The organism is Tsukamurella paurometabola (assembly GCF_900631615.1).
Lineage (GTDB): Bacteria > Actinomycetota > Actinomycetes > Mycobacteriales > Mycobacteriaceae > Tsukamurella > Tsukamurella paurometabola_A.
The window spans coordinates 2,797,102-2,851,074 of the sequence record NZ_LR131273.1 but is presented as its reverse complement, the minus strand read 5'-3'; the positions used below and the strand labels follow the sequence as shown (position 1 = coordinate 2,851,074).

59 protein-coding genes, 1 tRNA gene and 1 other RNA gene (2 of these 61 cut by a window edge) are annotated in these 53,973 nt (G+C 70.6%); 24 read left to right on the top strand and 37 right to left on the bottom strand.

Annotated features, from left to right (window positions below; translation table 11 throughout):
• A protein-coding gene (gene nrdH / locus ELY19_RS14255) for a glutaredoxin-like protein NrdH (RefSeq protein WP_126196798.1) crosses the window boundary here: on the bottom strand, positions 1-190 show its 5' portion. 59 nt of this gene lie to the left of the window's left edge; the window shows 190 of its 249 coding nt (coding positions 1-190); its start codon is at positions 188-190; the stop codon falls past the left edge of the window.
• A gap of 389 nt (positions 191-579) precedes the next feature.
• Entirely contained in the window at positions 580-1,113 is a 534-nt protein-coding gene (locus ELY19_RS14250) for an NAD(P)H-dependent oxidoreductase (RefSeq protein WP_126196797.1), read from the bottom strand.
• Between the two features lie 130 nt (positions 1,114-1,243).
• Between ELY19_RS14250 and ELY19_RS14245 the strand changes: the two genes are divergently transcribed.
• Positions 1,244-1,840, top strand: a complete 597-nt coding sequence (locus ELY19_RS14245) for a TetR/AcrR family transcriptional regulator (protein WP_126196796.1) — start codon at positions 1,244-1,246, stop codon at positions 1,838-1,840.
• Here the strand turns inward: ELY19_RS14245 and ELY19_RS14240 are convergent.
• The 4 genes from ELY19_RS14240 to trhO form a co-directional block, all read right to left on the bottom strand.
• A complete protein-coding gene (locus tag ELY19_RS14240; protein WP_126196795.1) occupies positions 1,823-2,716 on the bottom strand; it encodes an SDR family oxidoreductase in 894 nt (297 codons plus the stop codon). The genes ELY19_RS14245 and ELY19_RS14240 overlap by 18 nt on opposite strands.
• Positions 2,717-2,799: 83 nt before the next feature.
• On the bottom strand, positions 2,800-4,218 hold the full coding sequence (locus ELY19_RS14235) for an N-acetylmuramoyl-L-alanine amidase family protein (RefSeq protein ID WP_126196794.1): 1,419 nt from the start codon (positions 4,216-4,218) through the stop codon (positions 2,800-2,802).
• A 159-nt stretch (positions 4,219-4,377) separates the two neighbouring features.
• A complete protein-coding gene (locus tag ELY19_RS14230; RefSeq protein ID WP_126196793.1) occupies positions 4,378-5,466 on the bottom strand; it encodes a CobW family GTP-binding protein in 1,089 nt (362 codons plus the stop codon).
• Positions 5,463-6,311, bottom strand: coding sequence for an oxygen-dependent tRNA uridine(34) hydroxylase TrhO (trhO, locus tag ELY19_RS14225; RefSeq protein ID WP_126196792.1), 849 nt, complete (start codon positions 6,309-6,311; stop codon positions 5,463-5,465). Before trhO ends, ELY19_RS14230 begins: the two co-directional genes overlap by 4 nt.
• 86 nt (positions 6,312-6,397) lie before the next feature.
• On the opposite strand from trhO, the gene ELY19_RS14220 reads away from it, so the two are divergent.
• The 5 genes from ELY19_RS14220 (at position 6,398) to ELY19_RS14200 (ending at position 12,397) form a co-directional block, all read left to right on the top strand.
• The gene (locus tag ELY19_RS14220) at positions 6,398-7,426 is read left to right on the top strand and encodes an ABC transporter substrate-binding protein (RefSeq protein WP_126196791.1); all 1,029 of its coding nucleotides are present in this window, start codon (positions 6,398-6,400) and stop codon (positions 7,424-7,426) included.
• 9 nt (positions 7,427-7,435) lie between these two features.
• Entirely contained in the window at positions 7,436-8,326 is an 891-nt protein-coding gene (locus ELY19_RS14215) for an ABC transporter permease (RefSeq protein ID WP_126196790.1), read from the top strand.
• Positions 8,302-9,081, top strand: a complete 780-nt coding sequence (locus ELY19_RS14210; RefSeq protein ID WP_126196789.1) for an ABC transporter ATP-binding protein — start codon at positions 8,302-8,304, stop codon at positions 9,079-9,081. The genes ELY19_RS14215 and ELY19_RS14210 overlap by 25 nt, the downstream gene beginning before the upstream one ends.
• Positions 9,078-11,384 (top strand): arylsulfatase, encoded by a 2,307-nt coding sequence (locus ELY19_RS14205; protein WP_126196788.1) that lies wholly within the window; start codon positions 9,078-9,080, stop codon positions 11,382-11,384. Before ELY19_RS14210 ends, ELY19_RS14205 begins: the two co-directional genes overlap by 4 nt.
• Positions 11,385-11,479: 95 nt before the next feature.
• Complete coding sequence (locus tag ELY19_RS14200) at positions 11,480-12,397, top strand: TauD/TfdA dioxygenase family protein (RefSeq protein WP_126196787.1); 918 nt, start codon at positions 11,480-11,482, stop codon at positions 12,395-12,397.
• On the opposite strand, the gene ELY19_RS14195 is transcribed toward ELY19_RS14200, so the two are convergent.
• The 5 genes from ELY19_RS14195 to ELY19_RS14175 form a co-directional block, all read right to left on the bottom strand.
• Positions 12,361-13,647 carry an esterase/lipase family protein gene (locus ELY19_RS14195; protein WP_126196786.1) on the bottom strand — a complete coding sequence of 429 codons (1,287 nt, stop codon included), beginning with the start codon at positions 13,645-13,647 and terminating at the stop codon, positions 12,361-12,363. The genes ELY19_RS14200 and ELY19_RS14195 overlap by 37 nt on opposite strands.
• Positions 13,648-13,698: 51 nt before the next feature.
• A complete protein-coding gene (locus ELY19_RS14190) occupies positions 13,699-15,003 on the bottom strand; it encodes a UDP-glucose dehydrogenase family protein (protein ID WP_126196785.1) in 1,305 nt (434 codons plus the stop codon).
• 139 nt (positions 15,004-15,142) lie between these two features.
• Positions 15,143-16,174 (bottom strand): hypothetical protein, encoded by a 1,032-nt coding sequence (locus tag ELY19_RS14185; protein ID WP_197715899.1) that lies wholly within the window; start codon positions 16,172-16,174, stop codon positions 15,143-15,145.
• Between the two features lie 61 nt (positions 16,175-16,235).
• Positions 16,236-17,120, bottom strand: a complete 885-nt coding sequence (locus ELY19_RS14180; RefSeq protein ID WP_126196784.1) for an NAD(P)-dependent oxidoreductase — start codon at positions 17,118-17,120, stop codon at positions 16,236-16,238.
• Positions 17,117-18,040, bottom strand: coding sequence for an NAD(P)-dependent oxidoreductase (locus tag ELY19_RS14175; RefSeq protein WP_126196783.1), 924 nt, complete (start codon positions 18,038-18,040; stop codon positions 17,117-17,119). Before ELY19_RS14175 ends, ELY19_RS14180 begins: the two co-directional genes overlap by 4 nt.
• An 83-nt stretch (positions 18,041-18,123) precedes the next feature.
• Between ELY19_RS14175 and ELY19_RS14170 the strand changes: the two genes are divergently transcribed.
• From ELY19_RS14170 to ELY19_RS14155, 4 genes are read left to right on the top strand one after another with little or no spacing between them, the layout of a single operon-like run.
• Complete coding sequence (locus ELY19_RS14170; RefSeq protein ID WP_126196782.1) at positions 18,124-18,543, top strand: winged helix-turn-helix transcriptional regulator; 420 nt, start codon at positions 18,124-18,126, stop codon at positions 18,541-18,543.
• Positions 18,540-18,863, top strand: a complete 324-nt coding sequence (locus tag ELY19_RS14165) for an ArsR/SmtB family transcription factor (RefSeq protein ID WP_126196781.1) — start codon at positions 18,540-18,542, stop codon at positions 18,861-18,863. Before ELY19_RS14170 ends, ELY19_RS14165 begins: the two co-directional genes overlap by 4 nt.
• A complete protein-coding gene (locus ELY19_RS14160) occupies positions 18,864-19,256 on the top strand; it encodes an SRPBCC family protein (RefSeq protein ID WP_126196780.1) in 393 nt (130 codons plus the stop codon).
• Between the two features lie 27 nt (positions 19,257-19,283).
• The gene (locus tag ELY19_RS14155) at positions 19,284-19,970 is read left to right on the top strand and encodes a GNAT family N-acetyltransferase (protein ID WP_126196779.1); all 687 of its coding nucleotides are present in this window, start codon (positions 19,284-19,286) and stop codon (positions 19,968-19,970) included.
• Here the strand turns inward: ELY19_RS14155 and ELY19_RS14150 are convergent.
• On the bottom strand, positions 19,967-21,106 hold the full coding sequence (locus tag ELY19_RS14150; RefSeq protein WP_126196778.1) for a CopD family protein: 1,140 nt from the start codon (positions 21,104-21,106) through the stop codon (positions 19,967-19,969). The genes ELY19_RS14155 and ELY19_RS14150 overlap by 4 nt on opposite strands.
• 251 nt (positions 21,107-21,357) lie before the next feature.
• Between ELY19_RS14150 and ELY19_RS14145 the strand changes: the two genes are divergently transcribed.
• On the top strand, positions 21,358-22,641 hold the full coding sequence (locus ELY19_RS14145; RefSeq protein ID WP_227966836.1) for an MFS transporter: 1,284 nt from the start codon (positions 21,358-21,360) through the stop codon (positions 22,639-22,641).
• A 19-nt stretch (positions 22,642-22,660) separates the two neighbouring features.
• On the opposite strand, the gene ELY19_RS14140 is transcribed toward ELY19_RS14145, so the two are convergent.
• Complete coding sequence (locus tag ELY19_RS14140) at positions 22,661-22,843, bottom strand: hypothetical protein (RefSeq protein WP_126196776.1); 183 nt, start codon at positions 22,841-22,843, stop codon at positions 22,661-22,663.
• A gap of 51 nt (positions 22,844-22,894) precedes the next feature.
• Here ELY19_RS14140 and ELY19_RS14135 point away from each other — a divergent pair, with 51 nt between their 5' ends.
• Complete coding sequence (locus ELY19_RS14135; RefSeq protein ID WP_126196775.1) at positions 22,895-23,359, top strand: NUDIX hydrolase; 465 nt, start codon at positions 22,895-22,897, stop codon at positions 23,357-23,359.
• Here ELY19_RS14135 and ELY19_RS14130 read toward each other — a convergent pair.
• The gene (locus ELY19_RS14130; protein WP_164711604.1) at positions 23,274-24,686 is read right to left on the bottom strand and encodes an MFS transporter; all 1,413 of its coding nucleotides are present in this window, start codon (positions 24,684-24,686) and stop codon (positions 23,274-23,276) included. The two genes, ELY19_RS14135 and ELY19_RS14130, sit on opposite strands and share 86 nt — an antisense overlap.
• A 61-nt stretch (positions 24,687-24,747) precedes the next feature.
• Here ELY19_RS14130 and ELY19_RS14125 point away from each other — a divergent pair, with 61 nt between their 5' ends.
• Entirely contained in the window at positions 24,748-25,260 is a 513-nt protein-coding gene (locus ELY19_RS14125; protein WP_126196773.1) for a winged helix-turn-helix transcriptional regulator, read from the top strand.
• 12 nt (positions 25,261-25,272) lie between these two features.
• Here ELY19_RS14125 and ELY19_RS14120 read toward each other — a convergent pair whose 3' ends face one another.
• Positions 25,273-25,518, bottom strand: a complete 246-nt coding sequence (locus ELY19_RS14120; RefSeq protein WP_126196772.1) for a DUF2630 family protein — start codon at positions 25,516-25,518, stop codon at positions 25,273-25,275.
• Positions 25,519-25,568: 50 nt separating this feature from the next.
• Here ELY19_RS14120 and ELY19_RS14115 point away from each other — a divergent pair, with 50 nt between their 5' ends.
• On the top strand, positions 25,569-26,627 hold the full coding sequence (locus tag ELY19_RS14115) for a tellurite resistance/C4-dicarboxylate transporter family protein (protein WP_126196771.1): 1,059 nt from the start codon (positions 25,569-25,571) through the stop codon (positions 26,625-26,627).
• Here the strand turns inward: ELY19_RS14115 and ELY19_RS14110 are convergent.
• The 3 genes from ELY19_RS14110 to ELY19_RS14100 form a co-directional block, all read right to left on the bottom strand.
• Positions 26,599-27,159 (bottom strand): polyhydroxyalkanoate synthesis regulator DNA-binding domain-containing protein, encoded by a 561-nt coding sequence (locus ELY19_RS14110; RefSeq protein ID WP_126196770.1) that lies wholly within the window; start codon positions 27,157-27,159, stop codon positions 26,599-26,601. The genes ELY19_RS14115 and ELY19_RS14110 overlap by 29 nt on opposite strands.
• Before the next feature lie 127 nt (positions 27,160-27,286).
• On the bottom strand, positions 27,287-27,532 hold the full coding sequence (locus ELY19_RS14105) for a hypothetical protein (protein ID WP_126196769.1): 246 nt from the start codon (positions 27,530-27,532) through the stop codon (positions 27,287-27,289).
• 95 nt (positions 27,533-27,627) lie between these two features.
• The gene (locus tag ELY19_RS14100) at positions 27,628-29,025 is read right to left on the bottom strand and encodes a DUF445 domain-containing protein (RefSeq protein ID WP_164711603.1); all 1,398 of its coding nucleotides are present in this window, start codon (positions 29,023-29,025) and stop codon (positions 27,628-27,630) included.
• 258 nt (positions 29,026-29,283) lie between these two features.
• Here ELY19_RS14100 and ELY19_RS14095 point away from each other — a divergent pair, with 258 nt between their 5' ends.
• Positions 29,284-29,577, top strand: coding sequence for a DUF1330 domain-containing protein (locus ELY19_RS14095; RefSeq protein WP_126196767.1), 294 nt, complete (start codon positions 29,284-29,286; stop codon positions 29,575-29,577).
• A gap of 121 nt (positions 29,578-29,698) precedes the next feature.
• Here ELY19_RS14095 and ELY19_RS14090 read toward each other — a convergent pair.
• The 7 genes from ELY19_RS14090 to ELY19_RS14060 all read right to left on the bottom strand — a co-directional run bounded on the left by ELY19_RS14090 (position 29,699) and on the right by ELY19_RS14060 (position 37,403).
• Positions 29,699-29,771, bottom strand: a tRNA-Ala gene (locus ELY19_RS14090).
• Between the two features lie 90 nt (positions 29,772-29,861).
• The gene (locus ELY19_RS14085; protein WP_126196766.1) at positions 29,862-30,602 is read right to left on the bottom strand and encodes a thioredoxin domain-containing protein; all 741 of its coding nucleotides are present in this window, start codon (positions 30,600-30,602) and stop codon (positions 29,862-29,864) included.
• Between the two features lie 58 nt (positions 30,603-30,660).
• The gene (gene pgm / locus ELY19_RS14080) at positions 30,661-32,301 is read right to left on the bottom strand and encodes a phosphoglucomutase (alpha-D-glucose-1,6-bisphosphate-dependent) (protein WP_126196765.1); all 1,641 of its coding nucleotides are present in this window, start codon (positions 32,299-32,301) and stop codon (positions 30,661-30,663) included.
• Positions 32,302-32,484: 183 nt separating this feature from the next.
• Positions 32,485-33,879, bottom strand: coding sequence for a GntP family permease (locus ELY19_RS14075; protein WP_126196764.1), 1,395 nt, complete (start codon positions 33,877-33,879; stop codon positions 32,485-32,487).
• A gap of 27 nt (positions 33,880-33,906) precedes the next feature.
• Positions 33,907-34,539 (bottom strand): bifunctional 4-hydroxy-2-oxoglutarate aldolase/2-dehydro-3-deoxy-phosphogluconate aldolase, encoded by a 633-nt coding sequence (locus tag ELY19_RS14070; RefSeq protein ID WP_227966829.1) that lies wholly within the window; start codon positions 34,537-34,539, stop codon positions 33,907-33,909.
• Complete coding sequence (locus tag ELY19_RS14065; protein WP_126196763.1) at positions 34,536-36,137, bottom strand: N-acyl-D-amino-acid deacylase family protein; 1,602 nt, start codon at positions 36,135-36,137, stop codon at positions 34,536-34,538. The genes ELY19_RS14070 and ELY19_RS14065 overlap by 4 nt, the downstream gene beginning before the upstream one ends.
• 9 nt (positions 36,138-36,146) lie before the next feature.
• Positions 36,147-37,403, bottom strand: a complete 1,257-nt coding sequence (locus ELY19_RS14060) for a type III PLP-dependent enzyme domain-containing protein (RefSeq protein ID WP_227966827.1) — start codon at positions 37,401-37,403, stop codon at positions 36,147-36,149.
• Between the two features lie 113 nt (positions 37,404-37,516).
• Between ELY19_RS14060 and ELY19_RS14055 the strand changes: the two genes are divergently transcribed.
• From ELY19_RS14055 to ELY19_RS14040, 4 genes are all read left to right on the top strand, one after another.
• The gene (locus ELY19_RS14055; RefSeq protein ID WP_227966826.1) at positions 37,517-38,548 is read left to right on the top strand and encodes a sugar kinase; all 1,032 of its coding nucleotides are present in this window, start codon (positions 37,517-37,519) and stop codon (positions 38,546-38,548) included.
• Positions 38,545-39,291, top strand: coding sequence for an IclR family transcriptional regulator (locus ELY19_RS14050; protein ID WP_126196762.1), 747 nt, complete (start codon positions 38,545-38,547; stop codon positions 39,289-39,291). The genes ELY19_RS14055 and ELY19_RS14050 overlap by 4 nt, the downstream gene beginning before the upstream one ends.
• A 58-nt stretch (positions 39,292-39,349) precedes the next feature.
• Positions 39,350-39,754 carry a RidA family protein gene (locus ELY19_RS14045; RefSeq protein WP_126196761.1) on the top strand — a complete coding sequence of 135 codons (405 nt, stop codon included), beginning with the start codon at positions 39,350-39,352 and terminating at the stop codon, positions 39,752-39,754.
• Between the two features lie 83 nt (positions 39,755-39,837).
• On the top strand, positions 39,838-40,785 hold the full coding sequence (locus ELY19_RS14040; RefSeq protein ID WP_126196760.1) for a cation diffusion facilitator family transporter: 948 nt from the start codon (positions 39,838-39,840) through the stop codon (positions 40,783-40,785).
• On the opposite strand, the gene ELY19_RS14035 is transcribed toward ELY19_RS14040, so the two are convergent.
• On the bottom strand, positions 40,755-41,702 hold the full coding sequence (locus ELY19_RS14035) for an esterase/lipase family protein (RefSeq protein WP_126196759.1): 948 nt from the start codon (positions 41,700-41,702) through the stop codon (positions 40,755-40,757). The genes ELY19_RS14040 and ELY19_RS14035 overlap by 31 nt on opposite strands.
• A gap of 238 nt (positions 41,703-41,940) precedes the next feature.
• Between ELY19_RS14035 and ELY19_RS14030 the strand changes: the two genes are divergently transcribed.
• Positions 41,941-42,153 (top strand): excalibur calcium-binding domain-containing protein, encoded by a 213-nt coding sequence (locus ELY19_RS14030; RefSeq protein WP_126196758.1) that lies wholly within the window; start codon positions 41,941-41,943, stop codon positions 42,151-42,153.
• Positions 42,154-42,368: 215 nt separating this feature from the next.
• The gene (locus ELY19_RS14025) at positions 42,369-43,766 is read left to right on the top strand and encodes a serine hydrolase domain-containing protein (protein ID WP_126196757.1); all 1,398 of its coding nucleotides are present in this window, start codon (positions 42,369-42,371) and stop codon (positions 43,764-43,766) included.
• 677 nt (positions 43,767-44,443) lie between these two features.
• Here the strand turns inward: ELY19_RS14025 and ELY19_RS14020 are convergent.
• The 10 genes from ELY19_RS14020 to prfB all read right to left on the bottom strand — a co-directional run bounded on the left by ELY19_RS14020 (position 44,444) and on the right by prfB (position 51,608).
• Complete coding sequence (locus ELY19_RS14020; protein WP_126196756.1) at positions 44,444-45,037, bottom strand: hypothetical protein; 594 nt, start codon at positions 45,035-45,037, stop codon at positions 44,444-44,446.
• The gene (locus ELY19_RS14015; protein ID WP_126196755.1) at positions 45,037-45,477 is read right to left on the bottom strand and encodes a hypothetical protein; all 441 of its coding nucleotides are present in this window, start codon (positions 45,475-45,477) and stop codon (positions 45,037-45,039) included. Before ELY19_RS14015 ends, ELY19_RS14020 begins: the two co-directional genes overlap by 1 nt.
• Positions 45,478-45,530: 53 nt before the next feature.
• Positions 45,531-45,827 (bottom strand): hypothetical protein, encoded by a 297-nt coding sequence (locus ELY19_RS14010; RefSeq protein WP_126196754.1) that lies wholly within the window; start codon positions 45,825-45,827, stop codon positions 45,531-45,533.
• A gap of 233 nt (positions 45,828-46,060) precedes the next feature.
• Positions 46,061-46,431, bottom strand: a transfer-messenger RNA (tmRNA) gene (gene ssrA, locus ELY19_RS14005).
• Positions 46,432-46,747: 316 nt separating this feature from the next.
• Positions 46,748-47,227 carry an SsrA-binding protein SmpB gene (smpB, locus tag ELY19_RS14000; RefSeq protein WP_126196753.1) on the bottom strand — a complete coding sequence of 160 codons (480 nt, stop codon included), beginning with the start codon at positions 47,225-47,227 and terminating at the stop codon, positions 46,748-46,750.
• Between the two features lie 106 nt (positions 47,228-47,333).
• A complete protein-coding gene (ftsX, locus tag ELY19_RS13995) occupies positions 47,334-48,239 on the bottom strand; it encodes a permease-like cell division protein FtsX (protein ID WP_126196752.1) in 906 nt (301 codons plus the stop codon).
• Between the two features lie 51 nt (positions 48,240-48,290).
• Positions 48,291-48,980, bottom strand: coding sequence for a cell division ATP-binding protein FtsE (ftsE, locus tag ELY19_RS13990; RefSeq protein WP_126196751.1), 690 nt, complete (start codon positions 48,978-48,980; stop codon positions 48,291-48,293).
• Between the two features lie 27 nt (positions 48,981-49,007).
• Entirely contained in the window at positions 49,008-49,595 is a 588-nt protein-coding gene (locus ELY19_RS13985) for an Rv3103c transmembrane domain-containing protein (protein ID WP_126196750.1), read from the bottom strand.
• Positions 49,592-50,503: a mechanosensitive ion channel family protein gene (locus tag ELY19_RS13980; protein WP_126196749.1), complete on the bottom strand. Its 912-nt coding sequence runs from the start codon at positions 50,501-50,503 to the stop codon at positions 49,592-49,594. The genes ELY19_RS13985 and ELY19_RS13980 overlap by 4 nt, the downstream gene beginning before the upstream one ends.
• Positions 50,493-51,608, bottom strand: coding sequence for a peptide chain release factor 2 (gene prfB, locus ELY19_RS13975; protein WP_126196748.1), 1,116 nt, complete (start codon positions 51,606-51,608; stop codon positions 50,493-50,495). Before prfB ends, ELY19_RS13980 begins: the two co-directional genes overlap by 11 nt.
• Positions 51,609-51,669: 61 nt before the next feature.
• On the opposite strand from prfB, the gene ELY19_RS13970 reads away from it, so the two are divergent.
• Positions 51,670-52,437 carry a sulfite exporter TauE/SafE family protein gene (locus tag ELY19_RS13970; protein WP_126196747.1) on the top strand — a complete coding sequence of 256 codons (768 nt, stop codon included), beginning with the start codon at positions 51,670-51,672 and terminating at the stop codon, positions 52,435-52,437.
• A gap of 14 nt (positions 52,438-52,451) precedes the next feature.
• On the opposite strand, the gene ELY19_RS13965 is transcribed toward ELY19_RS13970, so the two are convergent.
• Positions 52,452-52,814, bottom strand: a complete 363-nt coding sequence (locus ELY19_RS13965; RefSeq protein WP_126196746.1) for a hypothetical protein — start codon at positions 52,812-52,814, stop codon at positions 52,452-52,454.
• 62 nt (positions 52,815-52,876) lie between these two features.
• On the opposite strand from ELY19_RS13965, the gene hisN reads away from it, so the two are divergent.
• Together hisN and ELY19_RS13955 are read left to right on the top strand one after the other, a co-directional pair.
• Positions 52,877-53,677 carry a histidinol-phosphatase gene (gene hisN, locus ELY19_RS13960; RefSeq protein ID WP_126196745.1) on the top strand — a complete coding sequence of 267 codons (801 nt, stop codon included), beginning with the start codon at positions 52,877-52,879 and terminating at the stop codon, positions 53,675-53,677.
• Positions 53,678-53,810: 133 nt separating this feature from the next.
• Positions 53,811-53,973: the beginning of an acyl-CoA dehydrogenase family protein gene (locus ELY19_RS13955; protein WP_126196744.1), read on the top strand. It continues 1,214 nt past the right edge of the window; 163 of the gene's 1,377 nt are visible here — the first part of the coding sequence; it begins with the start codon at positions 53,811-53,813; its stop codon lies beyond the right edge, outside the window.

The window sequence follows — 53,973 nt, the reverse complement described above, 5'->3', positions numbered from 1 at the left end:
AGTGCGCATCGCCGGCGACGACGACGGGGGCCTGCAGGTAGCCGAGGGCCATCACGTAGTCCCGGGCGTCCGCGTCCTCGGTGATGTCCACCACGCGGTACTCGAGGCCGGCCTTGTCGAGCGCCTTGTACGTGGCGTTGCACTGCACGCAGGCGGGCTTGGTGTAGACGGTGATCTCGACCTGGCTCATTGGACGGCTCCCCTTCGCTGGACGGTCCCGGAGACTGCTCGGAACCCGATTATCGACCTACGGACTGACAAGTTTTCTCGCCACGTTTACCTGCGTGAACTCGGTCGGCCCGCGGACCCCTCGAGCGACGCCCTCATGCCTCCCGGACGGCCATCCGGCCCGTCCGCTCGCGCAGTGGACTGAACACTACACCTAGTGGTGGCCCCGGGGAAGCGACACAACCACTTGCGAACAACATTCGTGGAATTACCAGCTCGCAAGACGACCTTCCGGGCGTTTTTCATCGTGAATCCCCAGGACACGCCGAGGATCGACGACACGCCGAACCGACACGCCCGGGACCGTTGGATACCCCTCCGCCGCGCCCCGGGGGGACAACCGCGACCCGCCTACCGGACGGGCGCGACGAGACGCTCGAGGAGGTCGCCGGCGCGCTGCGCGACGGCGTCGTGCTCGCGCACCGACTTGCCGTCGAGGCCCGCGATGGGGAACTCCTCGACGAGCCCCTCGGGCACCTCGCCGCCGGCGATGGTCACGGCGCGCTCGGCGTCGGCCAGGGTGGTGTCCAGACGGTGCCCGACGCCCGCCAGGGCGACCCGCTTGCCCGACAGCGCGCTCGCGCCGTAGGGGCGCGAGCCCCAGTCGATGACGTTCTTGAGCACGGCACTGAGGGTGCCGTTGTTGGGCGGGGCGAGCAGCAGCAGCGCGTCCGCCGCCGCGATCCGGTCGCGCAGCGCGGCGGCGGTGGCCGGAGCGGCGTCGCCGTCGATGTCCTCGTTGTAGAAGGGCACGTCCGCGATGCCCTCGGCGATCTCCACCCGCACCCCCTCGGGCGCGTTGGCGACGGCGACCTCCGCCAGTTCCCGGTTGAGCGAGCTGCTCCGCAGCGACCCGACGACGGCGAGCACGGTGATGTCCGACATGGTCCTCAGTTCTCCTGACGTTCTCCGCACGACCCACCCGGGCCGCATCCGCACAAGCTAACGGACTTCAGTCCGGATTTCTTCCCCGGGATCATGGTGAGTCGAAAACCCGCACGGTAGGCTCCATCCGATGACCGGACCACTCCTGCCCCTGGCGCAGCCGCAGAACGAGCCGCGGCGCGATGCGGCCCGCAACCGCGAACTGCTCATCGACGCGGCGCAGCGCCTGTTCGCCGAGCACGGCGTCGATGCGGTGAGCATGGACGCGGTGGCGCAGGCGGCCGGCGTGGGCAAGGGCACCGTCTTCCGGCGCTTCGGCTCGCGCGCCGGACTGCTGCAGGCCCTCCTCGACCACGACGAGACCGAGCTGCAGCAGCGGTTCATGTTCGGACCACCCCCGCTGGGCCCGGGCGGCGACCCGGTGCACCGCCTCACCGAGTACGGCAAGGCCCGGATGCACCTGATCGCCCGCCACGGCGACCTGCTGCGCGGCGCCGAGCAGGCCGCGCGCGACCCGTACGACGAGCCGCCGTGGCGCGTCTCCGCGATGACCGTGCGGTCGATGCTCGTCGATGCGGGCCGCACGGCGAACACCGAGGTGTGGGCCGCGGCGCTGATGGCGACGCTCAGCCCGGCGTGGGTACTCCACCAGCTGGCCTCGGGCGTCTCGCAGGACGAGCTCGAGGCCGTATGGGCGGAGCATGTGCGGCTACTGGCCGCGCTCTGAGATCTTCGCCAGGTACGCGAATCGGTCGTTGGCGACGCGCATCGCGATCTCGTAGGGCAGCGCGAACTTCCGCTTCCAGAAGTAGCCGAACCGCGTGTCGAACGACGTGTACACGATGAACCGGTTGTGCAGCACCCCGTCGATGATGGCCTGCGCCGCCTTCTCCGCGGTGACCTTCGGGAAGGCGTCGATGCCCTTGTTCACCTTCGGGTTCGACCGGTCCACACCGTTGATCTCCACGGTCTTCACCAGGCCCGTCTCCACGGCGCCGGGCACCACCACGGACACCCCGATCCCGTGCCGCCGCAGGTCGTAGCGGAGTACCTCGGAGACGCCGACGAGGCCGAACTTCGCCGCCGAGTAGGCGGCGTGCCAGGGCAGCGCGATCAGGCCCGCGGTGGAGGAGACGTTGACCAACTGGCCGCCCCGTCCCGCCGCGATCATCGGCGGGACGAAGGTCTCGATCACGTGGATCGGCCCCATGAGGTTCACGTCCACGGTCTTGCGCCACTGCTCGTGCGTCAGGTTCTCGACGGTGCCCCAGACGGCGATGCCCGCGACGTTCATCACCACGTCGAGTGATCCGGCGGCGGCGTGCACCTCGTCGGCGAAGGCGCGTACGGCGTCGTAGTCGGACACGTCGAAGGCCCTGGACGCGATGACCTTCGCGCCCAGGGCCGTGACGTGGCGCACCACGGCGTCGAGCTGTTCGGCGTTGATGTCGGTCAACACCAGCTCGGCGTCGTGCGCCGCGAGGAGATTCGCGGTAGCGCGGCCGATCCCGCTGGCCGCGCCGGTGACGAGGACCTTCTTCCCCTTCAGGTCCTTGATCGGCGGGGCCATGTGGACGAGCCGGGCGATATCGCGGAGTGCCATATCAGCCAGCTTGCCAGATCGGGCCGCGCTACCGCTTCCCGCCGGGGCGTGACGTCCCCGGCGGAAGTCGGTGCAGCGTGGTGCTACTTGGGCAGGATCGCGCCGGCGCTCAGGATCGCCTTGAGGATCTCCTGGGCGGCGGCGGGTCCCTGCGCGGCCTGCAGCGAGTTGAAGGCCTGCGGGCTCGAGATCAGGGTGTTGACGAGCTGCTGCCCCTGCGAGCTGGTGAGGAACTCGGCGGCCTTGGGCCCCATCTCGAAGAGCGTGTTCACACCGATCGGCTGGGCCTGCCCCGGGATCGAGATCGTCGGGAGCTGCGGCAGCGCGACCTGGCCCAGGCCCGGCACGTTCACCGAGGTGCCCTGCGGCGCGGTCGCCGCCGGGGCGGTGGCCTGCGGTGCCGTGGTGCCCGCCTGCGGCGCGCCACCCTGCAGCATCGGCACACCGGAGACGATCGGGGAGGTCCCCGTGCCGGTGCTCGGGGTGACGGGCGCGGCCGCGGCGGGGGCGCCCGGCACGGCCGGGACGATGGGCGTCTGCGCCGGCCCGGTCGGGGCCGTGGCAGCCGGAGCGGCCGGAGCCGCCGCCGCGGGAGCCGCCGGCGTCGCCGCCGGGGCGGTCGCCGCGGGAGCGGCGGGGGTCGCCGGAGCCGCGGGCGTCACCGGCACGGCGGGGTCGACCTGCGGCGCGACGGGCTGCGCCACGACCGGCTGCTCGACGACGCCGCCGGGCTTGACCTTGCCCGTCAGTTGCTGGATCACGCCGTTGGTCAGAACGGACGCGTACTGGGCCTGGCCCTCGCGGGAGGTCAGCAGCGCAGCGTCGTCCGCGTTCGCGAGGTTGCCGAGGTTCGCGTAGACGAGCGGGATGTTCACCAGGGAGGCGAGAGCGTTCGTCGTCTTCGCGATACCGTCCTGGCCGCCCAGGTACTGGGCGGGAACGAAGCCGCCGGCCCGGGTGGCGTCCCGGATCACCGTGGTCGCGGGGTCGCTGACCGCGCGCTGCGCGGTCACCTTGGCGTCGGTCGCGCCCGGGGCGGGCGTCTCGAGCAGGAAGCCGCGCTGGGTGGCCTCCTGGACGGCGCTGTTGATGCTCACGGCGAGGTCTGCACCGGACTTGTTGGCCGCGGTCGCGCGCTGGTCGACGCATCCGCCGAAGCCGGCGTCGTCCGCACGGGACAGGATGACCTTGGCGCCCTGGGTCTTGAGCGCCGCCTCGACCATCTTGGCCACGGCGAAGTTGATGGAGTGGTCGGGGGTGCCGTTGGAGGCGATCGCCACCGGGTTGACGCAGGGCACCTGGCCACCGCGGCCATCGGCCACCTTGCGGGCCTGCTCGACGGCCGACGCGACGGAGGAGCCGGCGTCGAGGAACACGGTCTTGCCGGACAGCGGCTGAGCCGGTGCGGCGGGGGCGGGGTCGGCGGACGCGAGGCCGGGCGCGCCGAACAGCGCGACGGCCGCGGTCGCAAGCGAACCTGCGAGGACACGGGTCTTCTTCATGGGCAGCTGGGCGCCGGGGAAGTGGCGCCGCTCTCCTTCCAAGTCTCTTGTGCAACTTTCGTCACATCAGTCACACGAGAAACAGTCAACCATCAATTGAGACTTTAGGAAAATCCCGTCGATGATCGTTACCGGATCGTTATCGGATTCGGACGTCGATCAGTCCTCGAGGATCGCCGAATCACTCTGTGCCGCAGCGGAGTACCGGAGCAACGAGAGGACCGCCCGCGGGTCGGCGGGCGCGTCCGGCGCCGCCAGGCACCCCTCGACCTCGGCCCGGACGGCCTCCTCGTCGAGTCCGATCCCCAGGAAGACCAGCACCGTCGCCGCCCCGTCTCGCCGGCCCCGCTCGGGGGCCGTACGCACGTGCCTGCCGACAGCGTGCACCTCGAGCCGGGTGCCGTCCGCGACGGTGACGAAGCCCTTCGTCCGGAACACGCCGCGCGGCGGGTCCGCGAGCAGGGCGGCGGTCGCCCGGGCGTCGAGGAGCCCCGTCTCGACGGTGACCGCGGCGTAGTCCTCGTGCAGGTGCCGGTGCGGCTCGCCGCCGTCGTCGTGTTCGTGCTGATGCTGGTGGTCGTGCTCGCGGAGCGCCTCGTCGAGGGTGAGCTGGCGCGGGGACTCCCGGCGCTCCGCCGCGCGGCGTGCGAGTACCTCCGCGTCGATGAGCAGCTCCACCGGCACGACGGCGTCGACGGTCCCCACCACCGGCGCCGACGGGGCGTGCTCGCGCACCAGCGTTCGCGCGGCCCCCGGGTCGTCGGTGAGGTCGATCTTGTTGAGGACCACGAGGTCGGCGAGCGCGAGGTGGTGCCGCAGCGAGGGATGGCGCTCCATAGTGCCGGCGAGGTGCGCCGCGTCCGCGACGTACACGAGCCCGCCGTAGTCGATCCGCGGATCCTGGGCGAGCACCACCCGCCGCACCATCGCCGCCGGCTCGGCGAGACCGGACGCCTCGACCACCAGGAGGTCGAGGTCGCGCGCGGCGAGCGTGCCCAGGACGTCCTCGAGTTCGTCGTCGTCGACGGTGCAGCACACGCACCCGTTGCTCAGCGAAACGGTCCGCACCGATCCGCCGCCCGCCGCGCTCGAGACCAGCATCGCGTCGATGTTCACCGCGCCGAAGTCGTTGACCACCACCCCGATCCGCGCGTCTCCCGCGCCCGCCAGCAGGTGGTTGAGCAGCGTCGACTTGCCCGCCCCGAGGTAGCCCGCCACCACCACGACGGGGACGGGACGAGGGCTCATGTGGCCGCCGCGGGCGCACAGTCGGAGCACACCACCGCCAGCTCCCGGTCCTGCGGCGGCGCCAGGTTCGCGACGTTCGAGGTCGGCGTGCCACACGCGGTGCACCGCCCGATCCGCTTCGCCGCATCGGAGAAGTCGATGCGCATCCGCCGGTCGAAGACGTACATCGATCCCTCCCAGAGACCGCGGTCGCCGAACCGCTCGCCGTAGCGCGCGATCCCACCGTCGAGCTGGTAGACCTCGCCGAAGCCGCGATTGCGCATCAGCGCGCTGAGCACCTCACAACGCACCCCTCCGGTGCAGTAGGTGATCACCGGGCGGTCCTTCAGGTGGTCGTACTCCCCCGCGTCGAGCAGGGCCACGAAGTCGCGGGTCGTCCGCGCCGGCGGTACCACGGCGCCCGCGAACCGGCCGATCTCCGCCTCGATGGCGTTGCGGCCGTCGAAGAAGACGGCGTCGGGCTTCGCGGCGACCAGGGCGTGCACCTCGTCGGGCGTCAGGTGCACCCCGCCGCCCCGGATGCCGTCCTCGTCCACCTCCAGCTCGTCGGGAACACCGAACGTGACGATCTCGTCGCGCACCTTCACCGAGAGTTTCGGGAAGTCCTCGGCGGAGCCGTCGGACCACTTCACGTCCGCGCGCTTGAAGGGCGGGTACTCGCGCACGGCGCGCACGTACCGCTTGACCGCCCGGATCTCGCCGCCGACGGTGACGTTGATCCCGTGCCGGGACACGATGATCCGGCCGCGCAGATCGTTCGCCTCACACAGCGCCCGCTGCCACAGCCGGATCGCCTCCGGATCGGCCAGCGGGGCGAACACGTAGAACAGCACGACCTTGCCCATGACGGCTCCATTCTATCGGTGCCGCCTTGCGCTCAGCCTGCGTCCAACGGTTCCGGTGGCACCTCCGCTCCCCTTCAATGGCCCCCATGCCTTTTCGCCTCCCCCGCCGCGCCGCGGCATTCGCCGCCGCCCTCGTCGCGGCGCTCGGCGTCACCGCGTGCGCGCCGTCGTCGGGGCCCGCGTACGACCCGTCCGCGCCGATCGCCGACGAGGTCCCGGCCGGCACCGTCATCACCGTCGCCGACCAGCAGTCCATCCTCAAGACGATGCTCACCGCGTCCGGGGAGGCCGCCAAGCTCGGGTTCGGCGTGAAGTTCGCGGACTTCGCGGGCGGCCCCGCGATCCTCGAGTCCTTCCGGGCCGACGCGACGCAGGTCGCGATCGTCGCCGACGTGCCGCCGATCCACGCGCAGATCGCACGCTTCCCGAGCCCGATCATCAAGGCGTGGCAGCTCGATCGCGGCGGCGTCTCGACCGTCGCGCGACCGGGCGTGCCGCTGCGCACCCCCGCCGACCTGCGCGGACGCAAGATCGGCTACGCCGAGGGCACCGCGCACCAGGCCATGGTGCTGCGCCTGCTCCGTGCCGCGGGCCTGTCCAAGCACGACGTCCAGCTGGTCCCGCTGCAACTCACCGAGGTGGGTGAGGCCCTCGGCGCCGGCCAGATCGACATCGCCCCGCTCATGGAGCCGATCAGCACCAAGTACCGGCTCGCGCATCCCGACGCCCAGGTGCTGCCCGACCGGATCTCCCAGGCCGCCCAGTCCGGTCTCATGTTCCTGTACTCACCGCAGGCCGCTCTGGCGGATCCCGCGCGCGCCGCCGCCCTCAAGCGTCTCTCCGCCGCGATCGACCGCGCCCGCGCCTGGGTCGACGCCGACAAGAACCGCTGGGTCGACACCTATTACGCGGGTGCGCTGAAGATCCCCGCGGCCGTCGGCCGCATCGCCTACGACGGCCAGGGCAGCTGGCGCTCCGTGCCGCTCGACCCGGCGCTCGTCGCGCGCCAGCAGGACACCATCGACACCCTCGCCGCCTTCGGCGAGATCCCCGGCGGCCGCATCTCCGCCGACGGTTCCGTCGACTTCCGGTTCGACACCCACCCCGCAACGTAAGGGCCTCCCGTGACCTCTCCCCCCACCGGCCGCCTCGGTAGCGGCCTCGCCCACGACTCCGCCCCCGAGCAGCGCCCCGGTGCCCTCGACCCCGACCACGAGTTGCTGCCCCGCACGTCGACGCGACGCGCCCTGGTCGATTCCCGCCCGATCGGCGCGTGGATCCTCGCCGGCCCCGCGCTCGTCGTCGCGCTGTGGGCCGCGGGATCCGCGACCGGGATCATCCCGGACACCGTCCTGTCCGCGCCGTGGACCGTCGCGCACACCGCGTGGAACCTCGCCGTCGACGGCTCCCTGTGGTCGAACATCTGGGCCTCCGCACAGCGCGCGATCGTCGGTGGCGTCCTCGGCGTGAGCCTCGCCGTCGTGCTGGCACTCCTGTCCGGTCTCACCCGGCCGGGCGAGGCGCTCATCGACGGCACCGTGACCGTGTACCGCGCGATCCCCGCGCTCGCGCTGCTGCCACTGTTCATCGTCTGGTTCGGCATCGGCGAGGAGATGAAGATCGTCCTCATCACCCTCGCTGTGGCGACGCCGGTCTACCTCAACACCCACGCGGGCCTGCGCGGGATCGACCGGAAGTACGTGGAGCTCGCGGAGACCGTCGGCCTGAGCCGCGCGAAGTTCGTGCGGTACATCGCGATCCCCGGGGCCCTGCCCGGCTTCTTCACGGGCCTGCGGCTCGGGGCGACCGTGGCGTGGCTCGCCCTGGTCGTCGTCGAGCAGGTCGGCGCGTCCGACGGCATCGGCTACCTCATGTACAAGGCCCGTCTGTACGGCCTCACCGACGTCATCGTCGTGGGCCTGGCCGTCTACGCACTCCTCGGCTTCACCACCGACCTCCTCGTCCGCTTCTCCGCACGAAAGGCCCTGTCATGGCAGAGCACCCTGGCCCACTGAGCACCACCGCCACCCCGGAGGCCCGCGACCACAGGCCGGTGATCGAGGCGCGGAACCTGGTGCGCGGCTTCGACGGCCGGGCAGTGCTGCGCGGCATCGACCTCACCATCCGCCGCGGCGAGTTCGTGGCGCTGCTCGGGCGGTCCGGCTCCGGCAAGTCGACCTTGCTGCGCGCCATCGCCGGCCTCGACGACGGCGTCCCCGGATCCGGTGTGCTCGAGGTCGATCCGCGGCGCGCCGTGGTCTTCCAGGACTCCCGCCTGCTCCCCTGGTCGCGCGTTCTCGACAACGTCATCCTCGGCCTGGGCGGCGCCGACGCCAAGGACGTGGGCCGCGAGCTCCTGCGCGAGGTGGAACTGGAAGAGCGCGAGAAGGCCTGGCCGCGCGAGCTCTCCGGCGGGCAACAGCAGCGCGTCGCCCTGGCGCGCAGCCTCGTCCGCGAGCCCGCCGTGCTCCTCGCCGACGAGCCCTTCGGCGCACTCGACGCCCTGACCAAGCTCAAGATGCACGACCTGCTCCGCCGCCTCGTCGCACGCCACCGCCCCGGGGTCCTGCTCATCACGCACGACGTCGACGAGGCCATCGCGCTCGCCGACCGGATCCTCGTGCTCGACCACGGCATCCTGTCCGTGGACGTCACCCTCGCCGACGGTGCCGGGCGCCGGCCCGGCGAGCCCGGGTTCGCGGAGCTGCGCGGGTCGCTGCTCGACGCGCTGGGCGTGGAGCAGGAACCGGCGGTGGCCGCCACCGCATGACCATCCCCGATCACGCCCGCGGGTACGACGGCTTCGCCGGACGGATCGGCCGCTCCGAGGCGGAGTCCGAACCGGCCTGGCCGACCGAGGTGCGGGCCCGGCCCGGCGCGCCGAACATCATCGTCGTCCTCGTCGATGACATGGGCTTCTCCGACATCGGGCCGTACGGCTCGGAGATCCCGACCCCGCACCTCGACGCGCTGGCCGCCCGCGGCATCGTCTCCACCAATCACCACACCACGCCCGTGTGCTCGCCGGCCCGCGCCGCCCTGCTCACCGGGCTCAACCCACACCGCGCGGGCTACGGATCGGTCGCCAACTCCGACCCGGGATTCCCGAACCTGCGCCTGAGCCTCGCCGACGACGTGCTCACCCTGCCCGAGATCCTCCGCGGCTCCGGCTACGCCACGTACGCCGTCGGCAAGTGGCATCTCGCGAAGGACTCGCGGCTCGGCCCCGACGCCGATCGCTCGTCCTGGCCGCTCCAGCGCGGCTTCGATCACTACTACGGCTCCCTGGAGGGACTCAACTCCTTCTTCCACCCGAACCAGCTGGTGCGCGACAACACCGTCGACCCGGTGACCGAGTACCCGGAGGGCTTCTACGTCACCGATGCGCTCACCGACACCGCGGTCTCATGGATCAAGGACCTGCGCGCGCACGACGCGAACAAGCCCTTCTTCCTGTACTTCGCGCACATCGCGATGCACGGCCCGCTGCAGGTCAAGGACGAAGATCTGCCCCGCGGGGACCTCGACTACGCCCGCGGCTGGGACGCCGTGCGCGAGCGGCGGTTCGCGCGGCAGCAGGAACTCGGTCTGTTCGGCCCCGACGTCCGCCCGGCGCGCCGCAACAGCGAGCCCGGCTACGACGTGCCGCCGTGGGACGAGCTGGATCCCGAGCGGCAGCGACGGTTCGCGCGGTACATGCAGGTGTACGCGGCGATGGTGCGCACCGTCGACGACAGCCTGGGCCGGCTGTTACGGACCGTCGAGCAACTGGGCGAGCTGGACAACACGATCGTCGTCTTCACCTCGGACAACGGCGGCACCGCCGAGGGCGGTCCCGAGGGCACCCGCAGCTACTTCGCCGAGTTCGTGAAGTTCGCCGACGGCGTGGGCCCCGACGGCTGGGAGGGCGACGTCGACCACCCGGAGGAGCTGATCGGCACCGCACGCCTCGGTGTGCACTACCCGCGCGGCTGGGGGCAGGTGTCCAACACGCCCTTCCGGTTCTACAAGGGCCAGACCTTCGCGGGCGGCGTGCGCGTGCCGTTCGTCCTGTCCTGGCCCGCGGGCCTTCCGGATGCACGGGGCGTGCGCGAGCAGTTCTCGTTCGTCACCGACGTGGCGCCCACCCTGCTGGACCTGGCCGGTGTACCGACGCCGACGCGGCGGCACGGCCGCCCCGCCCAGGAACGCGACGGTGTCTCGCAGCGCGCCGCGTGGTCGAACCCGACCGCGCCGTCGGCCCGCACGCGCCAGTACTCGGAGTTCCGCGGGCACCGCGGCTACTACCGCGACGGCTGGAAGCTGCTCAGTCTGCACGGCCGCGGCGACGATCCGCTCGTCCCGCGTTGGCAGCTCTTCGACAACCGGACCGACCCGGCGGAGACCACCGACCTCGCCGAGCACCACCCCGGCCTCGTCGCCGAACTGGCCGCCGAGTGGGAACACGAGGCCTGGCGCAATACGGTCTTCCCCATCGTGATCGACGGAACCACGCGCAATCCCGCGGAGAGGCGTCTCGCCGAGCCCGTGCGGCTGCTCCCCGGCACGCCCGTGCTCGAACGCTACCGGTCGGCGAAACTCGTACAGTACCGGGACTTCCGCGTCGACATCGACGTCGAGTTCGCTGACGGCGCCGAGGGCGTGCTCGTCGCGCACGGCGACGCTCTGGGCGGCTACCTCGTCTACGTCGAGGACGGAGCGGCCGTCGTCGGCTACAACGCCTACGGCCGGTACGCGGAGGCCCGCTCGGGTCCCGTCGAGCCGGGCCGGCGCACCGTCTCCCTGACGGCGACGGTGCGCCCCGACCTGCGCTGGGATCTCGCGATCGCCGTCGACGGCGCCGAGGCCGCCACGCTCCCGGACCGCGTCCAGCTCATCGGCATGGCGCCGTGGACCGGGATCTCCGTCGGCCTGGACGCGCGCGGGCCGGTCGCGTGGGAGCTGCGCGAGCGCCGCGGGACCTTTCCGTACTCCGGTGCGCTGCATGCGGTCACGTACACGCCGGGGCCCGTCGGCGTCCCGTCGGGCGCCATCGACCGCCTGCAGCAGGAGGCCGAGGAGGAGGCGGATTGAGCGGATTGCGCCCGCGCTGAACGCAACCCTGGCCCCGTCGGCCCGGATCGGGTGAGCTGGATGCACCACGCACGCAACGCACTCCGGAGGCAGCCATGACCGCAACGCTCGACCACAGCACCGTCGCACCCGAGATCACCGTGACCAGGTTGGGCGAACACATCGGCGCGGTCGTGCACGGGGTCCGGCTGGGCGGCGACATCGACGACGCGACCGCGGACAGGATCCTCGACCTGCTCGCCGAGCACGAGGTGATCTTCTTCCGCGATCAGCACCACCTCGACGACGCCGGTCAGCACGCCTTCGCCGCGCGCCTGGGCGTGCCGACGACCCCGCACCCGACGGTCCGGTCGGACTCGGATCTGCTGCCCATCGAGGGCGCGGCGAACAGCTGGCACACCGACGTCTCCTTCGTCGACCGCGTGCCCAAGGCGTCGATCCTGCGGCCCGTCGAACTGCCGCCGCACGGCGGGAACACGACGTGGGCGTCCACGACGCGCGCCTACGACCGGCTGCCGGAGCCGCTGAAGGCGCTCGCGGAGAGCCTGCGCGCCATCCACACCAACGACTACGACTACGCCGGCCACAACGCCACGTACCAGCGCGCCGAGTACCACAAGGAGTTCATCCGGATCGTCTTCGAGGCGGAGCACCCGGTGGTGCGCGTACACCCGGAGACGGGCCGGCGCTCGCTGCTGCTGGGGCACTTCGTGAAGTCCTTTGCAGGCCTGAGCAGCCACGACTCGGCGCCGATCCTCGCGCTGCTGCAGCGGCGGATCGAGAACCCGGACAACACCGTCCGCTGGGCGTGGCAACCGGGCGACGTGGCCATCTGGGACAACCGCTCCACGCAGCACTTCGGCATCAACGACTACGGCGATCACAAGCGCCTGCTCCGTCGCGTGACGCTCGCCGGCGACCTGCCCGTCGGCGTCGACGGTCGCGAGGGCGTGGCGCGCAAGGGCGACGCCTCGGACTACGCGCCCGTGACTCCCGCCCGCTCACGCGGCTGATCGAGCCAGGCCCGTACCTGGTCGTAGACGGCGTCGGACTGCAGCAGCGTGAAATGATGCGCCTTGCCCAGGTGCAGTCCGGCGTCGTCGGTGAACCCGATCCGCCGGGCCCTGCCGCGACCGGCAGCACTCGTGGGGAGTACGAGCCCGTCGCCGAGGAGGCGGCCGAGCGGGTGCCGGGCGTCGCGGGTGAAGGTCGCCGCGACGAAGTAGTGGTCGGCCCCCGACGGCAACGGCACCTCCGCCGCGGCGGCGCGTCCGAGCGCGTCGGCGTCGCGGCCGCGCCAGTCCTCGTCCACGATCGATCCGCCGCGCAGGTCCCGGATCCCGGCGCTCCGGCGCCGCAACAGCCGGCCGAACGGGGCCGTCTCGGGCACCGCGACGAGCGCCGCGCTGCCGTAATGCGCGGCCTGCTCCAACGGGGCGCCCAGGTGCGGCGTCCCCAGGCTGACGGTGGCCGACACCGCGGCGGGCCAGGCCAGCCCCCGCTCCTGCGCCTGATGCGCCGCGCTGCGGGCCACGAGGCCGCCCATGGAGTGGCCGATGAGCACGAGATCGGTGACGGCGACCGGCCAGGCGGCGACGAGCCGCTCCAGCAGGTCCGCGAGATCGCGTCCGTTGGCGCTGATGTGGCGGCCGCTGTTGTAGCGCACGTAGACCGGTGTGACTCCGAGGTCGACGGCCAGCCGCACGCCGTAGTCGTCGGCCGCCAGGCCGCCGACACCCCAGGCGTGCTCCGTCTCGGTGAGCCCGTGCAGGAGTACCACCAGGCGGCCCGTCGCGCCGTCGAAGACGTCGGCCGGATCCAGCCGGCCGGGCGGCACCGGATCGTCACCCAGGTGCACGATCGCTCCGTCGACGCGGACCGTCACCGGGTCGACGGCCAGCGGTGAGCCCTGGTCCTCCAGCTCGTCGCCGATGAGCCCGAGCACGGCGCCGATGAGCGTCGCCCCGCGCACCGTCTCCGACGGCGGCCGCTCCCCCGGCCAGTCGGCGCCGGCGGCGGCCACCCGCCCGATGGTGCGCGCGACGGTGCTGATCGTCGCGTAGACCCCGTCGGCGATGCCGTCGTGCAGCGCGCGGACCGGCGCCACCGCGGCCCCTACCCCCAGGCGCACGGAGCGGAAGACCCGATCGGAGATGGCCCGGTGCACGCCGTGAATCCCGTCCGCGGCGCCCGCGACTTCACTGCAGCCCAGCTCAGCGAGAGCGCGCACCTCGGCACGACGACGGTCTTCGAGAACACTCACAACATTCGAGTGTACGAGTGTGCACTCGAACTGTCCAGGTGGGCGCCGTCGTCAGGCGCGGCACTCCCAGCCGGCGGCGACCCAGTCGGCGGCCGGCATGCAGTTGCGGCCGTCGAGGAGCACGGGGTTGCGCACGACCGCGCCCACCACGACCGGATCCAGCTCGCGGAACTGGGTCCACTCGGTGAGCACCAGCACCACATCGGCGCCCTCGCAGGCCTCGAGCGCGGTGGTCGCGTAGTCCAGCGTCGGGAAGACGCGGCGCGAGTTGTCCATGGCCTCGGGGTCGTACACCGAGACCGCGGCGCCCTGCAGCTGGATCTGGCCCGCGATGTTCAGCGCCGGTGAGTCACGGACGTCGTCGGAGTCCGGCTTGAAGGCGGCGCCGAGCACGGCCACCTTGGCGCCGAGCAGCGAGCCGCCACAGGCCTCGCGGGCCAGGTCCACCATGCGGGTGCGGCGGCTCATGTTGATCGCGTCGACCTCGCGGAGCAGGCCGTGCATGTGGCCGGCGCCGAGCTCGCCGGAGCGGGCCATGAAGGCGCGGATGTCCTTGGGCAGGCAGCCGCCGCCGAAGCCGATGCCGGCACCGAGGAACTTGCGGCCGATGCGGGAGTCCACACCGATCGCGTCGGCGAGGGCGACCACGTCGGCACCCGCGGCCTCACAGACCTCCGCGACGGCGTTGATGAACGAGATCTTGGTGGCGAGGAAGGCGTTCGCGGAGATCTTCACCAACTCGGCGGTGGCGGTATCGGTGACGAAGAACGGGGTCTCGCGAGCGAGGATCTCCGCGTAGATCTCCCGCGCCGCCTCCTCGGCGCGACCACCGGGTTCGACGCCGATCACGAGGCGGTCGGGCTCGAGGGTGTCCTTGACGGCGTGGCCCTCGCGGAGGAACTCCGGGTTCCAGGCGAATTCGACGTTCACGCCGGCCGGCACCAGCTCTGCGGCGCGGGCCCGCAGCAGGTCCGTGGTGCCGACGGGGACCGTCGACTTGCCGAGGATCACGGCGTCGCGGCGCAGGTGCGGCACGAGGGAGTCGACCACGGAGTTCACGTACGTCATGTCGGCGGCGAACTCGCCCTTGCGCTGCGGCGTGCCGACCGCGATGAAGTGCACGTCGCCGAACGCGCCGGCCTCCTCGTAGGAATCCGTGAAGCGCAGTCGGCCGGCCTCGAGGTTCCGCTTGAGCACGGCGGGCAGTCCCGGCTCGTGGAAGGGCACCTTGCCCTCCGACAGCGCGGCGATCTTGCTGAGGTTGACGTCCACGCCGAGCACCTCGTGGCCCAGCTCAGCCATGCACGCCGCGTGCGTGGCTCCCAGGTACCCCGTACCCAGCACTGTGATCTTCATGCGCCGAAAGTAGGTCGGGGCCACCGCGACACGGAAGGGCTGCACGCCGGAGTTGGGCAAGGGTTACGCGGAGATTCACGAGGGCGCCCGCCGGGATCCCCGGCGTTCGCCTCGGAGTGGTCTCGGGTTCGCCTCGGCGTTACTGGGGCGAGTCGGCGGAATCGTCCGCTTCCGGCTCCGCGGGACGCGACGCGGGCGCACTCGGGCGCGGCGGCGCAGCGGTCGGGCCCGAAGGGGCACCGTCGTATGTGGAGGTGCCGCGGCGGGACTCCCGCCCCTCGCGCCCCTTGAGGATGCGCTTGGGCAGACGGTTGACGAGATCGCTCATCGGATTCACCGCCGCGGTCATGAGGGCGACGGCCTCATTGAGTTCCGCGACGACGTCGGGGAGCTGGGAGACGGCGTCCAGCGTGCCGCCGGGGGCGATGGCGCGCTCGATCGCGCCCTCCTGGCCGAGGAGCTGGTCGACGATGCCGCCGTCGGCGATGGCGCGGTCGATGACCCCGTTGGGCTCGGTGAGCTTGTCGATCAGGCCGTCCTGGCCGGTGAGCTTGTCGAGGACGCCGTCCTTGGCGGCCAGCTTGTCCAGCACCCCGCCCTTCTCGGTGAGCTTGTCGAGCACGCCGTCCTTGGACATCAGCTTCTCGAGCACGCCGTCGGGCGCGGTGAGCTTGTCGATGACGCCACCTTCGGAGGTGAGTCGCTCGAGCACGCCCTCGGACTCCGTGATCTGGTCGACCACGCCGCCGGGGCGGGTGAGCCGGTCCAGGGGCCCGCCCTCGGTGGTCAGGCGGGTGACGGGGCTGTCCTCCTTGGTCGCCTGGTCCAGGAGGCCGCCGGGGGCGGTGAGTTTCTCGAGCATGCCACCGGGTTCGGTGAGCCGGTCGACGACGCCGCCGGGCTTGAGCACCCGATCGAGCGGCCCGCCGCGGGAGAGGATGATGCCGACGGGACGATCGGGTTCGAGCAGCTGCGCGAGGCGCTGTAGCAGCTGCATCGGGGTCACGGAGCTGATCTCGGCGTCGACGTGCAGCGCGTTGCTCACCTCCGACTCGACGTTCTGGACGGCGAATCGGGTGACGGCGACGCCGCCCTCGACCGCCGACATGGCGGCGTCGGCGGTGGAGAAGACGACGCGCAGCGGTGTGGTGACGATGCCCTTGAGGTCCATAGCCGCCCATCGTAGGGGGCACAGTGAGAGGATCAGCGCCGAATCCACTCATTGTGCGTACCTAGGTGGGGCGGCGGACCGCCTCGACGGTCGCCGTCCAGCCCGCGGCGCCGTGTCCCAGGGCGATCGCGCGCCGCGCCATCGCGTCGACGCCCAGCAACACCGCGACGTCGAGCCCGTGCGCCGCGGCGGCGTGCAGCACGTGCTCCACCCCGGCGGCATCCATGACCAGGTTGTCCGCGTCGCCCGGGTACGTCCCCGCGTCGATGTCGGCCGCCATCGCCGGGATCAGGGAGGTGAGCAGCCCGCCGTTGCCGAGCAGGTGGGGCGCGAGGTCCGCGGCGGCGATCCCCTCCGCCCGCGCCAACGCGAAGGCGTGCACGAGCCCTGCCATGCTCGTCCAGAAGTAGTCGAGCACGGCGACGTCGTACGCCGCCGGCAGGGCGTGGTCCTCGCCGAGGTAGGTGGTGGCGCCGCCGAGGGAGCGCAGCGTGCTCTCGTGTCGCTCGAACGCGGACCGGGGACCGCCGTAGAGGACCAGCGCGTCGTCGGCGCCCACCATCGGCACGTTGACGACGATCGTTCCGTCCAGGTAGTCAATGCCCTCGTCGGCGGCCCACGCGGCGGCCTCGCGAGCGCGCTGCGGGACGTCGGAGCTCAGGTCCGCGAGCACTCGCCCGCGCAGGTCCGCCGCGAGCGGGCGGAGCACGTCCCGGGACGCCGCCTGGTCGAGGAGGCACACGACCACGAGGCCGGACGCGCGGACGGCCTCGGCGGCGGTGGCGGCCTCCCGCGCGCCGCGCGCGACGAGGCGATCGGCCTTACCCGGGCTCCGGTTCCACACGGTGACGCGGTGGCCGCCGTTGACGAAGGCGGTGGCGATCGCGTGCCCCATGGCGCCGAGGCCGAGGACCGTGACGGTCGCCGGCGCCTCGGGCCCGGTCATGCGACGGCCTCCGCGGCCTCATCGCCGCCGGCTTCTGGGCGGCGCAGGCTCTCGTAGATTCGAGCCATCCCCTCGTCGCCGAAACCGAGGGCGACCTGCTCGGCGATGAGCGCCTGGACGGCCCGGATGGTCGACGAGTTCGCGCCCGCCTGGTCGCTGGCGCGGATGATGTCGGACAGGTCCGAGAAGTGCAGGCTCTGCTGGCCCGGCACCGTGTAGTCCCCGCCGTCGATGACCGCGGCGTCACCGGCGAAGTGGGGCACCATCGCGGCGACGAACGGGACGGCTCGGGCGGCGAAGTCGGTCGCCCGCACACCCGCCGACGCCACCATCGCGGCGCCGTGGAGCAGGCCGGCGAACATCTGATACATCGCAGCGAGCATCGCGAGGTCGATGAGGGACGCGGCGCCGGGATCGGCACCGTCGTAGACGATCTCGGCCCATGCCTCGAGGACCGGGCGGCTCCGCTCGTGCACGGCGGACGGCCCGCTGACGAACAGCTGCGCACCGGGCGCGCCGATCATCGGCGGCGTCGCGAGGATCGCCCCGTTGAGGTAGTCGATTCCGTGCGCCGCGGCCCAGGCGCCGAGTTCGCGGGCCTCGTCGGGTGTCGTGGTGGTGAGGTCGACCAGGGTGCGGCCACGGAGCTCCTCCGCGACGGGATCGAGGGTCTCGCGCACCGAGGCGTAACGCAGCAGGCAGGTGACGATCAGCTCACTGCGGCGGACCGCCTCGGCGACGGTGCCGGCGCGGTGCGCGCCGCGCTCGACGAGTCCCGCACCCCGGTCGGGGCCGCGGTTCCACACCGTGGGGATGTGGCCGCGGTCCAGTAGGGCGGCAGCGAGGGCGCTCCCCATGGCTCCCAGCCCGAGGATCGAGACGGCCCGTGGTTCGTGTGCTGTTGCGGTCTGCGGTGTCATGCCTCGATCATCGATGGCAACGGTCCGTTCCGTAAGTACCCACTAATTACTGGGGTACTTACCTTCTGGTGAGTGAGGTGGTCATGGCGAGATCGACACGATCGGGCCCGTACATCTGCGGCATCGACGCCGCACTGGACGTGGTGAGCGGGAAGTGGAAGGGCCTGATCCTGTGGGAGCTGGAGACCCACGGCGTCCGGCGGTTCGCGGAGCTGCGGCGCGGACTGCCCGGCGTGAGCGAGAAGATGCTCACCCAGCACCTGCGGGAGATGGAGGAGGACGGGCTGGTGACGCGCGAGGTGTACGCGCAGGTGCCACCGAAGGTCGAGTACTCACTGACCGCGTCCGGCGCGGCGCTCAACGCGGCACTCGCGCCACTCGGAGCCTGGGGGCGCGATCGCCTGCGGCGCGAGCAGCTCGAGACGGTGCCGCCCGCGCACCCCGGGAAAGCGTCGGAGAAACTTGACACGTCGGGGATCTCCGACATAACCTCGACGCCGTGACCACCGAGCCGGAGAGCACCGATCGCGTCTTCCTCGCGCTCGCCAATCCCGTTCGCCGCGAACTGCTCCGGATCCTCGCCGAGGGGCCGCTCGCCGCGGGCGAGCTCAGCGAGCGGTTCACGCTGAGCCGCCCGGCCGTGGCGGAGCACCTCAAGGTGCTCCGCGACGCGGGACTCGTCGCGGACTCCCCCGAGGGCCGCCGCCGGATCTACCGGCTCACGGCGGAGCCGCTGGCGGACCTCGGCGAGTGGTTGCACCCGTTCGAGAAGTTCTGGCGCGCACGGCTCTCCGCGCTCGCCGACGTCGCAGAGGAGTTGTGAATGGCCGCCATCACACTGGATCAGTTCGTCGCCGCCGCCCCGGCCGCCGTGTGGCGCGCGCTCACCGAGCCGGAACTGCTTCGGCGGTGGTGGGCCGAGGGCGACATCGGGGCGGAGGTCGGCCACGAGTTCACCCTGGACATGCCGGGCTTCGGCCCGCAGCCGTGCCGCGTGCTCGAATCCGTCGCCCCCGAGCGCTTCGTCTACACCTTCACCAGCCAGTGGACACTCGCGTGGACGCTGCGCCCCGAGGGGCGCGGCACGCGCGTCTTCCTGGAGCACAGCGGATTCGACCTGGACGACAAGCGCATGGCCGCCGCCTTCGAACGCATGGGCCCCGGCTGGCGCGACGTGGTGCTGCCGCGCCTCGCGGACGCCGCCGCCGCACTCTGACCCGCGCCCGTCTGCCATGATCGGCTCGTGACCGAGCGCACCGTCCTCGCCGACCCCGTCAACGCCGCACTCTCCGGCCCGCACGCGCGGTTCCGGCTGTCCGCGGGCCGGATCCAGCGGTACCACCCCGACGTGTCCGTGTTCTACGGGCACCCGCGAGCGCTCACCGACGAGGACTACGCCGACGTCGCCCGCCTGACCGGAACGGATGGGACCGCACTCCTGCGCGACCGTGCGACACCACTCCCGGCGGGGTGGTCCGTGGTGGAGACGATCGGCCTGGTGCAGTACGACGGCGCCAGCGTGGAGACCGCGCCCGCCCCGGAGGCCGTGCGGCTCACCGTCGCCGACGTGCCCGAGATGGCGGCGCTCGTCGAGCGGACCAAGCCCGGGCCGTTCCTGCCGCGCACCATCGAGCTGGGCACGTATCTCGGCATCCGGGACGGCGACGGAGCACTCATCGCGATGGCCGGCGAGCGCATGCATCCGCAGGGGTGGACCGAGATCAGCGCGGTGTGCACCGCTCCCGAGGCGCGCGGGCGGGGTTTGGCCTCCCGGCTGATCCGCGCCGTCGCCCACGGCATCCGCGAGCGCGGCGACGTCCCGTTCCTGCACACCTCGGACGACAACCCCGCGCAGAAGCTCTACGACGCGATGGGTTTCCACCACACGAGCACGGTGCCGCTCGAAGTCGTCCGCGTCCCGTCGCGCTAGCCGGCAGGGGCGGCGTCGGCGGGGCGGTCCGCTCCGAGCCGGACCGCAGCGGTGCACGCGGCGATCAGCAGCACGACGAGCAACGCGCCGATGCCGAAGGCCTCCCAGTCGAAGGGGCCGGCAGCCGCACCGTCGGCCTGCTTGCGCGCGGAGCCCGACAGGAAGGGCACGACGAGCAGGACGCCGATCCCGGCGACGGCCTCGGCCGCGACGACCTTCGGGAAGTGGTGCAGGGCCAGCCGGACGACGGTGCCCTCGTCGCCGGCCAGGCGCGCCCGCCGGATCGCGGGGATGAGCACGCGCACGTTGTAGACGCCCGCGGCGACCATGCCGACCACCAGGGCCAGCTTGATCAGCAGGTACCGGCCGTACGGCGTGGTGACGAACTGCGCGAACGATCCGACGTGCACCCAGGTGAGCCACAGGCCGCTGACGCCGACCGCGATGACCGCGCCCATCGCCCACGCGCTGAACCGCACCCACATGCGCTCGAAGGCGCCGGCACCGTCGGCCCCGGAGCGCCGCGCCCGCAGGCCGGCCGCCACGAGCACGAACAGCCCGCCGAGCCAGACGACACACGCGAGGATGTGCACCAGCTTGAGCACGCGGTTGGCGGCGGCGTCCATGCCCAGCACCGCGGTCGTGAGACTGGGCGCCGACGCGGCGAGCACCACGACCGCGAAGCCGACTCCCGCCGTGGCCGCCGCGGCCCGGCCCCGCAACCGCCACACAGCCAGCAGGAGCGCGACCGCGAGAGCGAAGAGACCGAGCTGCACGGTCGCCATCGCAGCGGCGGAGATCCACGCCCCCTTCTCCTTCGGCAGATCCAGGTACGCACCGAACCGGCCCGGCGAGAGCGCCTCGGCGAAGGACACACCCAGCTTGCTCCGAGCGATCCGCCCCGCGTACTGCGCATAGGCGGCGATCACCGTGAACGCCGCGACGTACGGAACGAGACCACGCAGGGCGCGGTCGGCCGCACCGCCGCGCGCCGTGGCGGGCAGGAGGAAGGCCAGTGCGAGGAACAGCCCGCCCGCGAGGGCCAGCGCGCCGAAGAACCCGGCCTGGCTCAGAATGCGCCAGAGCGGGGGCGCGGCGGGAGCCGCCGCGGCAACTTGGTAGGTAAGGCTCGTCATAGTTGAGTGAGACTAGCCTTACCCAGCCGGTGTGACCAATCGGACAAAACCCTCTTTACCTGGGGTTTTATTAGCCAGGACACGGAGTCCGGTTCGGCGCCGGAGGCATCCGCGTTCGAGAATTGATAGGATGTTTCGGCCGCGCATGACGTCGCGGCGAAAGCTCGTGTATCTACCTGGTACGGCCTCCGGGCGCCCAAGGCGGCACGTCGACATCGATGGCGGCCGGCGCCGCGGAAAGGCCCACGACGGTGACCGCCACCATGCACCCCGAGACGTCCTCCCCGGAGACCCCCTCCCCCTCGCCGACGCTGCTGTCGGTCGCCGGGCGCGGCTACTTCCCGGTCGCGTTCGTCGCCCGCCTTCCGTTCGCCATGATGGTGGTCGGCGTGCTCACCCTCGTGGTCGCCGGCCGCGATTCACTCGCCTTCGGCGGCCTGAGCTCAGCGATGGTCGGCATCGGCTCCGCCCTCGTCGGCCCGCTCGTCGGGGCCGCCGCGGACCGATTCGGGCAGCGGCGCACCGTGCTCGCCGCAGGGATCACCAACAGCCTCGCCCTCCTCCTCATGACCTGGGTGGTCTTCAGCTCCCTGCCGGGCTGGGCCGTGCTCGCCTCGGCCGCCCTGGTGGGCGCGAGTGCCCCACAGGTCGGGCCGATGTCGCGCAGCCGCCTGGTCACCATGATCACGACGAAGCTCCCCGAGGGGCGCCGGGTGCGCACGCTCCTGTCCGTGATGGCGTACGAGTCCGCGGCCGACGAGGTGATCTTCGTCTTCGGCCCCGTCATCGTCGGCCTGCTCGCGACCACGATGTCGCCCGCCGCCCCGATGATCGGTGCCGCCGTGCTGACCGTGCTCTTCGTCTCCGCGTTCGCACTGCACCCGAGCGGTCGTGCCACCGAGCACCGCGCCGACGGAGCCGTCGTGCAGGCGCCGGCGCGCGAGCTCGCGAATCCCCTGCTGTTCACCGTGATCGCGGGCGTCTTCGGCATGGGCCTGTTCTTCGGTTCGACCCTGACCGGACTCACCGCGTTCATGCGCGACGCGGGCAACGCCGAGTCCGCGGGTCTGTTCTACGGCGTCATGGGCGTCGGCTCCGCGGCGCTGGCCCTCGGCTCGGCCCTGTTGCCCGAACGGTTCACGATCGCCGCGCGCTGGGTGGGCTTCGCGACCGTGCTCGTCCTCGGTGCCGTCCTCATCGCCGCCGCACCGTCGCTGCCGCTCCTGGTGGCCGGCCTCGCGATCGCCGGCATCGGCGTGGGGCCCACGCTGGTGACCGAGTTCAGTCTGGGCGCCGAGCGCAGCCCCCTCGGACGCTCCGCCACGGTCATGACGATCCTCGGCAGCAGTTTGATCCTGGGGCAATCGCTCGCATCGGCGGTGAACGGCGCGCTCGCGGAGAACATCAGCACGGCCGCTGCGCAGTGCGCGCCGCTCGGCGCGGCCCTCGTCGTGCTGGGCGCGGGCATCACGAACGCGGTGCTCTCGCGGCGCCCGTCCGCTGCCGACGCCGACGACGAGCCGCTCACCCCGTAGGCGGCCCCGCCGCGACCGCTCAGTCGATGCGCGGCGGCCGCGCAGACGCGCGGCCGAGGCGATCCGCATCGTGCCGGCGGCTCGGCGGTTCGAGCGGGATCGCGAGCAGCTCGCCGTCGGGCAGCATCGTGGACACCCGCACCTCACGCGCTGGACGCGCCGCGTCGCGCCGCGGCTCCCGCACTCGCCTGATCTCGGACATCGCGACCCCTTTCCGGGCGGACCTGTCGCCTTCGACGTTACGCTTCGGGCCGTGACCACGACCAGCGCCGGACTTCTGCTGTACCGCCGCACCGGCGATGCGGTCGAGGTCCTGCTCGGCCACATGGGCGGCCCGTTCTGGGCCCGGAAGGACTCCCACGCCTGGTCTGTTCCCAAGGGCCTGTACACCGACGAGGAACCCCTCGCCGCGGCGGAACGCGAATTCGCGGAGGAGCTGGGCTCCCCCGCCCCGCCCGGGCCGACGGTGTCGCTCGGCTCCGTCCGGCAATCGGGCGCGAAGACGGTCACGGTCTTCGCCCGCGAAGGCCGCTTCGACGCGGAGACGATCCGCTCCAACGAGTTCGAACTGGAGTGGCCGCGCGGCTCCGGCCGGATGCAGAGCTTCCCCGAGATCGACCGCGCGGCCTGGTTCAGCCTCGACCAGGCGGCGGAGAAGCTGGTGAAGGCGCAGTCGGCGTTCCTCGACCGGTTGCGGGAGCACCTGTCCGGAGCGTGAGCGCCCCCACCCCGATCGCGCAGATCATCGATGCCGCAGCGGCGGCCACCGCGATGTGGTTCCACCCGGCGACGGCCCCCGTGCCCGCGGCGAGGACACCGGCGATGGTGATGCCCAACGCCGAACCCACGTAGCGGGCGGTGTTGTTGACTCCGCTTCCCATGGCCGCATCGCCCGCGGGCACGCTCGCGATCGCCTCCCGGGCCAGACCCGTGTTCAGCAGCCCGGATGCGACACCGGCCACCAGCAGCCCGGGGACCAGGCGGAACGGGGAGGCCCCGTCGGACAGGCCCGCGGTGAGCAGCAGTCCGAGCGCGACGCCCGCGAGCCCGCCGCTGAGATGCGCCGGGCCGGACAGGCGCCCGGCGAGACGCGAGAAGCCCAGCGCCGCCACGGCGCTCGCGCCCGCCCACAGCGCCAGCAGTGCGCCGGCCTGCAGGGTGCTGAGGCCGAGGCCGCGGACGACGAAGGTACTCGCGACGGACATCGCGGAGATCACGCCGATGCCGGTGCCGAAGGCGGCGGCGGTCGCGGCGAGGAACCGGGGGCGCCGGAAGAGCAGCGGATCGACGAGGCGGGCGCTGCCGCGGCGCTGGCTCGTGACGAGGGCGGCACCGAGGAGCACCGCCACGGCCCCGACCCCCGCCGCCGGCCACCCGGCGCCGACGCGGGCCTCGACGAGGGCCGCCACCGCGGCCGTCAGGGCGCCCGTGAGGAGGACGAAGCCGAGGGCGTCGAGCGGCCGGTCCGGGTTGTGCGGCGGGCGCGCCGGAACACGGCGCGCCGACAGCCACAGGGCCGCCCCTCCCAGGGCGAGGAGCAGATAGAACACGCGCCAGGCACCCCCGAGGTCGAGCAGACCGGTCACGACCGGCCCGAGGGCGATGCCCGCGCCCATCGACGAGCTCCACCACACCGCAGTGCGGGCGCGGTGCCCGTCGTGCTCGCTCACCGCCGCGACCAGGCCCAGCCCCGTGGCGATCATGCCCGCCGCCCCGACGCCCGCGGCGATGCGCGCCGCCACGAACAGCGGCGCCGAGGCCATCGCCGCGCACGCGAGGCTCGCTGCGACGAAGACGGCGGCGCCGGCGCGGAAGACCCGCCGGTGACCGATGCGATCCGCGACCACGCCGGCGGTGACCAGGGCGGCGGCGAGGCCGACACTCATCGAGGCCAGGATCCAGGTGGCCGCGGCCGGGCTCGCGCGGAGCGCGGTGTTGAGGGTGACGGCGTTGCCGAGCGGCCCGGCGTAGGCGAGCATCGCCAGCAACGTGCTCGCCGCGACCGTCACGAGGACCCGCCCGTACCCGGAATCCAGTCTTGTCATGAGACTCATCATGACCCATGACGAGTCTCATCACAAGACTCGATCGCGGTATGCTGGCGCCATGGCACTGGGGACGGGATACGAGGCGCAGCCCTGCCATCTGGCACGCGCCCTCGAAGTGGTCGGCGAACGGTGGACGATGCTGATCCTGCGCGATCTCTTCTACGGCGTGCGCCACTTCAGCGACCTGCTCGAACACCTCGACGTCTCCCGCGGCGTACTCACCGAACGCCTCGACACCCTGGTCGCCGCCGGAGTGGTGACCCGCCGCAAGGTGGGGCGGACCGTCGAATACGAGCTCACTCCCGCCGGAGAGGACCTGTGGCCCACGATCTTCAGCCTCATCCGGTGGGGCCGCCGGCACCTCGACGCCGACTTCCCGGCGCGCGTCTTCGCGCACGCCACCTGCGGAACCGACCTGGAGGAATCCGGGCTGTGCCCGCGCTGCGGTATCGTCCCGACGGTGCGCGACCTGGATTCGCGTCCCGGTGACGGGCCGAATCCACGCCGCCGCGACGATCCGGTGGCCGTCGCACTGCGCGACCGGCACCGGATGCTCACGCCGGTGCCCTGACCGGCCGGCGCATCAGTTGCGGTAGTTCTCCACGGTGTTCGCCGACCGGGTCGCGGCGTCGTCGGGGTTCTCGCCGAACTCGCGCCGCGCGCGGCGCTGGCGCAACAGATCCCACGCCTGATCGAGCTGGGTCTCCAGCACCTGGAGCCGCGCGTGCTCCTCGCTCTCGCTGATCTCGCCCGCTCCGAGCTTGTCCCGCAGCGCGTGCTCCTCCGCGATGAGGGCGTCGATCCGGGTGTGCAGTGCGTCGTCGGTCATGCCCCGATCCTGCCACCGATCCGCGAAACGCGGGGGTCCACAATCGACGGGTGTCCTCCCACGCCCTGCACCGCCTGTTGAATCCGCCACCCGGACACGCGCTGGGACGGTTCGCCTTCGTGATGGCGACGGGGATCGTCGGGACGCTCCTGCACTCCGCGGGGGCGACGACGCCGGGCGACACCCTGGTCATCCTGGCCGCGATCGGATATGCGGCACTCGCCGTGGCGGGAGCCGTCCGGGCACGCAGCATCCCGGCGATCCGGGCGGAGATCGCCGCTGCGGGGTTCACGACGATGGCGGTCCCCGCCGCGACCTCCGTGCTCGCCGGCTACCTCGCGCTGCGCGGGCTGACGACGCCCGCCCTCGTGGTCGGCGTCGTGGCCATGGCCGCGTGGCTCGTGCTGGGCTACCTCGTTCCGGCGCAGCGGGTCCTGGACAACTCCGGCGCCCGGGACGGCGACCGGCTCCGGGGCGCCGACGGGACGTGGTTCCTCTGGGGCGTCTCGACGCAGTCCGTGGCGGTGGTGGCGGGGCTGCTCGCACCGCAGGTGCCCGGTCACGGACTCGGCGCGGTCGCCACCCTGTGGTGGGGGCTCGGGATGGCACAGTTCGTGCTCGTCGCGGCCCTGGTGGCGGCGAGGATGATGCTCGCCCCGGTGCACCCGGGCGAGGAGGTGGCGCCCTACTGGGTGTTCTTCGGCTCCGCCGCGATCTCGATCCTCGCGGGATCGGAGCTGGCCGCACTCCCGTCGGGCGAAAGGATCCTCGCGCCGGAGTTCGTCACCGCCGTGTGCGTGTGCCTGTGGGCGTTCGCCACCTGGCTGGTACCGCTCCTCGTGACACTCACCCTGTGGCAGTGGCGCCGCTCTCCCGAGTCGGACTTCCTGCGGCTCGCACTGTGGTCGATCGTCTTCCCGATCGGCATGTACGGTCAGGCCACGTTGCGCCTCGGCGACGCCGCCGGCCTGGAGTGGATGTCCCCCATCGCGCACGCCGACGCCTGGTTCGCACCGGCGGCGTGGCTGGCAGTCGCGCTGGGGATGGCCGTGGTGGCGACCCGCGGCCCACGGAGGGGCACTACTCCGCGCGGTCCGACTTCTCCTTGAGCAGGAGCGTGACCGCTTCCGTGAGGGCACTGACCTGCTCGCGCAGCTCGCGGATCTCCTCGTCGCGCTGATCCGCACCGTCCGCCGGCGCCTTCGCCCCGTCGGACGTCGCCGCACCCGAGGCGGACTCGGACTTCGTCGGCTTCTTCCCCTCACCGTCGTCAGCGCCCGTGGCCCGGGCCGCCCCGGCGTCATCGGACTCGGAGGACGGAGCGGTCGCGCCGTCCCCCTGGCCCGCCAAGCCGCCGACGACGGTCTGCGCGACCTCGGCGGGCGCACGCAGCAGGTCGGCGAGGAGACTGGAGGCACCGGAACCCGACGTGCGCGGGCGACTCTGCGCCCGGCGGCGGATGAGCTGAGCGAGCACCTCGTCGGTGCGATCGGTGCCCACGTCGTGGTCGCGGACCACGATCCGGACCCCCGCATCGAGCAGCACCGCGATCTCGTCGAGGGTGGTGAAACGACGCCGGACCGAGTCGTACAGCTTGCGATTCGAGTACCGCTTGATCAGATACGGTTCGTCGTCGGTCATGACCCCTCCTCTAGGGCTTCGCCCGGTGTCGAGCCTACCGCCGCTCCGCCGAACGCAGAATCACCCGGGACGCGCCCTGCGGGCGTCCCGGGTGATCCTCGTCGTTCGCGGGAGTCGGCGATCCGACTCACTTGGTCTTGGTGACCTTGGAGAGCTTCTTCACCTGCTCGTTCAGCGTCTCCGTCTGCTTGCGCAGGTTCTTGATGTCCTTCTTGGCGAACTTGTGGGCGCCCTTGCGCGCGCCCTTCTCGGCGCTCTCCACGTTCTCGATCAGGTTGTCGACGAGATCCTTGGTGTTGCCGACGACGCCGGACAGGAAGTTGCTGATCGACGGCTCGGTCGCGGCCTTCTTGGACTTGGTGCTGTTACCCATGACGAATCCTCCTGTGTGATGTTTACGCGTTTGCGTAATAAAGAAATTACGCGCCGCGTAATCTTTACGCAATGCGTTGTGATGCAGATCACATATCAGTGGGTCAGGTGCTCCACCAACAGAACCTGCAGCTCACCCACGAGGAAGCCGAGGATCGCGCCGACCATGATCAATGTGCGCTCGTCGGCCTGGAACGCCGGTCGCAGAACGCCTTCGAACTCCTCCGGCGTCATCGCGGCCATCTTCTCGGCCATGATCGGCTGGATCTCCATGACGCGCGTGAGGTAGTCCTCCGCGCCCCGGAGCACCGCCGGCAGGGATTCCGCGATGTCCGCCGCGGCGGCGTTGCACATCGGTTGCACGCCCGCGACATCGAGGCCCAGGCCCGTCGCCCCGCGGACCGGACCGCTGAGCACGCCGCTGACGACGCCGAGCAGGCCGGCCACCGGCAGGTCCCCCACCTCGCCGCCGATCGCGCCGAGGCCCGGGAGCTCGGTGATCCCCAGCTCCTTGAGCAGGGGCAGAGAGGCCACGTCGACGCCCGCGAGCTGCTCGAGGTCGCCCAGGTGCTCGCGGACGCTGTCCTCGATCACCTCGGCGATCACCATGACCACCTTCGGGGAGTTCTTGCCCGTGAACACCGCGCGCATCAGTCGGTCGGAGGTCAGCACGCGCGTGGCGATCAGCGTGCCGTACTCGTGGGACACCGGGATCCGGTGCTTGAGGAACAGCCCCTGCCACGTGATCACCCCGAGGTACTTCTTCGGCTCCTTGGGGTTGAAGATCAGGCGGAGCGCCGCCCAGTCCGTGAACCAGCCCGTGAACAGGCCGAACAGTGGCATCACGTACGGATTGCGGAAGAGCGCCCAGACCAGGAGCTGAACGAGGCCGATGCAGAAGCCGAACACGAGGCCGCTGCGCCGGATGAACGCGAACTCCCTGCGGCCGACGTCGAGGAACATCGACTCCAGCGTGTCCGGGTCCGCCAGGAACTCCTCGGTCACCATCGCCTTGAGGTCGAAGAGCTCGTCGACGTCGTCGGTGATCGCCTCGGTGATGCGGACGACGGCATCCGGGGCGGCGTCCTGCACGCGCTCGATGACGAGGTCCTGGGCCACCGGGGGCAGCACGTGCCACAGGGTCGGCTGGTACTCGGGCAGCACCTCGCGGGCCACGCGGCCGACCTCCGCCCGCAACGGGCGCTCGATGAGTGCCGCGACCTCGGCACCGTCGATCTTCCCGGCGATCTCGCGCGAGGAGATGAGGCGGCCGGTGAGGGTGTCGCACAGGATGTCGACCATCTGCGGCGCCCGCCGCGGAATGATGCCCTGCCAGCCGAGCTTGCCGATGCCCTTGAACTTCTGCGGCCGGAACATCATCTTGATCGCGACCAGCTTGGTGCCGTAGCCGATGAGCGCGGCGATGATCGGCATGGAGACGTACACCGGCCAGTTCCGGCCGAAGTCGGCGACGATCTCGGACCAGGATTGCATTCGGCACCTCCGTGGCTCGCGGTGCCCGGGCCGCCGTTCGTCGTCACGTTCCGGGCGAAGTGCCTCGTATTGTGTGCCTGCGAAGTCATGGCGCGGAGCCGATTTGCGGTAGTAACCGCCGTTCATCTGCGATGGTGTCCGATTCGCTTGACAAACCTCGCACGGTTGCCAACTCCCACCTTCACTCGCCGGGTAGCGTGGCGTCCGACGCCGCTCGATGCCGGCGCCGCCCTTCACTCCCCGACCTCAGGAGGCACCGTGGCCAAGGGCTACTGGGTCAGCAACTACCGCGCGATCAACGACACCGAGAAGCTGGCCGCCTACAACGCGCTGGCCGCCCGAGCGGTCGCGGCCGGTGGCGGGCGCCTGCTGTCGCGCGACGGGCGGGTCATCGCCTACGAGGCCGGTATCGCCGAGCGCACCATCGTCATCGAGTTCGACAGTTTCGAGCAGGCCGTCGCCGCGCGCGAGAGCGAGGCCTACCAGGAGGCGCTCGCCGCCCTCGGCGACGGCGTAGAGCGCGACTTCCGCATCGTCAAGGGCGTCGACTGACGCTGGAACCTCCGCGCACTACTCCGGGCGCCTCCCCGGACCGAAGCGCGGACTGCGGCGGACCGTCGACCTCCGGAAACGAGAATTCCCCTCCGACCTGCGTCGGAGGGGATTTCTCGAGTGGAGCTAAGGGGACTCGAACCCCTGACCCCCACACTGCCAGTGTGGTGCGCTACCAGCTGCGCCATAGCCCCGTATTGCGTTGTTCACCTGCGGTTTCCCGCCCGGAGAACATTACAGGAGGCAGCTCTCGTGCACCAAATCGGCTGGTCAGCGCCTGTTTTCTACTTGAGGAGCGGAGTCAGCCAGTCGCCCTGCACCTCGACCTTCACTCCGTTGTGCACGACGGTGGGTGTGCCGGTGCTGTTGACCTCGCTCAGCAGCTTGCTGCCCTCGCCGGCGGTCGTCGCCGCATCGGTCGCGTACTTGCCCTCGCTGATGGCGCTGACGACGTCGGCGGGCAGCTCGACCCCCTTGGCCTTCGCGCCGTCGGCCAGGACCTTGGCGATCTCGGCGTTGGTCTTGTCGCCCTTGCCCTCCTCGGGCTGGTTGGCGTACATGGCGGTGTGCGCACCCAGCCAGGCCTTCTGCTTCTGATCCTCGGGCAGCGACGACTTGGCGATGGCCAGCAGGCCGCCGGCCGCGCGGTCGGAGTAGTCGCCCGACGGGCTCTGGCGGTTCAGGAAGGAGAGCATGAAGAACGTGATCTGCAGCTTCCCGTCCTCGACCGCCTTGGTGATCTGCTCGCCGTAGGCGCGCTCCATGTTGCCGCAGGCGGGGCAGTAGGCGTCCTCGAAGAACGTCAGCTTCGTGGGCGCGTCCGCTTTGCCGAGCACGAAGGACGGCGTGGCCTTGTCGATCGCGGCCTGCGCCTTGTCGGCGGGCGTGCCCTCCTTCTTGCTCAGCAGCAGGACGCCGCCGATGACGACCACGATCACCACGAGGACGGCGATACCGCCCAGCACGTAGGTCATGGTGTTGGACTGCTTCGCGGGAACGTACTTCGCGTTCTTACCCTTGCTCACGCCGACCACAATAGCGGCAATCGCAGAGTTCCCAGGTCAGGCGGGGTGGAGAACGTTTTCAGGCCCCCAGAACGCCGTCGACGAGCGCCTTCGCCTCGGCCTGCACCTGGGCGAGATGCTCCGGCCCGCGGAAGGACTCGGCGTAGATCTTGTACACGTCCTCGGTACCGGACGGACGCGCCGCGAACCACGCACTCTCGGTGGTCACCTTGAGACCGCCGATCGGAGCGCCGTTGCCGGGCGCGCGGGTGAGCTTGGCGGTGATCGGCTCCCCCGCCAGCTCGCCGGCCGTGACCTGCTCGGGCGAGAGCTTCGCCAGCACCGCCTTCTGCTCGCGGCCGGCGGGCGCGTCGGTCCGCGCGTAGGCGGGCACGCCGTACTGCTCCCCGAGCACCGCGAAGTGCTGCGACGGGCTCTTGCCGGTGACGGCCAGGATCTCCGATGCGAGCAGCGCCAGGATGATGCCGTCCTTGTCGGTGGTCCACACCGATCCGTCGTGCCGCAGGAAGGACGCGCCGGCGGACTCCTCGCCGCCGAAGCCGACACTCCCGTCGAGCAGGCCGGGCACGAACCACTTGAAACCGACGGGGACCTCGAGGAGTTTGCGGCGCTGCTCGGCCACCACGCGGTCGATCATCGACGAGCTGACGAGCGTCTTGCCGACCGCGGCGTCGTCGCGCCAGCCGCGCGAGGCGAAGAGGTAGTCGATCGCGACGGCGAGGTAGTGGTTCGGGTTCATCAGCCCGCCGTCGGGGGTGACGATGCCGTGCCGGTCGGAGTCCGCGTCGTTGCCGGTCGCGATGTCGTACTGGTCCTTGTTCGCGATGAGCGAGGCCATCGCGTTGGGCGAGCTGCAGTCCATGCGGATCTTGCCGTCGGTGTCGAGCGTCATGAACGCGAACTGCGGGTCGACGGTCGGATTGACCACGGTGAGGTCGAGGTTGTACCGGTCGCCGATGGCACCCCAGTAGCCGACCGCCGCACCGCCGAGGGGGTCGGCGCCGATGCGGACGCCGGCGTCGCGGATCTTGTCCAGGTGCAACACCGACGGCAGGTCCCCGACGTAGGAGTCGAGGAAGTCGAAGCGTTGGATCGCGTCGGAGGCGAGGGCCCGCTCCAACGGGATCCGGCGCACGTCGCGGAGGCCGCCCTCGAGGATCTCGTTGGCACGCGCGGCGATCGCCGAGGTCGCGTCGGTGTCGGCGGGGCCACCGGTCGGCGGGTTGTACTTGAAGCCGCCGTCCGCGGGCGGGTTGTGCGACGGGGTGACGACGATGCCGTCCGCCTCGACGCCCCCGCCGTGCCTGCGGTTGAAGGTGAGGATCGCGTGACTCAGGGCGGGCGTCGGCGTGTACCGGTCGTCGAGGTCGATCAGGGTGTCGACGCCGTTCGCGGCGAGCACCTCCACAGCCGTCTCCCACGCCGGGCCGGAGAGCAGGTGCGTGTCCTTCGCGAGGTAGAGCGGCCCGCGGACGCCCTCCGCCGCGCGGTACTCGACGATCGCCTGCGTGGTGGCCGCGATGTGGTTGTCGTTGAAGCTGCCGTTCAGCGACGTCCCCCGATGCCCCGACGTGCCGAAGGTCACCCGCTGATCGGGGTCGCCGGGGTCGGGCGCGACCGAATAGTACGCAGCACGAACGGCTTCGACGTCGATCAGGTCCTCGGGAAGAGCCGGTTGGCCGGCACGCGCATGAGCCATCTTCAGTCCACCTCGTCAGTCCGGAAGTGGCCGCGGATCGCGCGGCCGCTGTCATCCAACGTATCGCCGAGGCGGGCTCCGCGCGGGGTAAACAGGTGCACCGCCCCGCCGTGCCCGGCGACGCGACGGGACGCGGCGTCGCGACGGGACGCGGCGTCGCGACGGGACGCGACGCCGCGGCGGTCAGACGATCGCCCAGACGATGAGCACCATCGCGAAGCCCACCACCGAGAGGACGGTCTCGAGCACCGACCAGGTCATGAGCGTCTGCTTGACCGTCATGTTGAAGTACTTCGCGACGATCCAGAAACCCCCGTCGTTGACGTGGCTGAGGATGATCGAGCCGGCCGAGATCGCGATGACGATCAGCGCGATCTGCGCCTGCGAGTAGTTGCCGGCGGCCACCGTCTCACCGATGATGCCGGCGGTCGCGGTGATCGCCACCGTCGCCGAGCCCTGCGCGATGCGCAGGGCGCAGCTGACCAGGTAGGCGGTCACGATCAGCGGCAGGCCGAGGTCCGACATCGAGTCGGTGAGCGCCGTGCCCACGCCCGTGGCCCGCAGGACCGCGCCGAACAGGGCGCCGGCGCCGACCACCAGCAGGATCATGCCGATCGGCTTGAGCGCCGCACCGGTCATCTCGGCGAGCTGGGTGGCGTTGATGCCGCGCCGGATGCCGAGCAGGTAGAAGGCCAGGACGACCGCGATGGTCAGGGCGATGGCGGGCGTGCCGAGGAAGACGAGGATCGAGAACGGCCTGGTGCCCTTCTCGAGCCACACGGAGCCGAAGGTGCCGCCGAGGATCAGCAGCATGGGGACCGCGATGATGAAGGCGATCAGGGAGAGCGGCGGCTGCTTCTTGCTGGCGTGGGCCTCCTCCGGCACGAACTCCTCGGGAACGTCGACGATGACCCGCTTGCCGATCCACGTGCCCCAGACGATGCCCGAGGCGAACCAGGCGGGGATGCCGCAGACGAGGCCCATGATGATGATCCAGCCGAGCGAGGTGTGCAGCAGGCCCGCCGCGGCCACGGGGCCGGGGTGCGGCGGCAGGAAGGCGTGCGTCATCGACAGGCCGGCGAGCATCGGCATCGCGTACATGACGAGCGACTTGCCGCCGCGCTTGGCACACACGTACACCAGCGGCGCCAGGATGAAGATGCCGATGTCGAAGAACACCGGGATGCCCAGGATGAGACCGGTGACGCCCATCGCCAGTGGCGCTCCCTTGGGGCCGAACAGTTTCAGCAGCCAGCTGGTGAGCACGTCGGCGCCGCCGGAGCGTTCCAGGATGGCGCCGAGTACCGTGCCGAGGCCGATGATCGGGGCGATGTGACCGAGGATGCCGCCGAAGCCGGTCTCCAGGATCGATTGCGCCGCACCCTTCTGCGGTGATCCGACGAGCTTCTCGACGGAGACGCCCGCGACCAGCGCCAGTCCGACCGAGACGATGATCAGCGCGATGAAGGGTTCGAGCTTGACCTTGATGATGAGGAACAGCAGGACCGCGATCGATACCGCGGCGAGGGTCAGCAGCCCCCCGGTGTCGTGCTGCAGCCAGTCGATGGCCGAGGACATGAGTGGTACTCCCGTTCTGGAAGGGGATCAGAGCGCGGCGACGAAACGCGCGGCGCGGAGGGTGATGTCGGCCCAGTCGCCGGCGGCGACGGTGTCGGGGGGCACGACGGACGTGCCGGCGCAGACGGCGACCGCGCCGGCACCCAGGAACTCGCGGGCATTGGCCTCGCTCACCCCGCCGGACGGGAGGAGCGGCAGGCCGGGGAACGGACCGTGCAGGTCCTTGAGGTAGCCCGGCCCGAAGGCACGGGCGGGGAAGATCTTCACTGCCACCGACCCGAGCGCGGCCGCGCGTGCCACCTCGGTCGGGGTCAGCGCGCCGAGGAAGACAGGGACGCCGAGGTCGCGTGCCGCCTCCGCGACCTCCTCGTTGACGTCGGGCGTCACCAGGAACCGGGCACCCGCGTTCACGGCGTCGCGGGCCTGGGCGGCGGACCGCACCGTGCCGACGCCGAGGTTCGTGCCCTCGACGTCCGCGGCGCGTTCGAGGTGGCCCAGGACGCCGGGTGTGGTGAACGTCAGCTCCACGGTGCGGATCCCGCCCTCCGCGAGCGCGCGGCACAGTGCCGCCGCGTCGGGGAGCTCGGGGGCGCGCACCACGGTGAGCGCCCGGTCTGCGGCCAGCGCGTCGAGCAGGCCGGATGGATCGGTGGCGGTCACAGGACTCCTTCTTCCGTGAGACGCAGCGCGCCGCCCGCGAGCGCGCCGGTGGGGACGCCGTCGTCCAGGGCGGCGACACCGCGGACGAAGACGTGCGTGAATCCCGCTGCGGGCGTGCGCGGGGCGTCGTAGGTGGCGCGGTCGATCACCGCGTCGGGGTCGAAGAGCGCCAGGTCGGCGGCGTAGCCCTCGCGGACCAGGCCCCGTCGCACCAGCTTCAGGCGGCGGGCGGCACGGCCCGTGAGATGACCGACGCACTCCTCGAGGCTCATCAGGCCCAGGTCGCGGCTGTAGTGGCCGAGGTAGCGCGCGAAGGTGCCCCAGGCGCGCGGGTGCGGCTTGCCGCCGACGAGCAGGCCGTCGCTGCCGCCGGTGTGCGCGGGGTGGCGCATGATGGCGCGCACGTTCTCCTCGTGCCCGACGTGCTGCAGGATGCCGGTGGCGAGGCGGTCGTCGAGCAGGAGCCCGATGCACACGTCGAACGGGTCGCGGCGCTCGTCGGCGGCGATCCGCTCGATGGTGCGGCCGACGTAGCCGGCGAGCGCGTCGGTGCCGACGCCGCTGATCTCGATGGTGTGCCACTCGGCGATCACGCCGTGACAGCCGTCGGATCCGGTGTGCTCCAGGTGCTCCCGGATGCGGGCGAGGTCCTGCGGGTCGCGCAGGCGCGCGAGAGTGGCGTCGGCGCCGCCGGCCGCGGCCCAGCTCGGGAGGATCGCGGCGAGCGTCGTGGCGCCCGGCAGGTAGGGGTAGGTGTCGAGCGAGACGTCGGCCCCCGCGGCGACGGCATCGTCGAGCAGGGCGAGGAGCTCGGGTGCCCGGCCCTTGTTCGGCCCGAAGTTGAGGGTGGCGTGCGCGAGGTGCAGCGGGCAGCCGGTGCGCCTCGACAGGTCGATCATCTCGGCGTAGGCCTCCATCGCGCCCGCGCCGTAGCTGCGGTGATGCGGGGAGAAGTAGCCGCCGAGCTCGCCGGTGGTGCGCATGAGCGCGGCCAGCTCGGCGTCGTCGGCGTACATGGCGGGCGTGTAGGTCAGTCCCGTGGACAGGCCGACGGCGCCCTCGCGCAGCCCCTGCGCCAGGATCTCCTGCATCCGGGCCACCTCGGCCGGGGATGCGACACCGTCGCCGAAGCCGATCGTGAGGGCCCGGAGGAGACCGTGCGGCACGAGGTAGGCGAGGTTGGTCGCGGTGCCGGCCGCGTCGAGCCGGTCGAGGTATTCGCCGACGGTGCGCCAGGAGAAGTCGAAGTCCTCCGGATCGGTGTTCCACCCGGCGATCTGGCGGCGCACGACGGCGAGCGTCTCGTCGGAGACCGGCGCGTAGCTCAGGCCGTCCTGGCCGATCACCTCGCACGTGACGCCCTGCGTGATCCGCGACGGGTGCTCCGGGTTGAGGAGCACCTGCAGGTCGGAATGGGCGTGCATGTCGATGAAGCCGGGGCTCAGGACCAGCCCGTCGGCGTCGATGACGCGGTGCGCCGGCCCGAGGTCGGTGCCGATCGCCGTGAGGACGCCGTCGGTGATCGCGACATCCGCGGTGTAGCGGGGCGCCTCGGTTCCGTCGACGACGGTGGCGGCGCGGATGAGTGTGTCGTGCATGGCGGGCCTCTAGAAGTAGGTGGAGATCATGTCGACGACCTGCGGGTTCTCGCCGTCGTCGGCGACGACGGGGATGACGCGCCACTTGTCGAAGACGGTGCACGGGTGACTCAGCCCCAGGCGCACCACGTCGCCGACGGCGAGCGGGTCACCGGCGGGCAGGCGGAGGAAGGCGTGCTGATCGTTGACCGCGGAGATCTCCGCCTCGAGCGGTCGCGCGGGCTCGCCGAGCCCCGGCGCGGCGACCTGCGGTTCGGGCAGGCCCTCGTCGAAGGAGACGTCGCGGCGGCCCACGTCGAGCAGGGCGAGGCCGGGCTCGGGCCGCGAGATGACGCGCGCCCAGACGTGCATCGCGGACCGCAGCCGCGGCGCGTCCGCCTCGCGGCCGGACGGCGTGATGCCGCGGTAGAAGCCGTCGTCGTGGATGATGTACGCCCCCGACCTGACCACGATCCGGGCGTCGTCGATGTCGCCGAGGATCGCGGCGACACGGTCGAAATAGGCACTGCCGCCGGCGGAGACGACGATGCGCCCTTCCGGGTACAGCGGGCGCAGGCGCGCGTGCAGGGCCTTGAGTGTGCGCAGGTAGTCGTCGACGGTGCCGAGCGCCGCGGCCGAGGTGTCGTGCGCGAAGGCGCCCTCGTAGCCGGTGACGCCGCCGAGACGCAGACGCGGGGACGCCGCGATGCGCTCGCCGATCGCGACGGCCTCGTCGACGGTGCGCGCTCCGGTGCGGCCGCCGGGGCCACCCAGTTCGACGAGCACGGTGGGCTGGCGCGTCGCGGTGGCGAGGCCGCGGTCGAGCAGTTCGACGGTGCCGAGTCCGTCGGCCCAGAGGGTGACCTCGAGTTCCGGGTCGGCGTCGAGCGCCTCGCCGAGCCAGCGGATCCCGGCCGGGTCGGCGATCGCGTTCGCCACATGCAGGTTCCGGAATCCGGTGACGACGGCGGCCCGCAGCTGGGGCAGGTTCGCGACGGTGATCGCCGTGGAGCCGGCGTCGAGCTGGTCCTGCCACAGCGCGGGCGCCATCGTGGTCTTGCCGTGCGGCTCGAGGTCGAAGCCGTGTGCGGCGGTCCACCGGGCGAACTCCGCGATGTTGTCCGCCATCGCCGCCCGGTCGAGGACGAGCACCGGCGTGGCGAGTTCGCTCAGGCGTGGTGCGCGGGCGAGGAAATCGGCCGTGCTCATCCCGTTCGCCCACGCGGGCACCGCCTTGTCGAGCACACTCAGCACCGTCGGCCGCGCGCCGTTCCCGTTGGCCATCATGGGTCCCAATCTGCTATGTTGCGTAAATTGCAATCGTCGTTGCGTGATGCGTGTCACAGACGCTAGCATTGCCGCGAGGACCTGCACAACCACGAAGTCGAAAGGTGCGACGGGTGACGGAAGCTTGGATCGTGTGCCTCGGGGAACCGCTGGCACTGGTCGCCGCGTCGGACCTCGACGCTCCCGCTCCCCCCATGCACGCCGGTGGGGCGGAGGCGAACGTGGCGGCGGGCGTCGCAGCACTGGGCACCCCCACGGCCTTCCTCGGCCGGATCGGCGGGGACGCCGAGGGCCGGCGCATCGTCGAGCACCTGCGCGCGTACGGCGTGCACACCGACGGCATCGAGGTCGACGAGACCGCGTTCACCGGGCGGTACGCCAAGACGGAGGGCGTCGACGCCACGGGCGAACCCGTCACCACCAGTACCTACCGGCGCGCGGGCAGCGCGGCCGCCGCGATGAGCCCCGAGTTCCTCGCCCGCCCCTCGGTCGCGGCGGCGCTCACGAGCGCCCGGATCGTGCACACCAGCGGCATCACGCCCGCACTGTCCGCGTCGTGCGCCGCCCTCACCCGGACCCTGCTGCGGGACCGCGACGGCGTACCCGGGACCGTCACGTTCGACGTCAACTGGCGCGAGCAGCTCTGGCCCGACGGCGACCCGTCGCTGGTCATCGAGCTGGCCCGGTGCGCCGACGTCGTGCTCGTCGGATCCGACGAGGCGGAGCGCGTTCTCGGGATCGGCTCCCCCGCCGGGGTCCGCGCGCTCCTGCCCGAACCGCGCACCGTCGTCGTCAAGGACGGTGCCGTGCGCGCCGTCGCCGTGGACTGCGCGGGCACCCAGATCGCCGTCCCCGCCCTGTCGGTCGAGGTCGTCGAACCGGTAGGCGCCGGCGACTCGTTCGCCGCGGGTTTCCTGCACGGCCTCGCACGTGACGAGGACCTGCGCACGTGCCTGCGCCGCGGCCATGCCGGCGCCGCGGCGACCCTGACGGTGCGGGCGGACTTCGCCACCCTGCCTCCTGACGCGATGGCGGCACTCCTGACCTGTACTGACGCCGACTGGTCCGCCGCGCACGTGGGTCCGGACGCGGTGCGGGTGGGCGGCGAGGAGTTCACCCCACCCCGCGAGAGCCGGACGCCATGAGCCAGAGCCTGACCCGCGCGCTGGAGATCCTGCGCCTCCTGGGCGAGGGTCCCGCGTCGCTCGACGAACTCGCCGACGAACTCGGGGTGCACAAGACGACGGTGCTCCGGCTCCTGCGCCCGCTCGTCGATGCGCGCTTCGCGTACCACGACGAGGCGCACCGCTACCACCTCGGATCCCGCGTCTTCGACCTCGCGGCGCGCGCCTCGGAGCAGCGCGGGATCCGCGAGATCGCCGCGCCGCACCTGGCCGCGTTTAATCGCGAGTACGGCCGGACCACGCACCTCGCGGCCCGCGAGGGCGACGCCGTCGTGTACATCGACAAGCTCGAGTCGCGCGACCTCATCCGGATGTACTCGCGGGTGGGCATGGAGGTCAACCTCAACTCCAGCGCCGTCGGGAAGCTCATGCTCGCCTCGCTGCCCGACGACGAACTGAGGCGCGTCGTCGCGGCGATGGACTTCACCCGGCGCACACCGAACACGATCGTCACGCCCGAGGACTACCTCGCCGAGATCGAGCGCGTCCGCGCGCAGGACTGGGCCGCCGACCGCGAGGAGAACGAGCCGACGATCAACTGCATCGGAGCGCCGGTCCGCGACGCGAGCGGCACCGTCGTCGCCGCCGTGTCCGTGTCCGTTCCCGACGTGGTCCTGCCTTTCGACGACCTGGTCGACTTGCTGGAGCCGCTGCGCGCGACGTGCGCGGCGATCTCCCGCGACTGCGGGTACCGCCCGCGCTGAACCTCCCGGACACCCCCGGGAACACCGAAACACCCACGAGAGCAAAGGAATCATCACCATGACCGCGACCGCCGTCTCCACCACCGACGCGCCCGCTCCCGCCCACTTCTTCTCCCAGGGCGTGCGCCGCGGCAACCTGCTGCAGGTCTCCGGCCAGGGCCCGATGGACCCGGCGACGAACCAGTACATCGCCGCGGGCGACGTCAAGGAGCAGACCCGGCGCACGCTGGAGAACGTCAAGGCGATCCTCGAGGCGGGCGGCGCCACGGTGGCCGACGTCCTGATGTTCCGCGTCTACCTCACCACGCGCGACGACTTCGCCGCGATGAACGAGGTCTACGGCGCGTTCATCGCCGAGAACGTGCCCGAGGGCGCCGCACTCCCCTGCCGGACGACGGTCTTCGTCGACCTCCCGCACGAGGTGATGCTGGTGGAGATCGACGCGCTCGCCGCCCTGGACTGAGCACCACCGACCGCCGTTGATACATGCGCATACAACCATGTATGTTCGTTCGGTGATCTCATCGGACGAGGGGCGGAGCTGAGATGAGCGGACACGCGGGACACGACCACGGGGTGTCGCCGGACGCCGACAAGCGCTGGCTGAGCCTGGCGCTGGCGCTCATCGTCGCGTTCATGGCGATCGAGGTGACGATCGGCATCATCGCGAGCTCGCTCGCGCTGATCACCGACGCCGCGCACATGCTCACGGACGCCGCGGCGATCGTGCTCGCGCTGGTCGCGATCAAGATCGCCGCGAAGCCGGCGAAGGGCGGGTACACCTGGGGGCTCAAGCGGGTCGAGATCCTCTCGGCGCAGGCCAACGGCATCACCCTCCTGCTCCTCGCCGCATTCTTCGTCTACGAGGGGATCTCGCGACTCATCACGCCGCCCGACGTCGACGGCCCGCTGGTCTTCTTCACCGCGCTCGCCGGCTGCGCCGTGAACCTGGCCGCCACCTGGTGCATCCGGCGCGCGAACCGCACCAGCCTCAATGTCGAGGGCGCCTACCAGCACATCCTCAACGACCTCTACGCCTTCATCGCCACGGCGATCGCCGGCGCGGTCATCTGGGCCACCGGGTGGGGCCGGGCGGACGCGATCGCCGCACTCGTGGTGGCGGCGCTCATGCTCAAGGCCGGATGGGGGCTGGTCAAGGCGTCCGGGCGGATCTTCCTCGAGGCCGCCCCAGAGGGCATCGACCCCGCCGAGGTGGGGCGCGACGTGGCCGCCGTGCCGTCGGTCGCCGAGGTGCACGACCTACACATCTGGGAGATCACGTCGGGTCAGCCCGCGCTGTCGGCCCACGTGCTCGTCGATCCCGCCGCGGACTGCCACGCCGTGCGCTCGAAGATCAGCGGCATGCTGCACGATCAGTACGGCATCGAGCACGCGACGCTGCAGGTCGACCACGAGGGCGCCGAGGACCACTGCGACGACCCGCACGGCGAGACCTACCCCGGTCAGGCTCCCGTGAACGGCGGCACCACGTAGCAGGGCACGGGCCGCGGATGCTGCGGGTCGAGCGCGTTGAGCACGAAGTATGCGGCTCGGCGTGAGCCCGCGATCGCCAGGTGGTCCGACAGGTCCTGCGCGCAGGTGTCCTGCACCACGATGTTGGTGACCTTCGTGCCGGGCGGACCGTCGACCTGACCGCTCGTATAGGGCAGCACCAGTTCGTCGAACCGGGTCGAGATGTTCGTGTACTCGACGCCGCGCGAGTAGGGCGTGCCGCCGGTCCAGATCGTGTCGAGGAAGCGCGATCCCGGCAGCATGTCGCCGATCGACTCGAAGACCGGGAAGTACGGGTCGGGCGCGTTCAGGCCGCGCACGAAGACCGACACGGCCTTGCCGAGGTCGCCCCCGGTGCCGCGCCACAGCGGGGCGAGCGAGACGTATTTGCCGACCTTGCCGGCGCCGCCGAGGTTCTTCACGAAGTACGACGGCATGAGTGTGCCCTGCGAGTGGCCGATGAGGTCGACCTTCTTCGCGCCGGTAGCGGTGAGAACGCGTTCCACCATCGATCTCAGCTGCTGCGCACTCGTTGCGAGCGGCCGTGTTCCGCCGATCTGGTTCACCGGCCACGGAGCCCCGGGCAGGGCGCCGTAGGTGAAGGAGAAGACACAGTAGCCGTTGTTCTTGAGCAGCGGCGCGTAGGCACCCCAGTTGGTCTGCGAGCCGCCGCCCGTGCCGTGCACCAGCACCACCGGGTTGGGATGGCGGGCCGTGGGCCTGCAGGAGTAGTCGTTGGTCCCGGGTAGCGAGCCGTTCGGGTTCGTCAGTTCCGACGGTATGCCGCCGAAGAAGGTGAAGTTCTCGGGCAGCGGCGCCGCGGTCGACGGCGCCGCCGCCAGGAGCGCGAGACCGGCCGCCGCGACAACCGCCCGCCGCCATACCGAACGCAGGTTCATGCCCACGGACGATAGCCCAACCCTCGTCGCGCCGAGAGACATTCTAGAACTTGTTTCACCACGCCCTCGCGAGCCCTGACCGCCATTTCCCGGCAGAGATCGTGCGATACGGTCACTTTCCCGGCTAATTACCCATATCCGGCAATCTGATTGGGCCTGCAAAGGCGTACACCGTAAAGACCGCAGGAGAGGGACCGTCCTGCGGTCGTCGTCCCCCCCCGGTCTGCAGGAGTTGTCCATGTCCCCCACCCTCACCCGCATCGCCGTCGCCGCATTCTCGCTCGCCGCGCTCGCCGCGCCGGCCGCTGCCGCGAACGCCGACCCGTCCTACAAGAACTGCACCGAGGTGCGCCAGGCCGGCAAGGCCCCGATCCTCAAGGGCCAGCCCGGCTACGGCAGCCACCTCGATCGCGACGGCGACGGCATCGCCTGCGAGGTGAAGAAGAAGTAGCACCGGGCGAAGGGGGCGGCGTGCGGTCGCACGGCGCCCCCTTCGACCGCCTGTCACAAGAGCGCGAGCGACTCGAACTCGTCTGACACCGAACCCGCCCTCGAGGAGTGATGAGGGCTCGAAGGAACAGCAACCTCACCCCTTCGGGTGAGGCGCCTCAGCATCGGGCACCGATAGCGTCTCGCCGAACGTGACGACGACCGAGGTGGGGCTTGATGCGGTGGCTTCGATTGCTGGCGGTGCTGGGCCTGATGGGTTCGCTCTTGCCTGTCCGGATAGCGGCGGCGACTCCGGTCACAGTGTCCCTCCGAGAGGATGTCGAGGAGTTCGGCAGGCAGATGCGGGTGCCCGGGATCGCGGCGCGGCTGGTCGGTCCGAACGGAACGCAGTGGGAGATCACCGCAGGGCTGGATGGTAGAGGCGAGGAGCTTTCGGCCGAATCGCCCTTCGTGTGGGGCTCGGTGTCCAAGTCGGCTGCCGCAGCCATCGCAGTCGGCCTCGCGGATTCGGGCGAACTGGACCTCAGCAGCGCTGTCCGAGAGGTACTTCCCGAGGGAGCGTCCTGGGTCGGGGATGACGTCGACGTGGGAGACCTGATCCATCACACGAGCGGGCTGCCCCATGATGTGTCGTTGACGGACGTGCCGCGCTCGCAGTCAGCCCGTTCAGCGATTGCAGAATCGCCGCCTCCACGGCACGATCCCCGTGGAGCATTCCGCTACTCCAGCCTGAATTACCTTTTGTTGCAGGCCGTGATCGAGCGCGCCACGAACGGGACGTACTCTCAGGCCCTCCAATCACACGTCGGCAGGCCTTCGAACGCACGGATCGTCGCCGAGTCCCGCCAATACAACGCCATCGTCCCAGCAGGATTCGTCCCGTGGTTCGGTGCGCCCCGAGCAAACGTACCCGCCCCGGACGGAGCCGGATTCGGGTACGGCTACCTCGCGGGTTCGATCGAGGCTCTCGGGCGGTACGCACAGTGGCTGGCTGCGACTCCGCTCCTGCGAGACGGTGCCGCAGCGACCGTCTCCACGGCAGGGAAAGCCGGTTACGGGCCCGGGCTGTACCGCGAACGGATCGCGGGCCGAGACGTCTGGTGGCACTCCGGTGCGGTGCCCGGATACTTCACCCACATAGCGCTGTTTCCCGACACCGGCCAGGCTCTCGTGCTCGCCGCGAATCGGTACGGCGAACTCGAGTCGAACGAGTTCGCCGCCTTCGCCCGATTCATCACGCGTAGGTCCGCAGGCGATGAAATCGCTGCACCGACCGTCGCGCCGGCGACGACACTGCCCGTACTCTCGGCCATCGCCGGTGTCGCATTCATTCTCCTGGGAGTCACCGGTACGTGGAGACTGTCCCGGCGGGGAAGGCTGCGATCAGCGCGAAGGACGATCATCTACGGCCTTCTCACGGCGGGCCTCTACCTCGCTGTCGGCATGGCTACGTGGTTCGCGCACAGCCTTGTGGGAGTTCCATCGATTGTGTTGAACCGCTGGGCTCCCGACCTCGCGTTTGTGCTGATCGCACTCTCGACCGCGTCGATCGTGACCTCGGTGGTGATGGTGACAGCAACGGTGCGGAGCGCAATGGCGCGGCACCGCCGGTGACCGACGATCTGTCCGCACCGAACTACCTCACGCTTACCACTGGTCGCTCATCTCGGTCGAGAAACCTGAGTACCCAGAGACCGTCAGCCTCGGCCCGGCAGACAGGCGAAACCGAGCACCCACGGATGTCCTGCCGCGTTCACGATCGGCGTTGCTCTCATCGAGGCCCGCTCTCGCCCGTCTCGTCACCTGCGGGGTGTCGCCTGTCTGCACCGAACAGTTGCCGCAGCTCGTCCTTCGGTAAGAACCTGAATCGCCATACAGCGGATGCAAGTACGAATCCGACAGCACTGAGTATCGACTCACCGAAAAGCAACGGCGACAGTGCAGCCGAACCGAGCAACACACACGCAACCAGCCGCCGTGGAGCGGTGGTCGAGGCCGCACTGCCCCAGACCACCCACCCGGCCGCGATCAGCCCGAACATGACGATCATTTCCGCCAGTAGGTCGTCCCGCATTCAGTCCCCCCCTTGGAGCACGGCTCTACGAACCGTCACGCAGCCGACTCGTCCATGAGGGAGATCCCGCGCTTCCGCAGCGGCTCGCCGATGTCCACACGGCGAGGAGCCCGAGTGTCCACCCGAGCATCGCGCAACAGGCGCCTGTGAGCGCGCCGGCCGCGTGGCGGATCCTGGGAGGTCCGTGATCGGGGCACTCGTCATGGCACTCCATCCACTACAGCGCCGCCACACGATCATGGAAGTCTGGTGGTAGCGGTTCACCCGAGCGGAGCCCGAGGGTGTTCATCACCGCTAGCGACTTGGCGCAGAAGATCAACCAGTCGGGTGTGGAATAGCTCTCCGGACTCAGCAGCTCGCGCCCCTCAGAGCCCGTGATGAACTGTTGGGGGTACACGGGCACGCACGTGTTCGGCGGCAGCGATTCCAGCTCCCGTTCGTCCAACCATGCACGGAGTCCTTCCGCATCCACGCCGGCCACGACGCTGCCCGAGATGATCGCCTCTACGAACGGCTTCTGTTCGATGACGGTGTCCGAGACCATTGTCGAGGGATCGAACATGGACACCATGGCGTCATCGTCATCGCCATCGACCGCGACACGCGCCTCGACCCAGAACTGAACACCTCTCCAATCCGCCGCGATCACCCGGACATCCTTGGCTGTGATCGCTGAGACTACTGCCGAGTTGATCCTCGAGGTCTCCGCGTCGTAGACCTGGAAGGCCCCGAACCCGAGCGCGACGAACGCATCGTCGGGCTCGTCGCGGCTGTCGCGCGCATCCCCACGCCGCTTACCGAACCCCAACATCAAGCCCCTCCTCCGTCATCGACATCGGCTTCACGGATCCCGCAGAAGCGCAACGTGAACTGCGAGAACACCTCCCAAGCCCGATCCGACACCCCGAGCAGCAGATCAGCGGTCACGTGTAGGTCATCACTTGTGGCGCCGGGGATGTCGATCCAGGTGAATGTGGACACGTCCGAGCTATTCAACTCTGCGTGAACCTGCTCGTTCACGGTGACACGGCAGTTCGGATTCACGGCGAATCCCGTCAACCTCGCGGTCTCCATCGCGGCGAGAAGACGCGGCGACACCAAGTAGACGGGGAAGCCCGCAATCAGGTCGTCCCCAAGCCATCCCGCAACTTCGTACTCCAGCTCGGACACGATCGGCGGATGCACTGAAGCGTCCAGCACCGTGCCTTCACCGAGACCACCCGCCACCTCGGGCTCCAGAACGAACGGCATGGACGTCACCACCTACGGTGTCGTGGATTACTCATACCCGATGATAAACACTGCTACTCGCACTCCCGTGCGGCCGCCCAGAAGTACACCGCGCCGCTACCGCCGTTCCCGCCACTCCGAACGTCGTTAAACCGCTCGACGTCGGCTTTCGCCTCGTCCAATGTCGGGTACACGGCGGTCACCGTCACGAATCGCTGTGGATCTGCCCTCAGCTCGGACAGAGGCTTGCTCACATCGCCGTCCCACACGTCGATACGGAGCACCGTGTACACGGGATGGCGTGACCGCTTCCTTTCGACTGCTCGCTCATCGCCTGCCCCACGGTCGCCAACGACGTCCGGGACGGCCATCGAGGAGCGCGGAATAGCAGGCATCGGGCGGCGAACCGAAGCCCCGACGATCCCCGTACTCGATCACCGCGCCAGACTCGTCGAGGTGCACCCGCCCGGGCACCGTCGACCGCACGCAATTGTTCACGCTGGCAACTCTATGGTGCGGTGCATCGCGGTCGCGATGGGATTTCCCACGAGCGTGACGACGGAACGAAAGCGACCCCTGATCTGCCATGCAGATCAGGGGCCCTCTGTGGAGCCGCCGGGAATTGAACCCGGGTCCTCCGTCATTTCTACGGGGCTTCTCCGTGCGCAGTCCGCTGTGCCTCTACTCGGATCTCCCGGTCTCACGGACGAGCCGGGATGACGATCCCAGTCGCTGTTTGATGTCCCCCGCGATGCCGCGACCGCACCGCGGGGTGAATCCCTCTAGCTGATGCCAGGAACCGGGCCGAGGGCGAACCCGGACTGACAGACTCGCCTGGCTGCTTAGGCAGCGAGAGCGAAGTCGCGCTGATTGGAATCGGCGCTTAATTGGTTGCTGCGACGCTTACGGTGGTCTCCAGCCTGCACCGGCACGCTTCCCCCGCGTCAACAAACGAAGTCGAAACCGATCGGCCCCTCATCGTCCGCTTCAGCGGAAGCCCACCCTTGCGGAGTGGAAGTTCCATACTACCGCACCGGGATCGGCGCCTGTCCAGCGATTATCAGACGGTGTGCGGGCGCACGCCGGCGGCGGAGGCGTTCATGTTCATCAGCACGGTGAGCAGCACCGTTCCGATGCGGTGCGCCAGCGAAACAACCTTGGCCCGGTTCTCGACACTCATGGATCCGCTCCTCACTTGAGTCCCACGAGTCACATCAGTAACTCGTATCTCAAGTGAACGCCCGAGAACGTCGGAACTCAACGCGCCACGCCGGGCACCGTCGGAAACAGATCAGCCGCGCATGCCCTTGACGCGCCGCCCCAGCTCCCGGACCAGTTCGCGCTCGGCGGTCCGGCGGGCGATGTCCTGCCGCTTGTCGTAGTCCTGCTTGCCCTTCGCGAGGGCCAGCTCGACCTTCACGCGGCCGTCGTTGAAGTACATCGACAGCGGGACCAGCGTCTGGTTGCCCTCGCGGATCTTGCCGGTCAGTGAATCGATCTCGCGGCGGTGCATGAGCAGCTTCCGGGTGCGGCGCGGCGTGTGGTTGGTCCACGTACCGTTCCCGTACTCCGGGATGTGCAGCCCGCGCAGCCAGATCTCGCCGTCGTCGATCGTCGCGTAGGCGTCGACCAGCGACGCCTTGCCCTCGCGCAGCGCCTTCACCTCCGTGCCCACCAGCACCACGCCGGCCTCGAAGGTGTCGAGGATGGCGTAGTTGTGGCGCGCCTTGCGGTTGCTCGCGATCACCGAGCGCCCCTTCTCCTTCGCCATCGTCCTTCCCTTCCTGTACGCCGCGACCGAGTGCCGGTCGCGGCTGGACAACCACTCCATCGTACGGGGATACGACGGTGCGCGGAAAGCGACTTATCGCGCGGGGCTACTCCCGCACGTAGAAGCGGAGCGTGACGTAGGCGGTGACGGCGGCGAACCCTGCACCCACGAGGATCAGCCAGGGAGAGACGAGCAGGACGTCGGTGTTGGTGATCCGGGCCAGGATGTTCACGCCGTACATCTCACGCAGCGCCCGGTCGAAGAACAGCGCCTTGCCCGCGAACAGGCCGCCGATCGCGAGGACCGCGCCGATGACGGCGCCGATCACCGCCTCCAACAGGAACGGCAGCTGGGTGTACCACCGCGACGCGCCCACCAGGCGCATGATCGACACCTCCGTGCGCCGCGTGTACGCGGCCACCTGCACCATGTTCGCGATGAGCAGCACCGCCGCGACGGCCTGGATCAGCGCGACGAAGAAGGCGGCGTTGCGGGCGCCGTTGAGGACGGAGAAGACGCGCTCCACCAACTCGCGCTGGTCCTGCACCCCGGCCACGCCGGGCTGGTCCTTCACCGCGTCGATCACCGCCGCGAACTTGTTCTCGTCGCCGACGCGCACCTTGAAGGAGGCGGGCAGGACGCCGGGGCGCACCAGCTCCGCCAGCTCGGGCTGACCGGCGAAGGTCTTGGTCTTGGCGGTCTCGAGTGCCTTGTCCTGCGAGATGTAGTCCAGCGAGTCCACACCCGGCTGCGCCTTGATCTTCGACTCGATCGCCTGGCACACGGCCTTCTGGCAGTCCGGATCGTCGGCGGCGACCTTGTCGTCGACGAACACCTGGATCTCGACGCGCTGCAGGAAGATGTCCTGGCTCTTGTCGGCCATCCGCACCACGAGCAGACCACCGCCGAACAGGCCGAGAGAGATCGCGGTGGTGAGGATCATGGCGATCGTCATGCTCACGTTCCGGCGCAGGCCGGTGAGGACCTCGCTGGTGATGAAACTGGCTCGCACTGGGAATTCAGTCCTTCGGTTCGTCGTCGTCGGCGGGTGCGGCGGGCGCCGTCAGCGGCCCAGCCCGTACACGCCGGTGGCGTCGTCGCGCACCTTCTCGCCCATGCGGAACTCGATGACGCGGCGGCGCATCGAGTCCACGATGTGGCGGTCGTGCGTGGCCATGACCACGGTGGTCCCGGCCCTGTTGATCCGGTCGAGCACGTCCACGATCTCGGCGGAGGTGTCGGGGTCGAGGTTGCCGGTCGGCTCGTCGGCGAGCAGCAGCAGGGGCCGGTTGGCGATGGCGCGGGCGATGGCGACACGCTGCTTCTCACCGCCCGACAGCTCGCTGGGCATGCGGTTCGCCTTGCCGCCGAGCCCCACGTAGTCCAGGACCTGCGGCACCGTCCGGTCGATGACATTGCGCGGCTTGCCGATCACCTCGAGGGCGAAGGCGACGTTCTCGGCCACGTTCTTCTGCTGCAGCAGGCGGAAGTCCTGGAACACGCACCCGAGGGACTGCCGCAGCTGCGGCACGCGCCGGCCCGAGAGCTTGTTGACGTGGAAGTCGCCCACGTAGACGTCGCCGCTGGTGGGCTTGTCCTCCTTGAGCAGGAGCCGGAAGAACGTCGACTTCCCGGAACCCGACGGCCCGATCAGGAAGGCGAACTCGCCCTTGCCGATCTCGAGCGACAGGTCGTGGAGCGCCGGCCTGGCCGACGCCTTGTACATCATCGTGACGTTCTGGAGCGTGATCACGAGCGCCCAGTCTACTGACGCCGCGGACTACCCCGGCGGACCCGTCGTCGTCGGTGCGCCGCCGGAGGCGGGCGGCTCGGTCGTCGCGCCGGGAAGCCCCGGCAGCGTCACGCCGGGGAACACGATGCCGCTGGACGACACGATGCCCGAGGTCGGCCCGCCCGTCGACGCGGGCCCTTGCCCACCGGTGCGGCCCGGCACCGTCGACGACGGTGGGCCGGACTCCCCCGCCTCGTCGCTCGACGGGGCGGCGCTCGACGGGACCCGGCTCGGCGTGGTGGAGACAGGCGTCTCGTACGTGGGCTCGGCGGTCGCGGGTGCGGTGCTGGTGGCGGCGGGCGGCGGTCCGGTGCGCCGCTGCTCCTTCGGCACGAACTGCGCGTACAGCTCGAGGTACCACCACATGAGGCCGAGGAACACCAGCATCAGGACGACGGTGCTGGTGCGCGCGCGGGTGTGCGGGATCGTCTTCGGGATCCGCGCCCAGACGGTCGAGAGAAGGTGCGGTCGCTCGGCCGGGGCGGTGTCCTGCTCGGGCGGCGCGGTCCGGGTGCCCTTGTCGGTCGTCACCTCGGCGTCACCGTCGCCCTGCGGGCCCTTCGGGGTGTCCGTCACTGCGGCTTCACCTCCTCCTCGTCCTCGACGGTGTCGGTGACGGGTGCGACGTCGATGCCCGCGGTCGCGAGGCTGCGCACGATCCGCTCACGCAGATTGCGCCCGACCTCGAACTGCTTGCCGGGCAGCGTGCGGGCGACCATCCGCAGGTTCACCTGGTCCAGGTCGATCGACTCGATGCCCATGAGTGTGGGCTCGTCGAGAAGCAGCGTCGACATCGTCGGATCGTGGTAGGCCCGCTCGCCGACGCGGTGCAGCAGCGCGTTCACCTTGCCCATGTCGACGGTCTTCGGCAACGGGATGTCGACCACGGCGCGCGCCCAGTCCTTGGACAGGTTCGTGGCCTTGACGATCTGCCCGTTCGGCACGGTGATGACCTCGCCGTCGGTGTTGCGCAGCTTGGTCACCCGCAGGGTCACGTCGGAGACGGTGCCCTCGGCCGTCGAACCGCCGGTGAGCGAGAGGTTCACCACATCACCGAAGCCGTACTGCCGCTCCGTGATGAGGAAGAACCCGGCGAGCAGGTCCTGCACCACCCGCTGGGCGCCGAAGCCGAGCGCCGCGCCGATGACGGTGGCCGGCGCGACCAGGGCGTTGATCGGCACACCGAGAGCCTGGACGACCTGGTACGCGGCGAACAGGTAGATCGCCGCGATCGCGACCCAGCTGATCACCTGGATCAGGGCGTGCTGGTGTTTGGCGGACTCCGACCGGACCAGCGAATCGCTGTTCTTGAACTGGGCGTCGATCCGCATGGTGACGCGGGCCGAGGACCAGTTGACGAACCGATTGGCGAGGACCGCCGCGAGCGTCCACAGCGCGATCGGCAGCACCCGCTCGTACATGAGGTACCGCCACCCCGTGAGGTCGGGGAGGATCGAGTGCGCGAGCATCGTGCTAGTCGTCATCGCCACGCATCCGCCAGCGGATGCCGGCCTCGATGAAGCCGTCCAGGTCACCGTCGAGGACCGCCGAGGGGTTGTTCACCTCGTACTCGGTGCGCAGATCCTTGACCATCTGATACGGGTGCAGCACGTACGAGCGCATCTGGTTGCCCCACGAGGCGCCCTCGTTGGTCTTGAGGGCGTCCATCTGCGCGCGCTCCTCCTGACGCTTGCGCTCGAGGAGCTTGGCCTGGAGCACCTTCATGGCCGCGACCTTGTTCTGCAGCTGGCTCTTCTCGTTCTGGCAGGTGACGACGATGCCCGTGGGGATGTGGGTCAGTCGCACCGCGGAGTCGGTGGTGTTGACCGACTGGCCGCCCGGTCCCGAGGAGCGGTACACGTCCACGCGCACCTCGTTCTCGTCGACGTCGATGTGGTCGGTCGTCTCCACCACGGGCAGCACCTCGACCTCGGCGAACGAGGTCTGGCGGCGGCCCTGGTTGTCGAACGGGCTTATCCGCACGAGGCGGTGCGTGCCCATCTCCACCGAGAGGGTGCCGTAGGCGTAGTCGGTCTTGACCGCGAAGGTGGCGGACTTCAGGCCCGCCTCCTCGGCGTAGCTGGTGTCGTAGACCTCCACGCCGTAGCCGTGCTTCTCGGCCCATCGGACGTACATGCGCATGAGCATCTCGGCCCAGTCCGCGGCGTCGACACCGCCGGCGCCCGCGCGGATGTTGACCAACGCGTCGCGCTGGTCGTACTCGCCCGAGAGCATGGTCTTGACCTCCATGGCCTCGATCTCGGTGCGGAGCCGGGCGCGGTCACCGTCGGCGTCCTCGAGCGCCGCCGTCCGGTCGTCGCCCTCCTCGGCCTCGGCGAGCTCGTAGAGCACGGGCAGGTCGTCGAGCCGCTGGCGCAGATCGGTGACCCGGCGGAGCTCCGCCTGGGCGTGCGAGAGCTCGCTGGTGACCTGCTGGGCGTTGGCCTGGTCGTTCCACAGCTCGGGGTCGGACGCCTTGTGTTCCAGCTCGTCGACGCGCCGGCGCAGCTCGTCGAGGTCGATCACCTTCTCCACCGTCTGCAGGGTGGTGTCGAGGCTCTCGATGTCTGCGGCTACGTCAGGATGCACAGTCACTCAGGATACTGGCCCGGCCCGCCGGCCGAGGCCGGCGGCGCACTATGGTCGCCTCATGGCGGGATGGGAGCTGCTGATCGTCCTCGCGGCCGGCGTCGGGGCGGGATTCATCAACTCCCTCGTCGGCAGTGGCACCCTGATCACCTTTCCCACCCTGGTCGCCTTCGGCGTCCCGCCGGTGACGGCGACGATCAGCAACGCCATCGGCCTGGTCGCGGGCGGAGTCTCCGGCACGTGGGGCTACCGCCGCGAGTTGTCCGGCCAGCTCGACCGGCTGCGCTGGCAGATGCCCGCGTCGGTGGCGGGCGCGATCGTGGGCGCCTTCCTGCTGCTGCACCTGCCCGAGACGGTCTTCGAGACGATCGTCCCCGTCCTGCTGGTCCTGGCGCTCGCCCTGGTGGTCCTGCAGCCCCGCATCCAGCGCTGGACCGCACCGTCCGACGAGGCCGCACCGCCTTCGGTGGGCCGCCTCGCCGCGCTCGTCGCGGCCACCTTCGCGATCGGGATCTACGGCGGCTACTTCACCGCGGCGCAGGGCATCCTGTTGGTCGCCGCGATGGGCGTGCTGGTGCACGACGATCTGCAGCGCCTCAACGCGGCGAAGAACCTGCTCTCACTCCTGGTGAACGTGGTCGCGGCGGTGTTCTACCTGGTGGTCGCGTTCGATCGCATCGCCTGGCCGGTGGCTGGTGTGATCGCGGTGGGATCCCTGATCGGAGGCGCGCTCGGCGCCCGCTTCGGCCGCGGCCTCTCGCCCACCGCGCTGCGCACGATCATCGTGATCGTCGGCACCATCGGGTTGTGGCGACTGCTCACCACGTGACCCGCGCGCACCGATCAGAGCGCGGGCGGCTGCAGCGATCCGAGCTGCCAGGAGCTGTCGACCTTGCCCACCTTGTAGTACACGGGCAGGCGGTCTCCGACCTCCGGCCAGCGTTCGGCGAAGTCGATGACGAGCCGGCGGTAGACCTGCGTCGGCGGGGTGCTCGGCCCCTCGACGGTGCCGGAGACGGTGACGAAGGCCTGGCCCTTCTGGTCGGGTTCGACGGGCCGCGGACTCACCCCGCTCAGCGTGAGCATCCCGTCCTCCATACCGGGGCCCGCGGGCGCCGTCCCCAGCGTCCCCCGCTTGGAGCGCTGCCACATGACGACCACCGCGCCCAGCATCGCGGCCAGCAGGAGCACCCACATCCATTCCATATGTCCAGATTACCGGCGGGGACCGGCCCGCGCCCGGGACCGGCCTCCGTTACCGTTCTCGCATGTCGAGCGCACCGTCGAACTCCCCGCATCCCGATCTCGCCCTGGCCCTCTCCCTCGCGGACGCCGCGGACGAGCTGACCATGGCGCGGTACGGCGCCCTCGACCTCAAGGTCGACGCCAAGCCGGACCTCACGCCCGTCTCGGACGCCGACCTCGCCACCGAGACACTGATCCGGGAGCGGCTCGCGGCCGAGCGCCCCGGCGACGCGGTCCTCGGCGAGGAGTTCGGCGGGGAGGCGGTCCTCGCGGGCCGGCAGTGGGTGGTCGACCCGATCGACGGCACGAAGAACTACGTGCGCGCGGTCCCCGTCTGGTCCACCCTCATCGCCCTGCTCGAGGACGGCGTGCCGGTGGTCGGCGTGGTCTCGGCGCCGGCCCTGCGGCGCCGGTGGTTCGCCTCCGCCGGGGCGGGTGCCTTCGCGCAGTTCGACGGTGCCGAGCCCCGCCGGATCTCGGTCTCCGGGGTCCGCGACATCGCCGATGCGAGCATCTCGTTCTCGGACCTGTCCTACTTCGCGGACCGCGCGGACCGCGACCGCTTCCTCGCCCTCGCCGAGGACGCCTGGCGGCTCCGCGGCTACGGCGACTTCTGGAGCTACTGCCTGGTCGCGGAGGGCGCCGTGGACATCGCCGTGGAGCCCGAGGTCTCGCTGTGGGACCTGGCCGCGGTCGAGATCGTGGTGCGGGAGGCCGGTGGCCTCTTCACCGGCACCGACGGGACCCCGGGGCCGCACGCGGGGTCCGCGGTCGCCGCGAACCCGCAGCTGCACCCGCAGGTGCTGGCACGTCTCACCCCCTGACACGGCGACACGGTTTTCGTCCCATCTCTTGGCACCCAACTTACCGAGGAGTAAGGTCTCATCTGACTGATGAGTAAGTTGGCGGCGAGGACGCCGGGAACAGCCCCTCGACCTGCGCCGCCACGACGACGAGATGGTGGAGATGAGCACGTCAACCGATCCCCGGGACACCAGCGCCATCGGGAAGAACCCGATCCGGCGGAACCCCACGGGCCAGCTGATCCGCGCGCTGATGGCCGTGGTGCAGACGCCCTTCGTTCAGAACCGCGGCCTGCAGGGCCTGGTGAACCGCGTCG

Excerpts from the sequence above, each read along its gene's own strand:
- hisN (WP_126196745.1), top strand. The coding sequence starts at position 52,877 with ATGTCGAGCGCACCGTCGAACTCCCCGCATCCCGATCTCGCCCTGGCC.
- ELY19_RS14235 (WP_126196794.1), bottom strand. The coding sequence starts at position 4,218 with ATGAAGAAGACCCGTGTCCTCGCAGGTTCGCTTGCGACCGCGGCCGTC.
- ELY19_RS14040 (WP_126196760.1), top strand. The coding sequence starts at position 39,838 with ATGAGCGGACACGCGGGACACGACCACGGGGTGTCGCCGGACGCCGAC.
- ELY19_RS14020 (WP_126196756.1), bottom strand. The coding sequence starts at position 45,037 with ATGTTGGGGTTCGGTAAGCGGCGTGGGGATGCGCGCGACAGCCGCGAC.
- ELY19_RS13980 (WP_126196749.1), bottom strand. The coding sequence starts at position 50,503 with ATGACGACTAGCACGATGCTCGCGCACTCGATCCTCCCCGACCTCACG.
- ELY19_RS14100 (WP_164711603.1), bottom strand. The coding sequence starts at position 29,025 with ATGCAATCCTGGTCCGAGATCGTCGCCGACTTCGGCCGGAACTGGCCG.
- ELY19_RS13970 (WP_126196747.1), top strand. The coding sequence starts at position 51,670 with ATGGCGGGATGGGAGCTGCTGATCGTCCTCGCGGCCGGCGTCGGGGCG.
- ELY19_RS14125 (WP_126196773.1), top strand. The coding sequence starts at position 24,748 with ATGGCACTGGGGACGGGATACGAGGCGCAGCCCTGCCATCTGGCACGC.
- ELY19_RS14210 (WP_126196789.1), top strand. The coding sequence starts at position 8,302 with ATGGCAGAGCACCCTGGCCCACTGAGCACCACCGCCACCCCGGAGGCC.
- ELY19_RS14010 (WP_126196754.1), bottom strand. The coding sequence starts at position 45,827 with ATGGCCGTCCCGGACGTCGTTGGCGACCGTGGGGCAGGCGATGAGCGA.
- pgm (WP_126196765.1), bottom strand. The coding sequence starts at position 32,301 with ATGGCTCATGCGCGTGCCGGCCAACCGGCTCTTCCCGAGGACCTGATC.
- ELY19_RS14130 (WP_164711604.1), bottom strand. The coding sequence starts at position 24,686 with ATGACAAGACTGGATTCCGGGTACGGGCGGGTCCTCGTGACGGTCGCG.
- ELY19_RS14105 (WP_126196769.1), bottom strand. The coding sequence starts at position 27,532 with ATGGGTAACAGCACCAAGTCCAAGAAGGCCGCGACCGAGCCGTCGATC.
- ELY19_RS14250 (WP_126196797.1), bottom strand. The coding sequence starts at position 1,113 with ATGTCGGACATCACCGTGCTCGCCGTCGTCGGGTCGCTGCGGAGCAGC.
- ELY19_RS14175 (WP_126196783.1), bottom strand. The coding sequence starts at position 18,040 with ATGACACCGCAGACCGCAACAGCACACGAACCACGGGCCGTCTCGATC.
- ELY19_RS14035 (WP_126196759.1), bottom strand. The coding sequence starts at position 41,702 with ATGAACCTGCGTTCGGTATGGCGGCGGGCGGTTGTCGCGGCGGCCGGT.
- ELY19_RS13965 (WP_126196746.1), bottom strand. The coding sequence starts at position 52,814 with ATGGAATGGATGTGGGTGCTCCTGCTGGCCGCGATGCTGGGCGCGGTG.
- trhO (WP_126196792.1), bottom strand. The coding sequence starts at position 6,311 with ATGGGCAAGGTCGTGCTGTTCTACGTGTTCGCCCCGCTGGCCGATCCG.
- ELY19_RS14015 (WP_126196755.1), bottom strand. The coding sequence starts at position 45,477 with ATGCCGTTCGTTCTGGAGCCCGAGGTGGCGGGTGGTCTCGGTGAAGGC.
- ELY19_RS14180 (WP_126196784.1), bottom strand. The coding sequence starts at position 17,120 with ATGACCGGGCCCGAGGCGCCGGCGACCGTCACGGTCCTCGGCCTCGGC.
- ELY19_RS14110 (WP_126196770.1), bottom strand. The coding sequence starts at position 27,159 with ATGACCGACGACGAACCGTATCTGATCAAGCGGTACTCGAATCGCAAG.
- ELY19_RS14065 (WP_126196763.1), bottom strand. The coding sequence starts at position 36,137 with ATGCACGACACACTCATCCGCGCCGCCACCGTCGTCGACGGAACCGAG.
- ELY19_RS14190 (WP_126196785.1), bottom strand. The coding sequence starts at position 15,003 with ATGAAGATCACAGTGCTGGGTACGGGGTACCTGGGAGCCACGCACGCG.
- ELY19_RS14050 (WP_126196762.1), top strand. The coding sequence starts at position 38,545 with ATGAGCCAGAGCCTGACCCGCGCGCTGGAGATCCTGCGCCTCCTGGGC.
- ELY19_RS14220 (WP_126196791.1), top strand. The coding sequence starts at position 6,398 with ATGCCTTTTCGCCTCCCCCGCCGCGCCGCGGCATTCGCCGCCGCCCTC.
- ELY19_RS14075 (WP_126196764.1), bottom strand. The coding sequence starts at position 33,879 with ATGTCCTCGGCCATCGACTGGCTGCAGCACGACACCGGGGGGCTGCTG.
- ELY19_RS14060 (WP_227966827.1), bottom strand. The coding sequence starts at position 37,403 with ATGATGGCCAACGGGAACGGCGCGCGGCCGACGGTGCTGAGTGTGCTC.
- ELY19_RS14150 (WP_126196778.1), bottom strand. The coding sequence starts at position 21,106 with ATGACGAGCCTTACCTACCAAGTTGCCGCGGCGGCTCCCGCCGCGCCC.
- ELY19_RS14045 (WP_126196761.1), top strand. The coding sequence starts at position 39,350 with ATGACCGCGACCGCCGTCTCCACCACCGACGCGCCCGCTCCCGCCCAC.
- ELY19_RS14025 (WP_126196757.1), top strand. The coding sequence starts at position 42,369 with ATGCGGTGGCTTCGATTGCTGGCGGTGCTGGGCCTGATGGGTTCGCTC.
- ELY19_RS14230 (WP_126196793.1), bottom strand. The coding sequence starts at position 5,466 with ATGAGCCCTCGTCCCGTCCCCGTCGTGGTGGTGGCGGGCTACCTCGGG.
- ELY19_RS14185 (WP_197715899.1), bottom strand. The coding sequence starts at position 16,174 with ATGGACCTCAAGGGCATCGTCACCACACCGCTGCGCGTCGTCTTCTCC.
- ELY19_RS14160 (WP_126196780.1), top strand. The coding sequence starts at position 18,864 with ATGGCCGCCATCACACTGGATCAGTTCGTCGCCGCCGCCCCGGCCGCC.
- ELY19_RS14120 (WP_126196772.1), bottom strand. The coding sequence starts at position 25,518 with ATGACCGACGACGCACTGCACACCCGGATCGACGCCCTCATCGCGGAG.
- ELY19_RS14245 (WP_126196796.1), top strand. The coding sequence starts at position 1,244 with ATGACCGGACCACTCCTGCCCCTGGCGCAGCCGCAGAACGAGCCGCGG.
- ELY19_RS14205 (WP_126196788.1), top strand. The coding sequence starts at position 9,078 with ATGACCATCCCCGATCACGCCCGCGGGTACGACGGCTTCGCCGGACGG.
- ELY19_RS14140 (WP_126196776.1), bottom strand. The coding sequence starts at position 22,843 with ATGTCCGAGATCAGGCGAGTGCGGGAGCCGCGGCGCGACGCGGCGCGT.
- ELY19_RS14200 (WP_126196787.1), top strand. The coding sequence starts at position 11,480 with ATGACCGCAACGCTCGACCACAGCACCGTCGCACCCGAGATCACCGTG.
- smpB (WP_126196753.1), bottom strand. The coding sequence starts at position 47,227 with ATGGCGAAGGAGAAGGGGCGCTCGGTGATCGCGAGCAACCGCAAGGCG.
- ELY19_RS14170 (WP_126196782.1), top strand. The coding sequence starts at position 18,124 with ATGGCGAGATCGACACGATCGGGCCCGTACATCTGCGGCATCGACGCC.
- ELY19_RS14240 (WP_126196795.1), bottom strand. The coding sequence starts at position 2,716 with ATGGCACTCCGCGATATCGCCCGGCTCGTCCACATGGCCCCGCCGATC.
- ELY19_RS14030 (WP_126196758.1), top strand. The coding sequence starts at position 41,941 with ATGTCCCCCACCCTCACCCGCATCGCCGTCGCCGCATTCTCGCTCGCC.